Origin of the sequence: Aliidiomarina quisquiliarum (assembly GCF_023922585.1) — a bacterium.
Classification (GTDB): Bacteria; Pseudomonadota; Gammaproteobacteria; order Enterobacterales; family Alteromonadaceae; genus Aliidiomarina; species Aliidiomarina quisquiliarum.
This window is the reverse complement of the sequence record NZ_JAMFTN010000020.1, coordinates 1-56,442: the sequence shown is the minus strand read 5'-3', so window position 1 is coordinate 56,442 and position 56,442 is coordinate 1. Positions and strand designations below refer to the sequence as shown.

Genomic DNA, 56,442 nt, shown 5'->3' with positions numbered 1-56,442 from the left:
CAAATGAAATTGCCGAGCTGATCAAAAAACGAATCGACCAGTTCGAAGTTGTCAGTGAAGCTCGTAATGAAGGAACCATCACTGCTGTAACAGACGGTATTATCCGCATTACCGGATTAGCCGACTGTATGCAGGGAGAGATGATCGAGCTTCCTGGAAATCGCTACGCTATCGCATTAAACCTAGAGCGTGACTCTGTAGGTGCGGTAGTAATGGGTCCGTATGGCGACCTACAAGAAGGTGTTAAAGTTAAATCGTCTGGGCGTATTTTACAGGTACCAGTAGGCCGTGCTTTATTAGGCCGCGTGGTAAATACCTTAGGTATGCCCATTGACGGCAAAGGTGCAATTGACGCGGAAGGCTTTGAGCCTATCGAAAAAATTGCCCCAGGTGTAATCGAGCGTCAATCAGTTGATGAGCCAGTACAAACTGGTTATAAGTCAATTGACGCCATGATTCCAATTGGGCGTGGTCAGCGGGAATTAATTATCGGTGACCGCCAAACGGGTAAAACCGCAATGGCCATTGACGCCATTATTAACCAGAAAAATACCGGTATTAAGTGTGTGTATGTTGCTATCGGTCAAAAAGCTTCAACCATTGCTAACGTGGTGCGTAAGCTAGAAGAACACGGCGCACTTGCTCACACTATTGTAGTTGCTGCATCTGCTTCTGAGTCAGCGGCACTTCAGTACCTGTCGGCTTATTCTGGTTGTACTATGGGTGAATACTTCCGCGACCGCGGTGAAGACGCACTAATAGTTTACGATGACTTGTCGAAGCAAGCTGTTGCTTATCGTCAAATTTCATTGTTGCTACGCCGTCCACCAGGCCGTGAAGCATACCCAGGAGACGTATTCTATCTACACTCGCGCCTACTTGAGCGTGCTGCTCGGGTAAACGCCGACTATGTAGAGAAATTTACCAACGGAGAAGTAAAAGGGAAAACCGGTTCTTTAACCGCGCTACCAATTATTGAAACCCAAGCCGGTGACGTTTCAGCATTCGTACCTACTAACGTAATCTCAATTACCGACGGTCAGATATTCCTAGAAACTGACTTGTTTAACGCGGGCGTTCGCCCTGCTGTTAACGCTGGTATTTCAGTATCTCGTGTTGGTGGCGCTGCGCAAACCAAAATCATCAAGAAATTAGGTGGTGGTATTCGTTTAGCACTTGCTCAGTACCGTGAACTTGCAGCCTTTGCTCAGTTTGCTTCTGACCTAGACGAAGCAACGCGCGCACAGTTAGAGCACGGTCAACGTGTTATGGAACTGATGAAGCAAGACCAATACGCACCAATGAGTGTTGCAAACATGGCTGTGTCCATTTATGCAGCTGAAAAAGGTCACTTGAAAAGCGTCGGTGTTGACAAGGTTCAAGACTTTGAAGCTGCATTGTTGAGCTACTTCAACAGCGAGCACGCTGAACTTTTGGCCAAAATCAATGAAACTGGCGATTACAACGACACCATCGAAGCAGAAATGAAAGCTGGTGTTGAGAAGTTCAAGTCAACTCAAAGTTGGTAATTGAACGGGCCACAATTTATTGTGGCCCTCAATTGTTGTAATACGGGAGATATTTTATGGCCGTTGGTAAAGAGATAAAAACTCAGATCGGGAGTATTAATAATACTCAAAAGATCACCAGCGCAATGGAAATGGTTGCCGCGTCGAAAATGCGACGTGCGCAGGAACAGATGGCTCGTAGCCGTCCGTATGCCGATTCTATTCGTGACGTGATCGGCCATATTGCTCAAGGTAACCTCGAATACCGCCATGCTTGGCTGGAAGAGCGCGAGGTTAAAAGCGTCGGTTACATCGTCGTTTCCACAGACCGTGGCTTATGTGGCGGTTTGAACTCTAACGAATTTCGTATGGTACTTCGCGATGTTCAAGAGTGGGAAGAAAAAGGCGTTGAAGTCCGTTTCGCTGCCGTGGGTAGTAAAGCGTCTGGCTTTTTTAGGCGGTTCAAAGGAACTGTTCTTTCACAAACGTCAGGTTTAGGTGATGCACCTAAACTAAACGATTTGATTGGCACTGTGTCTGTCATGTTGAAAGCCTTCGAAGAAGGTAAAGTTGACCGCGTTTACCTGGTGTATAACAAATTTGTGAACACCATGACGCAAGAGCCAACGATGAACCAGCTATTGCCTTTGCCCAAATCAGAAACAGCCCAACGGAAACACCCGTGGGACTATCTGTATGAGCCAGATGCAAAGTCTATTCTAGACGTTTTGTTGCGTCGGTTTATTCAAAGTCAGGTTTATCAAGGTGTGGTTGAGAACTTGGCCAGTGAACAAGCCGCCCGAATGGTCGCGATGAAAGCCGCGACAGATAACGCCGGCGAGCTTATTGACGAACTGCAGTTGGTGTACAACAAAGCGCGTCAGGCTGCGATTACCCAAGAAATTTCGGAAATCGTATCGGGTGCAGGTGCGGTATAACGCGCCAAGGCAAAGGTCAGAAAGATTTTGCAATTTAGAGGATAAGTCATGAGTCAAGGTAAGGTCGTGCAAATCATTGGCGCCGTTGTGGATATCGAATTTCCACAAGGTGGCGTTCCAAAGATCTACGACGCGCTACGTGTTGCTGAAGGTGACCTTAAAGGGTTAACTCTTGAAGTACAGCAGCAGCTTGGTGGCGGCGTAGTTCGTACAATCGCGCTTGGTACTACCGACGGTTTGCGTCGTGGGTTAAGCGTAGAAAATACTGGCGGACCAATTATGGTTCCAGTAGGCGAGAAAACACTAGGGCGTATTATGAACGTGCTAGGCGAGCCTATTGACGAAGCGGGAGAAATTGGTGAAGAAGAGCGTATGTCTATTCACCGTGAAGCCCCTTCTTATGAAGAACAGTCGAGCTCAGTTGAACTGCTTGAAACAGGTATCAAGGTAATCGACCTCATTTGCCCATTCGCTAAGGGTGGTAAAGTAGGTTTATTCGGTGGTGCAGGTGTTGGTAAAACTGTAAACATGATGGAGCTTATCCGTAACATCGCTATCGAACACAGTGGTTACTCTGTATTCGCTGGTGTTGGTGAGCGTACTCGTGAAGGTAACGACTTCTATCACGAAATGAAAGACTCCAACGTACTCGACAAAGTATCGTTAGTTTACGGTCAAATGAACGAGCCACCAGGAAACCGTTTGCGTGTAGCACTTACGGGTTTAACCATGGCGGAAAAATTCCGTGATGAAGGCCGCGACGTACTATTCTTCGTAGACAACATTTACCGTTATACCCTAGCGGGAACTGAAGTTTCGGCACTACTAGGCCGTATGCCTTCAGCGGTAGGTTACCAGCCAACTCTTGCAGAAGAAATGGGTGCCCTACAAGAGCGAATTACTTCAACGAAAACGGGTTCAATTACGTCAATCCAAGCGGTATACGTACCTGCGGATGACTTAACTGACCCTTCGCCAGCTACAACTTTTGCTCACTTAGACGCAACCGTTGTACTGTCGCGTGATATTGCGTCGTTAGGTATTTACCCAGCGGTAGACCCGCTCGACTCAACCTCACGTCAGCTTGACCCACAAGTAATTGGTAAAGAGCACTACGACGTAGCCCGTGGCGTTCAGTCGGTTTTGCAGCGTTACAAAGAGCTGAAAGACATTATTGCAATCCTAGGTATGGACGAGCTTTCTGAAGAAGATAAGCAAGTTGTATCACGTGCGCGTAAAATTCAGCGTTTCTTATCGCAGCCGTTCTTCGTAGCTGAAGTATTTACCGGTGCCCCAGGCAAATATGTGTCACTAAAAGACACCATTGGTGGCTTTAAAGGCATTCTTAATGGTGAATACGACAGCATGCCTGAACAGGCGTTTTACATGGTTGGCGCAATCGAAGAAGCTATCGAAAAAGCCGGCAAAATGTAATCGAACGGGAGGTTTGTAATGGCGGTATCTACATTACGTCTGGAAGTGGTTAGCGCAGAAGACCAGTTATTTTCTGGCGATGTGCAGTCCGTCCAGGTAACAGGTAGCGAAGGTGAAATGGGTATTTTGCCCGGTCACATTTCTTTGCTGACCGCCTTGAAACCTGGCATGGTTCGCGTTGTTACGGCAGCTGGTGAAGAAGAGCTATTCTATGTCGCCGGTGGCGTTATGGAAGTTCAGGCTAAAGTAGTAACGGTGTTGGCCGACACTGCTGTTCGCGGCGGTGACTTAGACCAACAAGCAGCTGAGAAAGCGATGCAAGAGGCACGTGAAGCGTTAACGCATTCCGCTCCGGATATGTCGTACGCTGAAGCTGCAGCCGAGCTAGCCCGTGCGGTGGCTCAATTGCGGGTATTACAGCAATTGAGAGGCCGTAAAGGCAAATAACAGGTTCGCAAAGGCGAATATCTTAATGTGAAAAAGCCCAGCTAATTGCTGGGCTTTTTTGTTGAGAATTATTTTAGAATCTAAGACTAAAGCTAAGCCCAGCGGAACCTGCTGTGTCGGGTGTATTCCCGCCAATTTCGTAGGCGTCAGTTGGGCGCAGGTTAAGAAAAAGTTCTATGCCAAAACGTTCAAAATTATAACCGATTCCCATTGTGAACTGGCCTCCTGAAAAAGTATGTGATCCCCCGCCACCAGACCACTTCTCATTAAAAACACCTGCTCCAAAATAGCCACCAAAACCTGTTTTAGTTAGTTTATTTCCCCAGATTATGCTGGTATCGAAACTTTCTACAGTTATGGATGACATGTCTGTATGCTCTAAGCTAGCAAAATTTGCAATAACACCTAGGTGAGAGTTACGCAAAGGAACAAGCGCTGCTTTAAAGGTTATCCCTAGGCCATCCGCAGTATCATCAGCAAAACCGTAATCTACCACCGTGGCATAAGACGTTATACCAAAACTAAAGCGTTTCAAGGTGGGGCAAACACTGTTAAAATACTGAGTATATACCCTACCTGTTTTGTTCAAGGAATTTGCATGACGCAATTTAACTTAAATGTTGTAATTTTAGCCGCTGGTAAAGGTACGCGCATGCGCTCTAATTTACCAAAGGTGCTGCACCCTGTGGCACACAAACCTATGGTTGCCCATGTTATTGAAACGGCGCAACGTTTAGGCGCAGCTAAAACACAACTAATATACGGCCATGGTGGCGACCTTTTACAAGAAAGACTGGCTAATTATGCAGTGCAATGGGTTGAGCAAGCGGAGCAGCTAGGTACTGGCCATGCGGTGCAACAGTCTATTCCTCATATTGATGACAACGACCAAGTGCTTATTTTATATGGCGATGTGCCATTAACGCGACAAGAAACGTTGGAAGCACTATTGCAGGCGAAAGGCGATTCAGCCCTTGCGCTACTGACCGTAACTTTACCCGACCCAACCGGTTACGGCCGCATTCAACGTAATGTAGAAAACCGAGTAACGGGTATTGTTGAGCATAAAGACGCCAGCGCCGAGCAGCATAAAATTTGTGAAGTGAACACGGGTATTATGGTTGCTAACGGCAAAGCAATAAAGCGTTGGTTACAAGCACTCGATAACAATAACGCCCAAGGCGAGTATTACTTAACCGACGTGGTTGCAATGGCCGCTGCAGAAGGCGTTGACATTAAAACCGCCCAACCCGCCACTATTGCTGAAGTAGAAGGTGCTAATAACCGTGTACAGTTAGCTGCCTTAGAGCGCGCTTTTCAACTGCGCCAGGCTGAAGAACTGATGTTAAATGGCGCTACCCTTATGGACCCAGCTCGCATAGATGTACGTGGCCAGGTTGACATTGGCAACGACGTAGTAATAGACGTTAACGTTGTTTTTGAAGGCAAGGTAAGTTTAGGCGAAGGCGTGGTAATAGAGCCAAACTGTGTTATTCGTAACAGTACCATTGGTAATGGCGCACGCATTAAAGCCAATAGCATATTAGAAAATGCCGTGGTAGGTGAACAAGCCCAAGTGGGTCCCTTTGCTCGTTTACGGCCAGGCACTGAATTGAACAAAGGTGCCGCGGTAGGTAATTTTGTTGAAGTGAAAGGCTCTATTTTAGGCGAAGGCGCTAAGGCAGGGCATTTAAGCTACATAGGCGACGCTGTAGTAGGTGCTGGAGCTAACATTGGTGCAGGTACTATTACTTGTAATTACGACGGTGTAAACAAGCATCAAACCATTATTGGCGAAGGTGCCTTTATTGGCTCTAATAGCTCGTTAGTTGCCCCAGTAACCATAGGTAACCGTGCCACCACTGGTGCCGGCTCGGTTGTTACTGCAAGTGTTCCCGACGACACCTTAGCGGTGGGTCGTGCTAAACAACGAAATATCGAGGGTTGGAAACGGCCAGTTAAAAAATAAATAAAACAACAACGGGGAACACAAAGCTATGTGCGGAATTGTAGGAGCAACGGCTGAACGTCGTGTTGCAGAAATTTTATTAGAAGGCTTACGACGCTTAGAGTACCGGGGTTACGACTCGGCAGGTATTGCCGTATTGAATGACCAAGGCCTACAAGAATTACGCCGGGTGGGTAAAGTACAAGCTCTCGCCGCCGCCCAAGAAGAAACAGGTATAAATGGCCATGTGGGCATTGCCCATACCCGTTGGGCAACCCATGGTAAAGTAACCAAAGAAAATGCTCACCCTCATGTGTCGTCCGACACCGTGGCCGTAGTACATAACGGTATTATTGAAAACCATGAAGCGTTAAGAGTGCGTTTACAGGGCCTCGGATATAGCTTCCAGTCTGAAACCGACACCGAAGTAATTTGCCACTTGGTTCACCATGAACTTGAGAAAGGCCATTCCCTGCTCGATGCTGTTAAAGCTACGGTGAAACAGCTAGAAGGTGCGTATGGCACGGTTATTATGGACCAGCGTGAACCTGGCCATTTAGTGATTGCTCGTTCTGGTAGCCCGTTGGTTATTGGGCTAGGTATTGGCGAAAATTTTGTCGCGTCTGATCAGCTCGCCCTGCTTCCTGTTACCCGTGAATTTATGTACCTAGAAGAAGGCGACGTGGCTTCGGTTACACGTACCCAAATAAAGGTATTCGACAGTAACGATAAAATGGTTGAGCGCCAAGTACACACCTCCGACTTACAGTACGACGCGGGTGGCAAAGGTGAATATCGCCACTTTATGCTCAAAGAAATTCATGAGCAGCCCATTGCTATGCGCAATACCTTAGAAGGCCGCATAGACGGTGATCGTATCGCCATAGACGCATTTGGGCCGCAAGCTGAAGATATTTTTAAAAATATTAAGCACGTGCAAATCATAGCCTGCGGTACCAGCTACCATGCGGGTATGGTGGCGCGTTACTGGTTAGAGCAATATGCAGGGGTGTCGTGTAACGTAGAAATAGCATCGGAATTTCGTTACCGCAGCTCGTACGTATTCCCAAATAGCTTATTCGTTACTATTTCACAGTCGGGTGAAACCGCCGACACCTTGGCCGCCCTGCGCTTAGCTAAAACCTTGGGTTACCACGCTAGTTTAACCGTATGTAACGTGGCCAGCTCGTCTATGGTGCGTGAATCGGATCTAGCCTTCTTAACCAAGGCCGGCGCAGAAATAGGCGTGGCTTCAACCAAAGCCTTCACCACCCAATTAGCTGGCTTGCTCATGCTAGTTGCCGCACTAGGCCGTGCCAATGGCGTCGACGCCAGCATTGAAGCGCGCATTAGCCATGCCCTTGCCTCGCTACCGAATAAACTAGAAGAAGCACTCAACATTACCGCCGAAATTGAAGCCCTAGCGGAAGAGTTTGCCGATAAAGAAAACAGCTTATTCCTTGGCCGTGGCGATCAATACCCAATTGCAATGGAAGGCGCGTTGAAGCTCAAAGAAGTCAGTTATATTCACGCGGAAGCTTATGCAGCAGGTGAACTCAAACACGGCCCATTGGCGCTGATAGACGCCCAGATGCCGGTTATTGTTGTGGCACCTAACAATGAATTGCTTGAAAAACTAAAATCAAACGTGGAAGAAGTGCGTGCCCGTGGCGGAATTATGTATGTTTTCGCCGACAAAAAAGCGCAGTTTAAAAGCGACGACACCATGCGAGTGATTAACCTTGTCCATGTAGACGAAATTATCGCCCCTATCCTCTATACGCTACCCTTACAGTTGCTCAGCTACTATGTGGCCATCATCAAAGGCACCGACGTAGACCAACCGCGTAACTTGGCTAAATCGGTTACGGTAGAATAATTGATCCGTACCACTAAAAGTGGACACAAAATAGTGCTTAGCAAAGTGTCCATGTGGCGTAGTAATAAAGTTTCATACTAAGCCTTCCGTAACTCGTTGATTTTTAGTAGCTGAGATTTCCCGCTGAAAAAATAAAGTATCATACTGAACGGCAATATTCGGGCTGAATCCGCCGAAACTTGAGTAATAAAGTATCATACTCAAAATTAAATCCCCTTCTTTAGGGGTATTAGAGTCATCAAAAATCATGGGCAAACGCCCCTGATGCTGCCCCATTCGCAGACTTACCACCGACAAACTTGGATACATCAATTCATCATTGGAGCACAACAGCTCTTCAGTGTTATTTACCTTTCCAGGGGACGCTTGCTGTTTCTAACGCCAAGATAGCCATGAATGCTCTCTCGACCTCATAACTATCTTTCATAGACAGAGCGTTTTCAAATTGATGTGCAATAGCCCCTCTTCCTAAGTCCAAACTTAAATAGAGCTCCTGCCTAAGCACCTCAGCAACAAGGCTTTCTCCGAATTCCTCACACTCGACATACAATGGCAGCTCTGACACAATCGCCGAATATATGAAGTGGACGTCCGCCTCTTTATCGAAATCAACAATAGAAAACTCCTGCCCCACGGTCATGCCGGCCCTACGAAACCCATCCGTGATCTTTTCAGGTAAGTGTATAAGTGTCCACCGTGCCAATTCGCCGATGGAATCAAACGTATCAAGATCATCACGTTCCAATCGCACCTGGCCGCGCACTCGTTCCACGCACATATCCAAAGAAACAAATTTCAAACGCTGTTCTTGTAATTCGTAGGAAGCAGCGCTGGCATTTATCATGAAAGACATAGCTATAACGCTTACGATTATTAAACGAATGCATCTACTAGCAACCATACACGCACTCTCCTTGCATTCCTTGATTTGAATTGAGGTATTGTCTTAATGCGTTGGGCCCCTTATAACTAGAGCCCCTTATTGTCCTTCTGATTATATCTGAATTAAGCAGCAACGTTTGACCCGAGCGGTTATGTAAATACAATGGCAATATCTGGGCCACCTGCACATCGTACGATGAAAAAATTAAATTTGAATCGAAATGTGTATGCGCGAGTGAAATGTAAGCGTCGCCATAGCGTGCCTGTAGAGCAGCATCGTAAGCCCCTACACTCACCGTTTTGGAACCTAGCTCCCCAGCAAGTGGCTTCACGTAACCAAACTCTTCATCACCAAGTTGGATAATTCCCGTGTTATACTCTCGAGGTCCATCCAATCCAAGTGGTCCATACTTTTCTCCGAAAGCGTGGGCTGCTTCATTGGCGGAGCCAAACCCCTTAGCTTCGATGGATAAATCTGCAAACGACGGTGATGCACCCCTCCCTTCACCTGAGCCCACAACCAATTCTTTACTACTGTCAAGCTGCGCTATCTCTAACAACGACGATAGAGCAGAACCCACCGCCCCATTCGCAAACTTACCACCGACGAGCTTAGATACAGTTCCACCAACGATGGTAGACATCAATATGTTTCAAGTTGGGCTTCCTGCATTACCCCCTATGGAGCTCGCGCCTGCGCTTACAAAGCCGTGGCTAAATTTCCCGCCTTGCACCGAGCTCGCTGCGCCGCCAACAATCCCCCCTCGACATGAAGCCTCCAACTCCCTTTAATCCACCAAGGCTTTTTCCCATGCCTGCCGTCAATCCACCGACTATCGCGCCGCGTAAGTTTCCGGTCTTTTTGATATCGTAGCTCCTGATTGCGTCCCAGGTAAGGCCATCGACAGTAGCGGAATAAATATACCAAACATGGTATTGAGCTACTCAAATAAATATCCACTTAGGTCAGTTTAATCGCAGTTATCACCGAGTTCGCGTGTCAAGTTAAAGCTGCAACGCTGATATGACTGCTTTATATAACGAAACCGTCATTCTGATTTTGAAGGTTCGCTATCCTCGGGCGGTGGAGGTGGCGGCGGCATCGGCTCATCCAATCCCTCAACTTCAGCATGAAAGATATAGTCAACGTCAACCAAACAACCTAAAGGTCTATCTCTCATATACACTTTAAGAACAGGCGGGCACTCATCACGCACAAGAAATGTTCCCCAAATGCCAACATAACGATACTGCATACGGTCATGGCTGTACTCAAGGGTCGTACAAAAAGTCACCATCTCATATACCCGAATCGCACGCATCGTGGATTCATCGTGCATTATCACGCCACAAAACTCATAAGGTGACTCCGTTTGGTTCAAGTCGCTTGGGTCAATTCGCAAATAGCCAACCAATCGCACTTTCTGCCCAGAGTAGGCTTCTGGAGTTATATTGAGCCTAAGAAAAGACGTGTATTCAAAAGACTTCGCAGGGAAAGTTACCCCCATGAGCCACAACGCCAAAAAACCTAATAAATATTTGCCCATTAACAATTTCCCTCGCGACGTAAGTTACACATGTATAGTTGAGTATTGTCATAGCTGAGCGGCAGGTTAGACGCCTTGAATTCATTCACATCAAACCGCCACAGCGAACCCCCATGATGAGTCGTGGAAGTGTAGCCGTATGTCATATTTTGCCGCCTATCTAATCTGATATCATCCAACGATGGGCGCCAGTAAAGCCCCTTATGTGTGCCATGGGAATGCCATGACGCGTAGGGTTGCGCTCTCCCCACCATGACAAGATTAAGACTATTGGTCATGTAGTCAGTCTGCAAAGCACCAATGAAAAATTGCTCTCCCGTCTGGTAGATATAAGCTCCTACTTCCACATCAACGGTTAGTTTCGAGTGAACATTCTCATGCAACCAATTAGCAGCGTCCTCGCTTGTATCAAAGCGACTTGACCGTGCAACTTTGTCTCTTAATATTCTAAATTGCGGCTCAAAAGCTTCTCTCTGCTCGGCGGTTAGTGGCACCGAGCGACTCGAACGACGATATTGACTTTGATTTCCTCCTTCACTCAGTATCTGCGCAAACGCCCCTGAGGTTGCCCCATTCGCAAATTTACCGCCCACTAGGTGGGATACGGTTCCTCCGACAATGGCAGACATCAATATGTTTCCAGTTGGGCTTCCTGCATTACCCCCTATGGAGCTCGCGCCTGCGCTTACAAAGCCGTGGCTAAATTTCCCGCCTTGCACCGAGCTCGCTGCGCCGCCAACAATTCCCCTCGACATGAAGCCGCCAACTCCCTTTAATCCACCAAGGCTTTTTCCCATGCCGGCCGTCAATCCACCGACTATCGCGCCGCGTAAATTTCCGGTCGCAATACCGCCCGCAAAAAAGCCTTGTAGCATCGTAACTCCCAAGGGCTGTGCACCTGGAATAACCATAATAGCTATCGCCACTAGTGGCGTAAATCTGCCAAACGTAGTGCTGAGCTTCTTAAAGAAATACCCACTCGGGTCAGTGTAACTCAGCGGGTTATTGAGTACATAGCTGTAGCGGTTATAGTTTTGTAAATTGGTGCCCGCTTGAATGAACGGGTCTGCCTGCATGAAGCGTCCAAGCACCGGGTTGTAGGTACGCCCACCCATATGAATCACATCCATGTCGTTCACCATGGTGTGGCCGGTATAGCCGCGCATCTCACCTAAATACTTACCGAGCACAAATTGGCTATGGCTCCACAACGTCGACTGTTTACCCCATGGGTCGTAAGCAAGCTGTTGTTTGAGTACATTTCCGCTCACCGCATTGCCCGTTATCACAATGGTCGAGCCTTGAGCGTCCTTATGGAGATGCGTGACCCGCTCTGTGCTTGTACTGGCCCCATGGTAATCGGTGTGCGTTACAACCGTACCACCCACCATAAAGCGATGCTCTATATCATTGTTTTCTAGTTGCGCATGCTCGTAGTTGCCAAAAAGCCGGAGTCTTATCGTACCACTAGGGCGGATGTCTTGTTAGTACACCAAGGCACGGCCGGGGCCATAACTGAATAGGGTTCTAAAGTTGCTTGCTCGTCGCACTTCTGTCGGCTTATAGAACGTTGTATATGTTCCGTCCGGCTGCAATGGTCAAACCTCCGGGCAACCGCCTGCCTCCTGAGTCTTCATTAATTAAACATCATCGACGAGGCCCACCTGCTCGACATGCAGGTGTTGCGCAAGCTGCGCCTGCTGTTCGAACAGTTCCCCAAGCAGCACAATCTGGTGCTGTTCGGCCAGCGCGAGCTGCTCCACTACCTGGCGCTCAACGTCAATCAGGACATCAAAAGCCGCATTACCTACTTCGCCACCCTCAAGCCACTCAACGACGACGACATGGAAGGCTACATCGTCCGTGAGCTTGAAGCCGCGCGGCTGGGGCTCAATACCTTCAACGAGGCCGCCATGGAGCTCATTATCCGCAGCGCCCAGGGCAATCTGCGCCTGTGCCGTAATCTCTGTTATGGCAGCCTCATCGAAGCCGCCCGCGAAACCCGGAAAACCGTCACCATCACCCACGTCAATGGCGTGCTGGTGCAACCCCACTGGCGCTCCCACGACGAACTGATCCGACAGCAGGTGGCGTCTTAGCCACCGCGCGATCACCATCCTACGGCCCTCCCGGCGTCATCGTCATGACGATGGCGCCGGAATCCACCCATCACCATCGCACTCTGGATCACGTCAAAACCTCGCATCCACCGCCTACGACGCCAACTCGGCTCGCTACACCTACGACGCCAGTTCGGCAATCTCTACTATGGCCGCTGGCAAATCATGCGATACCAAAGTGGTCAGCGAAATTTTTTGTACGACCAGAAATCGGCAAAACCACGAAAAACCTGCCAAATCCTACGACCGGTAAATTGGAAAAAACTACGATGGCATTGTGGCGCGCTACAGGAACCGGACAATCGGCCGGACTGAGGGTTAAGCGGAAAGCGAGGCAGACAAAAATAAGCGCCTGACCGGGGAGTTACAACCTCCCCAGCCAGGCTGACCACAACCAACTGCTAAGGAGTTGAGTCATGGCTAACGACCATTCTACGGGCAATCGCCGCCCGGCTAAAATCCCTTCCGAACGCCGGCTGACGGTCGGCACCCAGTATTACGAGTATCCCGGCCGCGTGGCCTAGCCGCGCCCCGCCCGGCGCGTGCCCTGGCTGCAGATGCGCGGCGACTGGCTCGCCGCCGCCGGGTTCGACATCCAGACACCGGTGCGCGTGCGCGCCATGCCAGGCTGCCTGGTGGTGACCGTCGAGCAGGCCGGGCAGGAAAGTGCCGAAGGGTAAAACCAGCGGGGCTTCATATCGTGGGCAGCGCCTCCGGGCGCTGCTTCAGTCAGTTCACCTTGGTCACTATTGCATCGACCGGCTCGCCATCTCTCACCAGAAGATAACCCTCCCGCCCATGTAACGCCTCCCATGTGGTTTCATCAGTTGTGAAGAAAAAAATACAGTCTCCGGATACCACTCGAGATTTGAACTTTTCCCATTCAGCATTGATACGCCCAAATGGCAAACGCTGCACCCCATCCCCGAGATCAATCTCGGCCATCTGCCGTTCTTCCACTGTCTCGATAGACAGCGGGCCGTCAATCTCAACCCCCACATCGAAGTGTGACTTTATGCTTTCCCCATCACATGGGGACGCATTACACCCCACAGAAAATAGCAGGGCCAGTACCGTCAAGCATCGCGTCTTCATTTCAGTTCCTCGGGCGGACAGAAGTGTGATCCTTTCGGAATGGTTCACCATAGTGCCTCCACATAAACTCATTGGTCTGGCGAATTACCGGAATCTCGTATTTAGCGGGATTAAGCGTATATCTCAACCCGGAACGATCCTGTAATGAATGCATTGCCTCATGGAATAGAACGCGCTGGGCACTGAAAGGATAGTAGCGAGGGTATGCATCCCTCGCCGCATGCCATTCAGCATCGGGTAAGTTTTCTATGCTTGCCTCAAAGCCTGCGTGCATAATCGTCTGGTATTCCATGCCAAACGTCCCGGGATTGACGTTAATGGTGTGAGTGTCAGAATAATATCCCGTGACCTTGCTAGCATCGACAGTGAGGTTGAACTCGCCCTTCTCAGCTTCGATTGCAGCTATCTCTGGATGCTCTCGCATACTTGCCCAGGCAGCCCTTATCTGCTCTTCGCTGACATTTCCAGTCGTAGACCTCCCTCCATGTAACCGTCTGACGCTGGAACGGGCGATCTGTCCAAAGGCATAACTCATCGCCCCAGTCACCGCCCCATTCGCAAACTTACCGCCCACGAGGTGGGATACGGTTCCACCAACCATGGCAGACATCAATATGTTTCCAGTTGGGCTTCCTGCATTTCCACCCAAAGAGCTCGCGCCTGCACTCACAAAGCCGTGGCTAAACTTCCCGCCTTGCACCGAGCTCGCTGCACCGCCAACAATCCCCCTCGACATGAAGCCTCCAACTCCCTTTAATCCACCAAGGCTTTTTCCCATGCCTGCCGTCAATCCACCGACTATCGCGCCGCGTAAATTTCCGGTCGCAATACCGCCCGCAAAAAAGCCTTGTAGCATCGTAACTCCCAAGGGCTGTGCACCTGGAATAACCATAATCGCTATCGACAGTAGTGGCGTAAATCTGCCAAACGTAGTGCTGAGCTTCTTAAAGAAATACCCACTCGGGTCAGTGTAGCTCAGCGGGTTATTGAGTACATAGCTGTAGCGGTTATAATTTTGTAAATTGCTGCCCGCTTGAATGAACGGGTCTGCCTGCATGAAGCGTCCAAGCACCGGGTTGTAGGTACGCCTGTCCACTTTCCCTGCTCCATAGCGTTAATGCACTAATAATTACCTTTCTGAATGCCAAAGTTCAACCACCTCGACAGATTCAATTGTCCCAGCAGCAAAGTTTTTCATCGAAGCATTAAATACCCCATCAATACGAACAAACTTTCCCACCCAATTCGCCATCTCATCCATGTCCTCTAGATCTATACATTGCGGCAAGTTAACCCAAACCATTGAGCTCGCTTCATCCGCATTAAAATGATCTTTTGATACATAAAGCGAAATCCGATCATAATACAATTCAAAAACTCCTACGACACTAACACGTTGCTCGTGATATCGATCTGGAACCGCTACTAGCGAAATTATAGAAATGTCGCGTAGAGGCTTATAGTCGATATTTGAAGGTGCCATATTAGTCATCAAAGTGTCGCATGTAATTGATTGTGCAGCCCCTACTCTAGGTAGTAGAGCACAAGAAATAGTCACTAATAGTATTAAACTTATTTTATTCATCGTCTCCTCACCCTTGCTCTCGCATCTCGCGGGTGCCAATTTGTAGGAATGGCATCCCCTGAAATAGTTCTTACTCGCCAAGCTTCGTCTGTATATTCAAGTACTCGGAACGCTCCCGATGGTGTTTCGAAATAGTTAGGGGCAGATGCTCGGGACGGGAATAAGTGATCGCCCGGTCCAGGCATCTCTCTCATTTCGTTGGTTATCCTTGCTAATCTATTGTTTGAGCTATCGCTATTAACATGCCTGTGAACTACAAACTTCACTTGCGCCATATCTACTGTAAAAGTACACCCATCATTGGTGCAACTGTCAGGCGCAACATGTGTGCCATCTTTCAAGACGGCCACGGCGGTTTCTTTTGAAGGGTGGGCTTCTATGGATGAAATGGCTTTTTCTGCCTCAGAGTCCATGTCAGGATTACCTAAAACGTCAGAGGTTGGAGTAATATCGGGAGCAGCCCCTCTGGCTCCTGAAGCAGTCACCGATAGCTGCACTCCATTTCTAATCAAAGCCGAGAAAGCTGCAGATACTGAGTGAAGGAGGAAATCAAAGTCAATATCGTCGTTCGAGTCGCTCGGTGCCACTAACCGCCGAGCAGAGAGAAGCTTTTGAGCCGCAATTTAGAATATTAAGAGACAAAGTTGCACGGTCAGGTCGCTTTGATACAAGCGAGGACGCTGCTAATTGGTTGCATGAGAATGTTCACTCGAAACTAACCGTTGATGTGGAAGTAGGAGCTTATATCTACCAGACGGGAGAGCAATTTTTCATTGGTGCTTTGCAGACTGACTACATGACCAATAGTCTTAATCTTGTCATGGTGGGGAGAGCGCAACCGTACGCGTCATGGCATTCCCATGGCACACATAAGGGGCTTTACTGGCGACCTTCATTGGATGATATTGATGTAGATTTAGAGCAGCGGATGACATACGGCTACACTTCCACAACCCATCATGGGGGGTGCGCTGTGGCGGTTTGATGTGAATGGATTTCGGGCGTCTGGATTGCCGGTTAACGACGATAACACTCGGCTACACATGTGCAACTTGCGACGCGAAGGAGATTGCTAATGCGTAAATTTTTACTGAGCCTCTCAGCATTGTTTCTTATGGGAGTAGCTTTCCCCGCGAAGTCTTTTGAGTACACCTCTTTTCTTAGGCTCAATGTAACTCCCGAAGCATACTCTGGGCAAGAGGTAAGGTTAAAGGGCTATTTACGAATTGACCCAAGCGACTTGAACCAAACGGAGTCACCTTATGAGTTTTGTGGCGTGATGATGCACGATGAGTCGACGATGCGTGCGATTCGGGTGTATGAGATGGTGACTTTTTGTATGACCCTTGAGTACAGCCCTGACCATATGCAGTATCGTTACATTGGAATTAGAGGAACATTTCTATTGCGCGATGAGTGCCCGCCTGTTCTTAAAGTGTATATGAGAGATAGGCCTTTAGGCTGTTTAGTTGATGTCGGATATATATTCCCTGCCGAGATTGAGGGGTTGGATGACCCCATGCCGCCGCCTGAGCCCGAGGACAGCAAACCTGCGAAACCGGAGTGACTACTTCGTTTTGTGAAGTGGTTAACTCAGCGTGGCAGCTTTAACTTGACACGCGAACTCGGTGATAACTGCGATTAAACTGACCTAAGTGGATATTTATTTGAGTAGCTCAATACCATGTTTGGTATATTTATTCCGCTACTGTCGATGGCCTTACCTGGGACGCAATCAGGAGCTACGATATCAAAAAGACCGGAAACTTACGCGGCGCGATAGTCGGTGGATTGACGGCAGGCATGGGAAAAAGCCTTGGTGGATTAAAGGGAGTTGGAGGCTTCATGTCGAGGGGGGATTGTTGGCGGCGCAGCGAGCTCGGTGCAAGGCGGGAAATTTAGCCACGGCTTTGTAAGCGCAGGCGCGAGCTCCATAGGGGGTAATGCAGGAAGCCCAACTTGAAACATATTGATGTCTACCATCGTTGGTGGAACTGTATCTAAGCTCGTCGGTGGTAAGTTTGCGAATGGGGCGGTTTCCGCCGGGTTGGCTAGCTTATTTACCGTCTCGAAGCAGGAGCATGCGCGACGAAGGGCCATGAAAGATATTTATGAAGATAAAGATGCAGACAACTCCAAGCGAACAAATGTGGTTTTAAGGGATTCCGCACATAGAGATAAGGCTCTATCGCTTGATATTTCAAATGAGTTGTCGACCCTTGTTGACGCGTTAGTTGCAGATGCTTCAACTTTAGCTAAGGCTATCTTAGGGGAGTTCGATGTCGGTGTATATTCGATAAAAGTAGATGCTAATTATCGTCTAAATGATTCAGGCGTCGTCTACCAGAATGGGAAAATGGAGTTAAATCCAAATGGGTACTATGGCCATTCTGGGGTTGCTCAGCTGGTTTTGGGACATGAGCTGATTCATTATCGCGACTGGAAAAGTGCGGGGCCCGCTTGGTCGCAGATGGGAAATGCAACGGAAGTTCGCGCTTATCAATGGGAAATTAATTACGCGAATAAGTTTATTTCAGATCCGGAATATCTGGAAAGTTATAAAGCTGACGCAACGGAAAATTGCAACGCTTATGGAGGCTGCGGATAGTGACTAGGTTATTATTTATCTTTTGTTTAATAGGCTTTGGAATGCAAATTGGGAATGTGAATGCGAGTTCAAGGCTCGGTATAAGTTGGTTTTCTGTCAGTGAGCAGTTAGGCGGGCCTCTTGTTCTGCAAGTAAACCATGTTTTTCTAGGAGCTGGGGATAGAAAAGCATTCTATGAGCTTTTTGGCTGCACTGAAGAACCCCTGTGGCTTGAAGTTCCTGTAGATGAGAATGGTATGAGGTGGTCATCTGAAATCGAGCTAGCGTCATGTGATTTTAATGAGCCGCTCACGCTCAGTTTGTACTTTGAAGAAAGTGATGGTGAAGTACGCCGGGTTCAACGTATAACTGAAGTTCCCCGTCATGGGCTGCCTGAGACTAATAAAGTACTCCCGATGTGCAATGAGCGCCTTGGTTATTTTATTGATATTTCGCCGCAGTATAAAGGCAAAGACTTAACGCTGTCTTATCATAATGGAGAAGAACATATTGTATTGAATCAATTTCGTATTTTGGCTGGTTATAAGTTTCGCGGGAGGATTGAGCCCGGCGTTTTATCTTGTTCAAAGTTAGACGGCGTTTATTTGAACGGGCAGTTTTTCCCCAAGTTTGTGACTCCTCGATGATAGTAACTTCAACGGGGTGCGCGAAAAGCTGCAGTTGAAAATCATCCTCCTATGATGCTGAAAGTTTAGAGCCTGATTTAATGTTGGGTATGATATTTTATTTTTTCAGCGGTAAATCTCAACTACAAAAAGTCAATGAGTTACGGAAGGCTTGGTGTGAACCTTTATTACTACGCCACAGTTGCGCCGGTGCTGGCGATGGTAAAATTCCAACAGAAAAGCTGAATACTTGGATCGGAAAATTTTTGAGTCTACTTTAGCAGGAGTCGAGAATGTTACATGCGCGGAAGGTTTGGATTGACTTAAAAGACTTACTCGAGCTTCTGGATGTTGAGGATGACCAGGATAAATTTAAATATCTTTGGATCGCGGCAGTAGCTATATGCAGAACTGTCGGTTCAGCGCTGGATAAAGTTGATAAAAAGACCTTTCCCGAGCATGCGAAATCGATTGCGTCCCAGTGGTCCTTGATCAAGAAAGATGAGGGTAGTAACCAGATCTTTCATGACTTTATAAAGTTCGAGCGAGATAACATGTTAAAGGAGTACGTTGACGGAAAGCCTTGGGGACCATGGCAAGTGTTTGAGAATGGAAAGGCGCTAGGAGAACTTGATAGTGGTTTATACTGTCCTATTCAAGACGGCCCTTATGTTGGCGAAGACTGCCGTGACGTGATGCGGGAGGCATTGCAGTGGTGGGATGGAAAGCTTAAAGAAATAGAGCAGCTACTTTGAATTAAACTATTTCTTCAAATGGTTTCGCACAATTCAGACACTGAACTGCAAGTCCTGGTTTCCCCCAGACAGAAGAATTGCAGGCGGCGCAATGATATTTAACTTTACGCTTAGCAGAAGGGTTGTCAGACTCATTCTTCAGCTCTTGTGGTTGCACCAGCTTTCGTTCGAGCAAGGTAACGAATGCTTCGGTTGCTGTTTCATGAGGCAGATCGGTAGCCACCTCAAGGCTTTCAGAATCGTAATGATTAGTGTCAATCCACTCTAAATTAAATCCACGCTTAACAAGCTCTAGGCAGGCACTAAAAAACTTCCCTCTTTTGTCTATATAACTAGACATTTTCTGCCCTGTTTTCTTTCCTCCCGGTTTGCCAGTGTGGCTGGGGATTAACCCAATAGACTCCATCGTCTTTGCCCACTTCGTGTCATGGTAGCCCTTTCTACAAGCTGTTCCTTGGGCAGTCTGTAAGATTTTACATTGCTCGTGGACGATAGTTTGGCAGAGAACAATAGCCTAGTCTGCGGTTGGAGATGCTCGGAGTAACCATATGAAGTTAAAGAGCCTTTACTTGTTATTCGTGATTTTGGCGCTGTTTTCCTTTGGCTCCTTTGGAAGCGATCGTCGGATTGGTAATTTTTATGGAGATGCAAAATCAGGTCTCACTGAATTAATTCGAGGCTATATGAATGGTGATACAGAACTCTCTGAGATAAAAGCCTTTATGGCTGACACCCGTCATTCATGGAGCGCTCTGTACAATAATCAACATCTCCAACTGAGTGATGATGAATGTGGTTTGTGGTTAGTGCTCTGGAACACTCTGCCGAGTTTTAGCGATCAGGAGCAAGCATTCTTCAGAACCAATGCTCGATTTTTTTAGATATTCTAGAAGGAAGCACTCCAATAGACGATGAAATGAGAGGTATTTGCAAACCATGGCCCAATGATCCTGTAACTATTTCAATGCTAGATCTTGCAGGGGCGACAGAATTTTACGAGGTAAAAACTCTTAGATTATTTGGGTATCTGGATAGACCAAATGGCGGTAACCTTCACCTTTTTATGTCGAAGGAGCACATGGAATATCTCCGATATGAGTATGCAGTCCTGTTAGTTGTAGGTTTTGATATACCTTTGGAAAAGATGGGGAAACCGGTCGTTGTGTCAGGACGAATAGTAGATCACTGTTCGATGGATGTCATAGCTTGTCTCGAAGTGAACGATATCGAACAGCTTGAATAAGTTGACATTTTTAACTACTGAGCTAGCGGGAGACCGAAGCGATTGACCTCGGTCTCGTCATCTGGGCCAAATCGCACGCTGGTTTATCAAGAAGATATCCGTGGAAATGACACGAAGCAGCGTTGGATATTTGGCGGTTATGAACGAGTCAAACTAGAAAACAATGATATAGAGCATCGCTTTATGGTGGGTGGTACGGTTGTAACGCACACCGATTACCATGAGAGCAGTTTAAGTACTGAGCGGGTCACGCATCTCCATAAGGACGCTCAAGGCTCGACCATTGTGATAACGGGCAATGCGGTGAGTGGAAATGTGCTCAAACAACAGCTTGCTTACGACCCATGGGGTAAGCAGTCAACGTTGTGGAGCCATAGCCAATTTGTGCTCGGTAAGTATTTAGGTGAGATGCGCGGCTATACCGGCCACACCATGGTGAACGACATGGATGTGATTCATATGGGTGGGCGTACCTACAACCCGGTGCTTGGACGCTTCATGCAGGCGGACCCGTTCATTCAAGCGGGCACCAATTTACAAAACTATAACCGCTACAGCTATGTACTCAATAACCCGCTGAGTTACACTGACCCGAGTGGGTATTTCTTTAAGAAGCTCAGCACTACGTTTGGCAGATTTACGCCACTACTGTCGATAGCTATTATGGTTATTCCAGGTGCACAGCCCTTGGGAGTTACGATGCTACAAGGCTTTTTTGCGGGCGGTATTGCGACCGGAAATTTACGCGGCGCGATAGTCGGTGGATTGACGGCAGGCATGGGTAAAAGCCTTGGTGGATTAAAGGGAGTTGGCGGCTTCATGTCGAGGGGGATTGTTGGCGGCGCAGCGAGCTCGGTGCAAGGCGGGAAGTTTAGCCACGGCTTTGTGAGCGCAGGTGCAAGCTCTTTGGGTGGAAATACAGGGAGCCCAACTGGAAACATATTGATGTCTGCCATGGTTGGAGGAACCGTATCCCACCTCGTGGGTGGTAAGTTTGCGAATGGGGCGGTTTCCGCAGGGCTGGCTAGCTTATTTACCGTCTCGAAACACGAGCATGCACGACGAAAATCCACAAAAAATATTGATGAAGACAAGGACGCGAACAACGATGACCGTACAGTAACGACAATTACTCATAAGAATCACTCTGGTAAGATGCTTACACTTAATATTTCGAATGAGTTAACGGTGCTCATTGAAGCACTGACTACAGACGCTTCAGAGTTCGCGGATGCTATTCTTAGAGAGCTTAGTGTTGGTAAGCATAGGGTTAGAGTTGATGCTGACTATAGAATCAAAGACGCAGGAAAATACGTAATCCGTGAAAGAAGTATCTCATTGAATCCGAACGGGCTTCACGGTCATGGGGGTGTTGCTCAGTTGGTCTTGGGGCATGAACTGATTCATTATCGTGACCATCAGGCTTGGGGCTCAAGTTATCGTCAAAGGATTGATGAGTCACAAGTGAATGCGTATAGCTGGGAGATGCTACATGCAAGGCAGTTTATTTCTGCCCCAAGTTACGCGGAAATATGGATGGAGGATGCTGGAAAACAATGTAGAAGCCATGGAGGATGCGATCAATGAGGAATTACTGGTTATTAATACTTTTGTTGGTCATTACCCCAGCCGAGGCCAGTCGCGCACTAGGAGTTGATTGGTTCTCCATTGTTACAGATGAGAATGAGCAACTTTATTTAGAAGTGTCCCATGTTTTATTGGGCGGAGGCTCTAAGGAAGCCTATTTTGAATTAAAAGGTTGTGGTCAAGAACCTCAATGGTTTCAGTTTGATGATAAGGGTAATCTCGGTCACTCTAGGTTTCCTTTGAAAGCATGTGACTTTGATGGCTCAATTTATTTGGGCTTATATTTTGAGGAGGGGGGCAGGAAAGAACTCTTTAAAATATACAGAGAAAATTCATTTCGCCCTCCCCCGCATAGCGACATGCGTTTGCACTTTACATGTCGAAAGGAACTTCTATATTTCGGGGTTAGCATTCCACTCTCGATGCAAGGGGAGAGCCTGCTAATATCATATAGTAAAAATGATGCTGCCGTTGAGATTGGTAATATCAAGGTATTAAGCGGCAATGAATTTCGAATCATGACAGAGGGCGACTTCGACTGTGCACAGATTTCTGGTGGCTACCTTAACGACACTTTTTTTCCAAAGTTTGAGATCCCCGGAGCCTGACTTTAGTGGAGTCTCACATCATCTTGCCGACAACGCAGCGAGCTCGGTGTAAGGCGGGAAGTTTAGCCATGGCATTGTGAGTGCAGGAGCGAGCCTTGTCGTCGGAAACATGTTGATGTCTGCCATCTTGTGAGGAGGCGTAGCCAAACTCGTCCGTGGTAAGTTTACGCATGATTTTAGGTGGCTCTAATACCCCTAAAGAAGGGCATTCAATTTTGAGTATGATACTTTATTACTCAAGTTTCGGCGGATTCAGCCCTAATATTACCGTTCAGTATGATACTTTATTTTTTCAGCGTTGAATCTCGATGTCGAAAAATCAATGGCTTATGGGCCGTTTAGTATGAAACTTTATTACTACGCTACAATGTCCATAGCGCTGGTTCTGGCGCTATTAATTTTTGCCGGTATATCGTTGCAGGCTACTTTATTTGTTTACTTTAGTGCCTGGCTATTAAGCTTTGGTTTTAATATAAGTTTTGCTACCTGGACCACCCACTTTGTAATTTGGGCGATAGGCGCGGTTTGGACCATAGGGGCGTTAAACACCAAAGAAGGCGGCGAGCTGGCTGCTACGGTAATAACAGGTAAGCGCTAGGCTATTAGGGCTTCCTGCTCACTATAAAATCCGTCTCAAACATCAGGTTTAAGAATTCGAACCTAAAGCCGATAACAGGTTAAGACTTTTAAGGTGAGAATGCATTATGACTCGAATTTACTTTTTAACCCTTGTTGCGGCTATGGTATTGATTGGTTGTTCAAACCAACCACAAGAAAGCGACTTTGCCGGACAATCGGGAATAGCAGCAGGACGGCTAGCACCTTACCAACATACCTTGGCGGCCCAATTGTTTGAAAAGCAACAAGGTTTACAACGGGTTGCGATAGCAAGCTTTGTCCCTGCTGACAGCCTAAGCCAAGATCAAAGTAAACACACACTATTGGCCAAGCAGTTACAGGAAGGGGTAATGACAGCCGCTAATAGCTATAACGTAAGCGTAATTGAGTATCGATTAACGCAGCAGTTACAGCTTGGCCAGCAACAAGAGCGGGCATTAAGCCGAAACCCTAGTGAATTACGTGAAAACTATCGCTTTGATTACATTGTGGTGGGTACCTATAGCGAAGTTGAAGGTGGTTTATTAATGAATACGCGCTTAGTAAACACTCGTAGTGCGGCGGTGCTTTCAGCGGCAAGTGTTATGGTACCTTGGCATACAATTGAAAGCATGCCCACGAGCAGCCAGTGGCGACGCGGTGGTTTGTATCGCGAGTCAGTAAATGAGGGTTAATAATGAAATATATTATCGTACTGGTTGCTAGTATTATGTTGCTAAGTGGCTGCAGCAGCCCAGGAAATACCAACGCTATGAACGCTTATTCTGGCCAATTAACCATGGCCGATTTTTCACACCAATTAGCGAACCAGTTACTTGATAGCGCTCGTGGCGTGCAAGCTGGCCAGCGTGTAGCGGTAACCAGTCCGGTGTGGCTGGCGTCGGGCATGAAAGAAAGCAGTTTAGTAGGTTTGCAATTACAGCAAGAGTTAGCCGCAGAGTTACACGCCATGTCGCTTGATGTGGTGGAATATAAACTTACCGACGGTATTCGGGTAACCCCTTTTGGTGACTTTGCTTTGTCGACGGACTATTTAGAACTGCGTGAATTACAGCCTGCCGATTATATATTAGTTGGCACCTTAGTTGAGCGTGATAACAACTTGGTGGTTTCGCTGCGCATGTTGGAATTTTCTACGCAATTGGTGAAAGCTACCGCCCAGGTTGCTATTCCTCATTGGGTTACCGACGACTTAATGAATATTAATACCTTTCAGTTGGTTAACCCAGAAGTTAAATAAACAACGGGTTGTACTTCCCGTTGTTTATTGAGTTTACCTTGTTATTACACAGCTGAAGTTGGTGGCGTACCTTCAGTGTTCGACAGTACCACATCAATTTGAACTAGGGCATTTAGCGGTATGGTTGCCACGCCGTAGCTTGTTCTGGCCGGTAAGTTGCTGTTAAAGAACGTTGTATACACAGCGTTAACAGCATCGAGATCGCCCATGTCTTGCAGTTGAATGTTCACTTTCAGTAGGCACAAAGGTAATAGAAGGGTGCTTTAAGAGCAACATATAAAAAGCTAAATAAAACAGTTTTTTGCTTAAGGTTTCGATGATTAATTAGAACTGTTTTTTTTAGGCTAGGTTCGAACAATTGATTTTTCACCCAGTTTGTGCAACAATCGTACAGTTCGAACAAGCCATAACAAGGCTGACTTTCGTTGCTGAGCAACACCCTCTCTCTGTTTTACTATTTACAGCCGTATTATTCTTTAGTTTATGCTGGGTAGTAGAACCTTACATTTCAGGTGCACCATTGTTTAGAGACTTATCGTTTGACGATTATTCTGCGGAAGAGCCGCCTCACACACTGCTAGATGTGCCTTTCGTGCCTTCCGATGAAAAATCGGTAGATGCTATGTTAGAACTTGCAGCTTTAGGCCCGAAAGACGTGCTGTACGACTTAGGTTCAGGCGACGGTCGTATTGTGGTTGCTGCGGCAAAAGACTGGGACATTCGTGCGGTAGGCGTTGAAATGGACCCATTACGTAATGAAGAAGCAAAAGAATATGCTGAATGGGTGAAGGTAAGCCATTTAGTGTCTTTTGTTGAAGACGACTTACTGTCTGCTGACTTTAGTGAAGCAACGGTCGTTACTATGTATTTATTACATTCGGTTAATATAGAATTACGCCCGCGATTATTAAATGAATTGAAGCCAGGTACACGGGTTATTTCCCACGCCTTCGATATGGGTGCTTGGCGTGCCGACGAACGGCTTCAATTTAGTGGAGTTAACATTTACAAATGGATTATTCCGGCAAAAGTAGCAGGTACCTGGGAATGGAAGCGTGCCGACGGTAAAGTTTGTCGAGTAGAGCTAGAGCAAGAATTTCAACGTATTACAGGTAAGGCATGGCTTGACGGTAAAGAAGTGTTTTTAACCAAAACCAAATTACGCGGCGACGAGCTAGACCTTAGTATTAGTGACTGCGAAGACTCTTACCCTATTAGTTATCCAATGCGTTTTGTTGATAATCAATTACGGGCCCGAGTACCAGGTGAACAAGCCACATCAGCAATCCGTTTACCAAATAAAACAACTTAATTATTAAAAGTTATTAGTAAGGCCAGGCAAAAGTCTGGCCTTTTTTTTTGCTCTCACACTCTATTCTTATCTTCCGCACAACCCACTCTTTAATTACTTATTAGCTATTGAATATAAAACTAATAATGCTATATGTAGAGCAGGCAGCAGCAAGTAAAGGTTGTTGAAACAAACCTTTAAAAGCACAAAGTCGTGGTTCTAAAGTGCTAGGTATTTGATAGATTGAGGAAGGGTAAGGGAATGGCGCAGTTTATTATTAATAAAAAGCAGCAAGCCAGTGGCGATTATGAAATACATAACCGAACAACGGGTTGTGCGCACCTACCAGAACAAGAAAACCAAGTTAATTTAGGCTACTACCCTGGCTGCAAAGAAGCTGTCGAAGCAGCAAAAAGCAAATGGCCAGGAAAAGTGATTATAGGTTGTTATTACTGTGCCAATTCTTGTCATGAAAGCTAATTAAGCCCAGCTTGTCAATTTTCTAGCCTGTTCTAAAATGGCTTCTTTTTGTTCTTGTAACGATTGGATAAGTTGATGTTTTAGCTCATCTGGCATATCTGGGTCGTTGGTAATACGCTGTATTTCTTCCTCTAGCCGTTCAAGTTTCTCTCGATCAATACCAAGTCGTGCGTCTAAAAGTAGTTGCATCACTTCCCTGCTTCGTTCGGTTGTAGGTTGCTCAGGCTCTGGTGGGTTTGTTGCTTCCGACGTTGTGGCCGGTATAGGTTTGTTGTTTGCTATAGAACTAAAGCTCGGCGTATGAAGATGCGCTGCAAATGCGTTAATAACCCCTTCAAATTGTTTATTACCCTCGGTCCAGCCTTCCATAGAAACAGAAAATTCCAGCTGGGAATACAGGGTAGCGATCAAGTTTTGCAAGCCGCCGTCACTCCATTGAACGTTCGCAGGTAATGGGGTTTTGCTCGATATCCCGTTTATTTGAATACCATAAACTGAACTATGCATACGCAATTCAAGTGTGGCTTTGTCCATCTCATTTAAAACTGCGGTTGCTTCTTTCCAGGCTTCCTTTACATGGTTTGGCGCGTTTGGAGGCGGGAAACTAAAGGTTTTTGCTTCACCAATTTCAACTAACCCGTCGTTATTTAAGTCTACCCTGAAATCAGGATCTGGCTGGGTAAGTAAATTAGCTGCCCCTTCAGTACTGAGCTGGTTAATGTTTATTGTATTGGCCAACGAGTGGGCTTTTTGGACAACGGCAAGCTCTGCTTGTGAAAGGCTCTTTAGAAAATTTTTAGGAGCTTTTGTAGTGCTACTGGCTTTATTAAGTATATGACCAAAATCAGTCAGGTCTTGTTGCGAAAGTTTACGCCTATTCAGCATTTGCAAAGAGTAATCAGAAAACTGAAATGCGCCACCCGAAATAGTATTAGTCATAACAATGCCCTTAAAATTTCCGTGCAATAGCTTTATGAGAAGGCAAGCCCTTGCCGCTTACTATAAAATAATGCTGTGAGCAACTAACTTAGCAATAACCATACCAACCCAATGTTGGGGTCAGAACAAAAAAACTCGGCAAAAAAACGGAAAACTGCGGCCTACAAGCCATGGGGTCAGAACAAAAAAGGGTTAAATAACAAACACGCTGGCTGAATTTGCCCAAAGAGCAGCCGCTTTAGGCGACGGGTGATAGCCGTCGGAGGCCATATATTCTGGCGCAAAAGGCACGTCAAAAACCAAAAAATGTGTGTTAGCGTTGTGCGTACAGTGTTGTTCTAGGGCTTTGTTTAAGCGTTTCGCTTGGCCCCCTACAAACATGCGTAATGGTTGCGGTAAGGCAGGAAACTTATGCATAGGTGGTAATGTGGTGTAAATAATAGTTTTTGTAGCGAGGTTTTGCTTAAGGTATTGGGTCATGGCATTTAAGTCTTGCTGCCACTGGTTTACCGAGGTGCGCCGGGTAACGTCGTTTACGCCCACTGAAATTAACACTACATCGGCCGATTCAATGGTTAGGGTGGTTTCTTTTAATAATTTAAGCACCCCAGCACAGGTTAAGCTAGATTGCGCCACCAACTGCCAATGCACATGATAATGAGCGCTAAGCGCTTCAACCCAGTGCCCAGTGACCGCCTCGTATTGCGAGCTACAGCCAACGCCAGCAGCGGCGGAATCGCCAAGCACGAGCGTGCGTAAGGGGCGGTTAGAAGGCTTGCCGCTAGCACCTGAACGCTGACCTTCGGGCTCGGGTAAACGCACCGTACGGGCTCTTACTCGCTTACCCTGCAGTACCAATAAGGGAGCTAATAGTAATAGTAAAAACCTCATTATTTCAATCCTGCTTATTTAGACCAAGCTGCGAATTCGTTGTCGCTTGGGTCGGCAAAGTGAAACCGCCGACCACCTGGAAAGCTGAAAATATCTTGTAAAATAGTGCCGCCAGCCGCTTCTACTTGTTTAAGAGTTTCTTCAAGTGCTGCACTATATAAAACAACCAATGCACTACCTTTAATGGCACTGACAGAAAGCGGCGCCCGAAAAAACCCACCATCTAGCCCAGCATCGACAAAGGCAGCATAATCGGGTCCGTAATCAATAAAAGACCAACCAAACACTTGACGGAAAAACTGCTTTGATTCTTCCAGTCGTTTGGTAGGGAGTTCGACGTAATTTATTTTATGGTGCTTTGCAATAGTCATCACCTTTGTGAACGGAAATTATTTTACTCCAACTTTGCCGCCAATTATTTTGTAAGCCGGCGTACCGCGAATAAGCGTTGCACGAGCAAACACTTGGCCGCAGCCAGGGCAAGTACAAGGCTCGGTAGTAAAGTCTGCTGCAATGCGCTCGACAAAACACTTTACTAACGCCCCTTTGCCACCTTTACGATATTTATAAAGTGGAGCTCGGCAACCAGCACAGCGAATGTCTACTGTGCGCAGTGGTTGTTTTTTACGTGGCTTCGCCAATACCTACTCCTTACTTTTTATGTTGTGTGCTTCTGACCCCATGGCTTGTAGGCCGCGGTTTACCGTTTTTAAGCCAAGTTTTTTTGTTCTGACCCCAACGAATTAAGCTTAGCATTTATGGGTGGCTTTGACTCGAGTGCTTTTAATGAAGAGCATTAGTTTCATCCAACAGCTATAAGGCGTAATCTATTGCCATGGCCCTCTTCTGACCCCAACATCAATTAATTATGCATGATCATAACCATAATCACTCCCATCAGAACTCGAGTAAAAATATAGCCATCGCTTTTTGGCTGAATTTTTGCTTTACCATTATTGAGTTTATTGGCGGCATTCTTACTAATAGCGTGGCGATTATGGCCGATGCAGTGCACGACTTAGGCGACACCATAGCGCTTGGCTTTGGTTGGGTGCTGCATAAAGTAAGCGGCAAACAAGCAACAGATAAATTTACCTATGGCTATAAGCGCTTAAGCCTAGTGGGCGCCTTTCTTAATGCCATCGTGCTTGTGGTGGGCTCTACTTGGATACTATTTGAAGCCATTCCGCGGTTGTGGCAGCCGCAAATGCCCATGGCGAAAGGCATGGTGGTGTTAGCTATTTTTGGTGTGCTAACAAACGGTTATGCGGCCTATAAGCTTTCTCACGGCAATACCATGAATGAAAAAGTGCTGAACTGGCACTTACTAGAAGACGTTTTCGGCTGGGTGGCGGTACTCGTAGTCGCAATAGTGCTGTTGTTTGTGAACTGGCCTATTCTCGACCCCTTGCTTTCTATTGGCTTTACTCTTTTCATACTGTTCAATGTGATTAAGCATTTGCGGGCAACGGTACGGTTGTTTGTACAGGCGACACCGAGCAACAAGCTATACAATGAAGTTAAAAACACGCTGCTGGCGCTCGACCATGTAGACAATGTGCATCATATGCATTTGTGGTCGCTTGACGGTGACGCCCATGTATTAACAGCGCATTTAGAATTAAACCAACCGTTAGACGCACCGGCCAGCATTGAATTGAAAGAAGAAATAGCCACCAAGCTAGTGGCTTTTGAGCTAGCCCATACCACCATTGAGTTTGAATGGCCGCAAGAAGTATGCCGCGATGAAGAGCGGCCGCTTGAGTAACCAAGGACCAAAATGAAACTAATGATTTTAGGCGCCACCGGGTTAGTGGGTGGTCACGTGCTAAGCAAAGCTTTAGCAAGTACGGCAGTAACGTTGGTTATTACTTTAGTTACCCGCTGCATGCTGCTCGTGCCGCTAAAGAAGTTGGCACGCCTTGCTTTGTACTAAACTCGGCAATGGCAGCGAACCCACAGTCGCGAATATTTTATAACCAGGTGAAAGGAGAGCTTGAAGCCGCCTTAAAGCAATTAAACTTTGCTTCGCTTACCATTGCTCAGCCAGGGCTTATTGGCGGCAAGCGCAACGAGTTTCGGCTAGGTGAATCCATTGGTCTGGGAATACTGAAGGTATTGGGCCCGATATTGCCTAAAAAAATACGCATAAACCCTGCCCAGCGCATTGCCCAAGCTATGCTCCAGGCTGCCATACAACAGCAACCTGGAATACACTACATTAGCTCAGCTGAATTGAATTAAAGTACGTCTTCAGCCGGGCCAATTTTATCTTGCGTGTTTAATTCAAAGTCACTGGCTTGGTGCCGCTCATGTAGCTGTTCATGGGGCTCGCCCCAAGCACGGTTCACCATGCGGCCACGTTTTACCGCTTCACGCTTTCCAATCGCCTTGGCCCAGCGCAGCACGTTTTTATAGGTGTGCGCTTCAAGAAACTCAGCCGCTTCATATACGGTGTTGTTCACCAAGGCACCGTACCACGGGTAAATAGCGATATCGGCAATGGTGTATTCTTCTCCTGCTATATAAGTGTGCTCAGCGAGTTGGCGATCAAGTACGTCGAGCTGGCGCTTCACTTCCATGGTGTAGCGATCGATAGGGTATTGGTATTTTTCCGGCGCATAGGCATAAAAATGCCCAAACCCACCACCTAAAATAGGTGCGCTCGCCATTTGCCAAAACAACCAATTCAAGCATTCAGTTCGTTGCGCAGGTTGCTTGGGTATAAAGGCATTAAACTTTTCGGCTAAGTAGAGCAAAATAGAGCCCGACTCAAACACTCGGGTAGGCGGCGTTGTACCGTAGTCAATAAGCGCAGGAATTTTAGAGTTTGGGTTAATGTCGACAAAGCCACTGCTAAACTGATCGCCTTCCATAATATTAATTAAGTAAGCGTCGTATTCAGCCTCAGCAATGCCCGCTGCGAGTAGCTCTTCGAGCATAATCGTTACTTTCACGCCATTGGGCGTTGCTAACGAGTGAAGTTGTAAGTTGTGCTGCCCTTTTGGTAGCTCTTTGTTATGAGTAGGGCCAGCAATAGGCCGATTAATACTGGCAAATTTGCCACCGCTTTCAGCATCCCATTTCCAAACCTTGGGTGGGGTGTAGGTTTTATCAGTCATATAAACTCCTTCGTATTTACGCTTACATTCATTCTTACATTTAGTTACAGATGCGACTAGCCCAAGTACTGTTCAATTGGCAGGCTGTTTAGTATTCTTATCGAAAATAGAAGGCTTCTAATTATTCATATAATGGACATTGAGCACATGCCCCTAAAAAAGCTCCGCCAATTATCAAAGTTACAGCGCGCACTCATATTTTTTGGGCTGATTGCTCTTGCCTACGGTCTATGGGGTCGCACTATTTTTCAATACAGTGGGGGTATTGTGTTATTCATGTATGGGCTTTATCCAGAAATGTGGGGCAACCGCACGTTCGAACATGATACCAGCAAGGATATTCTGAGCCTACTCGAAGTCCGCGGCGACCAGTTACGGGTTGGCATGGACATAGCGCCAAAGTCGGTGGTGCGTAAAGTAGCCATGGGCGAATACAGTGAAACCCAAGGTTATTTGAGTTTTCCTTACACCCGTAAAATTACCGCCAGTTACGTGTTTCCACTCGACCAACTTGAGCCATTGCGAGCATGGTTTGCTGAACATGCCTCGGAACTTGAAGTTATTAGCTAGCCTTACAAGGCAACACCACACTAAAGCGCGCGCCACCGAGCGGGCTGGTTTCGATGCATAGCTCGCCTTGATGCCATTCCACAATTCGGGCAACAATGGCTAAGCCTAAACCTTGCCCACCTGCGTCTTTAGCGCGGCTTGGGTCTAGCCTGACAAAAGGCTGTAAAATATATTGGCGTTCGTGTTCGGCAATACCTGCACCGTCGTCGTCTACATGCAGGTATAATTTGTTGCGCTGAATAAGCGCCGACACCTGCACCGCCGATTTTGCATAAGTGCGGGCGTTTTGAATTAAATTTTGTAATGCCCGTTCAATATAATGGCCATCGCATGGGCAAAAAAGGTTGTCGCGTGCAGTTAATTTTACCCTTAGGCCAGGCATACTATTCAGCTTTTCGACTAAGTTCTGGCATAACTCGCCAACATTCACCGTGTTTATTTGGAGTAACTTTTCTTGCCCTTCCAACTTTGCATATTCAAGCAAGGTTTCTACTAACTGTTCCATTTCAACCACGTCTTCTGTTAACGAGGCGGTGTCTAAGGCTTTTGTGTCGCTTTGCATAGCTAACGAAAACTTCATTCGTGCCAAGGGTGTACGCAAGTCATGAGAAACAGCACGGGTAAGCTCTCGCTGCAACGAAAGCAAATGCTGAATTTGTCCTTGCATAGCGTTAAAGCTATCGGCAAGGCTGGTTATCATCGACTGCTTCGGCAAGCGTAAGGGTTTGTGTTGCTGGCTTGGTAGCTTGCCTAAGTAACGTTCAAGCTTTAATAAGTCGCGCGCAAGTGGCCACACCCAAAAAGTAGCTAGCCCAATAAGCAATGCAAACACGAGCAGGTGATACCAATAAGTGGGCTTAGCGATAGGCTCACCAATCGGGCCTACCCGCCACAACATCGGCTCCGGTTTGTTATAGGGAAGTAAATAAAGAAAAATTTGTTGGTGGCTATTAAATAGTGCAATAGCTTCACCGTCCAGTAAGCGCTGTTGCTCTACTTCAGGCCATGCCACAGCAGTTGCAGGCATAGTAGTAACGGGTAAGCCAACCCGGCTTGAAAGCTGCTGCGGCTGGGTAGTTAGTTCAGCTTGCGCAATTAATAACTGAGAAAAAGGCGTAATCCATTCGGGCACTTGCGGCTCTTCACTACGTAAAATATGTTCAAGGCTCCAGCCTAAACCAATAACGGCAAGAGCAATAAATATATAAAAATGAATGAACAGGCGCCGCATGGCTTATGTTGCCCAGCTGTCGACAGTAAATAAATAGCCTTTGCCCCACACGGTTTTAATGCGCTCTGGCTTTTGAATATCGTCGCCAATTTTCTTTCTTAAGTGCGAAATACGCATGTCGACGGTACGGTCAAGGCCGTCGTATTCGCGGCCAATAATGTCGCGATGTATTTTTTCACGGCTTACGGCCGTACCCGCTCGTTCAGCTAAATAACGAAGTAGTTCAAATTCATGGCTGGTAAGTTCAATATCTTTATTGTTAAGTAAAGCCACTTGTGAACTTGGTTTAATGGTTAAGCAGCCAAAAACAAGGTCTTGCTGCGAAGTGTTGCTGGTGTCTTGAAATTCTTGGCTGCGGCGTAATAAAGCATTTATTCGTGCTACCAATACCCGCGGTTCAATGGGCTTAACTACGTAGTCGTCGGCACCAAGTTCTAAACCTAAAACCTGATCAATGTCACTTTGGCGTGCGGTGAACATTAAAATAGGGCCATGGAAAACGGGCCGTAGTTCGCGGCACAGGGCAAAGCCATCGAGACCGGGTAGCATTAAGTCGAGAATAATTAGGTCGGGTTGCAGCCGTTTGACTAAGTTAGGCACCCTATCACCCCGTGCTTCCCAAGTTACCTGAAAACCACTTTGTTCAAGGTACTCTTTAATGAGTAACGCTAGCTTTTGGTCGTCTTCGGCTATCAGAATATGCTTTTTCATTTCGAGCTACTCCAACGTTGCACAGCACGCCGTGGTTTTAGGCTTTGAGTACTTAATGGCACCTCTGCCACAATAGTACCACTTTCGTCGGTTAAACTAACGGTACCCTCTTCAGGCCATGTAATTATGCCTTCCCATTCGCCATGGGAACCAGGCTGCTCTGTTGAATATGAAATAGTTTGCTCGGTCCAGCAATAAAGCAGTTCATTATTTATATAAGCACAAGGGTTTTGGGTGGTTGGCAAACCTTGCCATTCAATACGAAGAGGTTGCTGGCAGCGCTGATTAGCTTCAGCGGTAACACAAACCGTGGGTGTAACAGTTAAGCAGAAAGCTGCGCAGGGCTCTGGCTGCACTATGGTAGGCACATTAGAGATAGGCACAATAGACTGTGCTTGTGCAGAATGAATAAACAGCCAAGGTGCCAGCAGGTATAGTAGCGGGGGAAATAATTTTATTTGCAAAAAGTTAGCCCTCTTTAGCAGCATTAAAAAAGACTCTAGCAAAGCTAGAGTCTTTGCGCTGCGGTCGCTGACAATCTTTTACAAAGAACGACACATTAGCAACGTTTTACCAAGTACCGATGTTTTCCATTGAAACCCAAGGCTCTTGTGGGGGTAACGCTTCGCCAGCCTGCAAAAACTCAATTGAAATACCGTCAGGCGACAATACAAAAGCCATGCGACCGTCGCGTGGTGGGCGGTTAATGGTTACGCCCATGTTTTGTAAATGCTCGCAAAGTTTATAAATATTATCCACTTCATAAGCCAGGTGACCAAAGTTACGGCCGCCGGTGTACTCTTCTGGATCCCAGTTATAAGTGAGCTCTAATTCAGGGCTATTACGCACAGTGCTTCTGTTACCTGATTCGTCGGTAATAATGTCGGCTGGTGCGGCAAGGTAAACCAGGCTAAAACGCCCTTGTTCATAGTCATTTTGGCGTACTACTTCGAGGCCTAAGCCGTCACGGTAAAAGGTTAATGACTCGTCTAAATTCTTTACACGTACCATGGTATGTAAATACCGCATTTTCATTCTCCTAAACTACTTGGTTCACTTACTGTATCAAAAACATCAGCGCGACTCCGCTGAGGAAGCCGAGCAAAATACTACTAAGGGCGATGGCTGCAATTTTTCTCGTGGAAATGGTGCCTGTGTCATCGCTTGGCGTTATAAGTTGCTGGCGCTCAATATTAAACACAGCACAAAGAGCATTGCGTGTTTCCATTGAGCCTTGGCCTTGGTTTTCTACTCTTTGTATGGTGCGTAAGCTAAGGCCAGACACATCAGCAAGCTGTTGCTGGGTCCAGCCCTTACCTATACGTTCTGCTTTAACTACAGAAGCATTAATGATCATGCTTATGCTCCTGTTATGAGAAAAATTTCAAAGAAAGGTAAGCCACAGAAAAGCCAACCACAGCGCCAATAATGAAATAAGGCACTAAATTAAAGAAAAACTTCTTCCAGCTAAAAGGTGCTCCTTTTTGGCTAACTTTCATATAGCTAAATTCGTCACTGTCGATAAGCTGGCCGTCGGCTTTCAGCAGAATGGTCGATTCGCCAATGAGCAGCCCTTTCAGAGACTTCTTAATCGCAATTTGAACTTCGTAGTGCGTTCCTTCGAACTGGAAACAATGGACGCTGGTGAAGTACCAGTTACGGCTTTCTGACACCAGCTTGCCGTCGACAAACACCCTCTCTTTGCCACTATAGAGAGAAAAGCGAAAGATAATTTCGCGACCTAAATGCTCAAAGTAAACTTCGGCTTGGCCGCGTTTAATGAGGATATCTTTCTTGTTGGTGTCTAATGTTGTGTTGTTCATTTGCGTATTCCTGCTTGGGATTGAAGATGTCGCCATTACAACCCCTACTCCTTATAAATGCGCCGACAGCTGTGTGCCAGACACAAAGTTGGCGTATGCCAGTTAACGCCAGTGCATACGACAACAAGCCGCCAAGCCTTATATTTACTGGCTTACACCGTGGTGTCGGTGGCAATAAAGCCGCCCGACTGGCGCTTCCATAATTGTGCGTATAAACCGTCTTGGGCCACCAGTTCGTCGTGACTACCGCTTTCAATAATGCGACCTTGGTCCATAACAATGAGGCGGTCCATAGCGGCAATGGTCGACAAGCGGTGCGCAATTGCAATCACTGTTTTACCATCCATTAACTGATTCAAGTGATCTTGAATGGCCGACTCTACTTCTGAATCGAGCGCCGAGGTCGCTTCATCAAGAATAAGAATAGGTGCGTCTTTTAGCATTACCCGAGCGATAGCAATACGCTGGCGCTGACCGCCTGACAGTTTAACGCCCCGCTCACCTACATGGGAGTCGTAGCCTTTACGGCCAGAAAGATCGGACAGCTCTTGAATGAAATCATGAGCATGAGCACGTTTTGCCGCGCTGATCATGTCTGCTTCGGTGGCATCGGGTCGGCCATACAGAATGTTGTCGCGTACCGAGCGGTGCAGCAGCGATGTGTCTTGGGTAACCATGCCAATGTGCTGGCGCAGGGTGTCTTGTTGTATGTCGGCAATGTTTTGACCGTCGATACAAATGGAGCCACTTTGCACGTCGTAAAAGCGCAGAATTAAATTCACTAGGGTTGATTTACCAGCGCCAGAGCGCCCTACTACGCCTACTTTTTCACCCGGCTTAATGTCGAGCGTTAAGCCGTCGATAACACCCGCTTGTTTACCATAGTGAAAACCAACCTGGTTAAATTCGATATGACCCCGAGTAACTTTTAGTGGTAGCGCATTAGGCTTGTCTTCAACGGTGCGAGAAACAGCAATAGAATTCATGCCGTCTTGTACGGTACCTATAGCTTCAAATAGTTGCGTAAGTTGCCACATAATCATTTGCGACATACCAAACAAGCGCAGCACTAAACCAATAATCACGGCCACGGCGCCAAGGGAAACCGCTTCGTTGAGCCATAAACTAATAGCTAGCGCTGCAGAACCGAATAATAATAGGCAGTTAATAATGTACAACGAGCCATAGAGCTGAGTGACCAAGCGCATTTGTGTATGCACGGTACCCAAGAAATCACTCATGCCTTCGCGGGCAAATTTAGTTTCGCGCTCGCCATGGGAAAATAACTTTACCGTTTGAATGTTGGTGTAGCTGTCAACAATACGGCCGGTCATAATAGAGCGAGCGTCAGCCTGTGCTTTGGCAACCTTACCTAAGCGAGGCACAAAGTAATACAGCAGCAAGCCATACACTATCATCCATAGCAACAAGGGAATTGTTAGGCGCAAGTCGGCACGGCCAAGAATAAAAAACATGGCAATAAAGTACACGCCAATGTAATTCACTACTTCAATAAGGCTAACCACCACTTGGCGTACAGCCAGTGCCGTTTGCATAAGTTTAGTGGCTACACGACCTGGAAATTCGTCTTGGTAATAACTCATTGACTGCTTAATAAGGTAACGGTGCACTAGCCAGCGAATACGCATGGGGTAGTTACCAAGCAGGGTTTGGTAAGTAAGTAAAGACTGAAACCATACTAAAGTGGGTAAACCAACCACCACAATTAAGCCCATACCAACAAGCTTTATGCCTTCATTAGCAAGGAAATTTTCCCGCTCTTGTACGGCTAACCAGTCAACAATGCTGCCAAGAAAAGCAAATAGCCATACTTCGGTTACTGCCACTAAAGCCATTAAAATGGCAATACCAACCAAGAATGGCTCGGAACCGCGGGTAAAGTGGCGGCAAAAAGCAAAAAAACCACGTGGGGGTTGTTTGGGCTCTGCTTCAGGAAAAGGGTCGAGCCGAGATTCAAACCATTTAAACATCAATCGGGTGTCCGTAAATAGCTATGCGTTAGGCGCCTATAATGGGGTATGAGATAAAAAAACGCTAGCTAGCCTAGAGGTTTCTGTTCATATAAAATTAGTTTAGTATAAGTTAATATTAAAAAGCCTGAGAGTTAACATTGTTGCCTAAAGTTGTTCAATACGGACGTAGAATTGCGGCAGCATTTATTATCGGTATGTTGAGCTTACCGGTTGCGGCGCAAGAACTAACCTTTGAAAGGTTTACCGACGAACTTGGCGGACAACAGTCCTCCGTATACGGGATCTACAAAGACCAACATGGCTTTTTGTGGTTTTCTAGCGACACCGACGGGTTACTTCGCTACGACGGTTATGAAGTTATTCGTTGGTTTAACCAAGCTGAAGATGCTTTGGGGCATGTTAGCCATGGCGCCGCATTAATAAGCCAAGCAGACGAACTTTGGGCTGCAACCTGGGGTAACGGCGTTTTTCGCTGGCAGCCCAAAGCAGCTACTGGCAATAGCCCGCAATTAAAAATACATACCGACAACGTAACAAGTAGCAGTAACGCCAACACCCTGCTTGATAACCGCGTGCAAGTTCTTTTTGAAGACAGCGCAGGCCGAGTTTTTATAGGCACCTTAGGCGGCTTGAACTATGTTGATGCAGCTGCAAATAACACCATATTAAGCCTACCCGCCGACAACCCTCTTTCTCGAGTACGAATTTGGGGTATAGCTGAAACTTCCAACAGCCTTTGGTTTGCCACTACTGAAGGCTTGATCCAGCTTTCTCTTGACCTAACAGAATGGCAACAACACTTACCCAACCCACATGACACAGGCACTAATCGGCTAAACGAAATTCGTACGGTTCTCACTATAAATGACGACGTTTGGATTGGTTTCGACGAAGGAGTGCTGCTGTGGGACGAAAATTTACGCTCTTTTAGTGAGGTAACCTATCCAGCCGCCAGCAACCTAGACCGTAGCCCACGGGTAAATGTATTGATGCAAGGTGCAAATGGTTCTGTTTTTGTGGGGGCGGAAGATGGTTTATACCACTTTGATAGCCAGACATTAATATATAAACCAACTAAAAATGGCCTGTATAGGTTTATGGATGGTTACGACATCCGTTCATTAGCTATCGACAACAACGCTAGTATTTGGTTGGGAACCCGCGAGCGCGGCTTGTTCCATAGCCGTACCAAGGTGGCAAGTTTTGGCACCTTAATAGACACAGCACCGGCAAGCCTGCATGTTTTACTGAACCGCAGTATAAGCGCAACTCACACGGCAGCAGACAACAGCCTGTGGTTGGGGGGGGCCAATGGAGTACTGCGCCGTGATGGCTTAAGTGGTGAATGGCAGCATTGGCAATTCCCGTTGCATACTACGGCTCGTAGCGTAGCAAGTATTTTAACCGACTCCTATGGTAATACTTGGGTAGCGGCTAATAATCACCTTTTCCATATTACTAAAAGCGCCCCTGATATTTTACAAGAGGCAAGTTTCGTAACCGACATTCTGCAACTACAAAATGCCAGTGTTACCGATATATATGAACACTCACCAGGGCGTGTTTGGTTTAGTATTTGGGGTTTGGGAATTGTTGAATATAATTTAACTACGGGTACAACAAAGTGGGTGTTTCAAAGCAGTGATAAAAAGCATAACCAATTTGTGTACGACGTTCTTCGCATTCCAAATGCAGGCACATGGATTGTTACGCGTTACTCAGGCTTGTTTTATCAAGCAGAAGGCGGCAATGCGTGGGTAAACTATAGTGAGCTAGAAACAGAGCCCTTGCCTTCGCGTAATTTGCTTTGTGGTTTCAGAAGCAATAACCAACTATGGATTTGTAGTGAACAAGGGCTTATTGCACTTGATTTGGAAAACTTACAAACGAAAATATTTACTAAGGCCGACGGGCTTCCATCTAATCGAATTGCGGGCATAACCGAAGACGACGGCATGCTATGGGTAACCACTAGCCGAGGGCTAGCCTTGTTTGAGCCGCAAACGAATAAAATAATAAACTTTGGTATAAACGATGGTTTGCCAGCACTAGCTTTTGCACGCGAGGCCATTACCCGTGCACCGAATGGCAATATTGTTGCCGGCACGGTTAAAGGCGCAATTGAATTTAACCCAAAAGCATTAGCGTTTAGTTCTAATCCGCCACGGGTTGGCTTAAGTAAAATTTTAATAGATAACGAAGACATAACTAGAGAGTTAAGTTTCAATCAGCCTTATTTAGAACTATCGCGCTGGCACAGTAGCATTGTGGTGCAGTATGCGGTGCTCGATTTGCATGACCCAAGCCGGAATACTGGGCGCTACCGATTGCTAGGCCTGACAGATAGCTGGAGTGCTTGGTCGGATATGCGCCAGCTAACTTTTAGTGGGTTAGCGCCGGGTGTTTATGGGCTAGAAATAGAGGGGCGCAATAGCTTAGGCATTCGTAGCCAAGCCCCAATGCGTATCGACATATTAGTGGTGCAGCCGTGGTGGTATGCAACCTGGATGTGGGTGCTGCTAGCGGTGGCTTTGGTATTGCTTGTGGTGCTGCTGATTAATATACGCATTAGAGCGTTACAAAGCGCGAACGAACGGCTTGATGCTTTAATAAAAGAGCGTACCCATGAGCTTGAAGAACTTAACAAGGAACTACGCGAACAGTCGCAAACAGATTACCTAACGAAGCTGCCGAATCGGCGTGGCTTTACCGAACGTTTTCATTGGCTGGCAGCGCAATTAAAACGGCACCAACATGAGTTTAGCTTAGTGCTGCTTGATGTAGACTACTTTAAACGCTTTAACGACACTTATGGGCATGAAGCCGGTGACATAGTGTTAGTAGCGCTTAGCCAGTTATTGCAGAAACAATTACGCCAGCAAGACATAGCTGCGCGCTGGGGGGGTGAAGAGTTTGCTATTTTATTACCCAACGCGGGTATTAAAAGTGCCGTGCAGGTGTGTGAAAAAATTAGTGCTGCTTTAGATCGTGAAACAATTCATTACCAAGGCGTTAATTTAAAAATAACCGTAACCTTTGGCATTTATCATTCTACCGATACAACAGCGGAAGCTCTTACCATTGAACACTGGATAGAAAGGGCCGACAGGGCCCTTTATCGGGGTAAGGAAATAGGCCGCAACCAAGTTGTGGTTTATACGGCAGGCTTATAGTGCGGGTGGCGGGCTGCTTTCACGACGTCGCCATTGCTGAATAAGTAAACCAGTAACAATAAACCCAAGCCCTGCAATGGTCGCAAAGCCAATGCTTTCGTCCAAAATAACGCTAAGCAATACCAGCGATATAAATGGCGAGATAAAAATAAGGTTACTAATAGTAGAAGTGTTGGTAGCAAGCCGCATAGCCTTTAACCAAAACACAAACGTAATACCCATTTCAAACACGCCCACATAACTTACGGCTAACCAGCCTTGCCAAGGTACTGTATGCCAGCCTTCTAGCATTGTGGCGGCAATAAGTAGCGGCGGCGAAGCAAGCGCAAAGCATAAGAACAAGGTGGTAACGGGTTCACTTTTATGGCGCGTGTTTAAAATCCAATAACTGGCCCATAAAAAAGTGGAAAGCAGTGCTAAGCCAACCCCTGCCCAGTTGGTTTGGCTAAAGTCGCTAAAATTACCTTGGGTGGCAATTACTAACACCCCTGCATAACCTAAAACACAGGCTGTCCAGTCGCGCTTGCGAATTTTCTGCTTAAGAAAAATTGCCGCCATAAAAGTAAGGGCAATGGCCCATGTGTAGTTTAGCGGTTGGGCTTGCGAAGCGGGTAGTCGTGCATAGGCTTCAAACAACACCAAGTAATACACTACAGGGTTAATAGCGCCTAAGGCTAAAAAATACCAAGGGTGGGCTGAAAAGGTTGTTGCTACCTGCTTAAAACCCTGCCTGGCAGCAACTAAAACACCTAGCACAAGAGCAGAAACAGTTGCAGACACGGCAAGCATTTGCAAAGGGCTGAAATAATTAAGGGTAAGCTTAAAAGCCGTGGCAACAGTAGACCAAAGCAGTACAGCTATTAAAGCATAGCCAATGGCGTGGCGTTCGTTTTTTAAATGCACGTGGTACAACCCTTCAATTTAAGCTGGTGGTGCGGTGCTTGCGAACAGGTCTTTTTCGCGAGCTTGTTCTAGTATCGCTAACAATTTGGGGTAAGCGGTTAAATTAAGGCGCTTACGAAACAAGGCCCAGTCAAGAAAGCAAACTAAGCGAATGGTAGCGTCGTTCCAAGGGGCTTTTGCGGGCCAGTCGATATTGTTCAGCTCTTGTAAAATTGCGTTAATACGATTTTGCTGGCGCTGCAAATATGGAATTTGCTCGGCCGTAAAACCATCACGCTCAAGTAAAAATAAATTAATACAGGTATCGAGAGCTGTGTTTACGAGGCAATAACGGTCGAAGGTAATAAGGTCAGTAAGAAACTCGTCGCCAGAGTGTTCGCGTATGTATTTTAAGATGCTTGATGAGTCGTGCAGCTGTAATTCACCAATGCGTAAAAAAGGTACGCGCTGAGCAGGGCTTCCTAAGGCACTTTGCTCATAGTCGGTGTCGATAAAGTCGAAATGCTGGCCAGACTCAGCTAAAGCAATGCGGCAATGACGAACAAAGGGTGAGGTGTAGCTACCGTAAAGTTCCATACAAGCTCCTGGGCGGAAGTGGTAAGGCGTTGATCATGCCATTAGCGCTCTTGGAACGCTAGAAATAAGAAGGGCTAGCCAAAATAGACCAGCCCTTAAGTAGAGTGTTTGAATGTAGCAACCTATTAGTTACGCTGGTCTTCACTTTTTAAGCGTAAGGCTTCGAATTCATTTCCTTCTGCCCAACGTGGCCAAGAACGGCTATTCGCTAGCTCATTACCTAAGCGATAAAACAACCAAATGTCTTGGTGGTTGCCGCGTAAGTCCCAATTAGGATCATATTTATCAGCCACTTTATGATAACGATTGGCAAGAAACTCGGAGGCGACAGCCTGGCCATATTCACGGCCTAACAAGAAATGATCGACACCACCTTTACCATAAAGCACCGGTACGCCTTTTTTGGCCATGCTAAAGTGATCTGAGCGATAAAAAATACCAGCTTCAGGGTTGCTTTCAGGTGCCAGATAGCGATTTTGGGCTTCCACATAAGGTGCGACGTAGTCTTGAATGTCGGAATTATTCCAGCCCACCACCACAAAGTCGCGGGTTGGACCATGCGCGTACATCATGTCAATATTAATGCCTGCAACAGCTTTTTCTAATGGCAGTAACGGGTTCTCTGCATACCAAGCAGAGCCTAGCAGGCCGCGCTCTTCAGCACCTACAAAGGCAAATACAACGGTACGCTCGGGTGGAGGGCCAGCGGCAAAGCGTTCGGCAATAGATAAAATAGCCGCAGTACCATTGGCGTTGTCTTGGGCGCCGTTGAATATTTCACCCGTGTCGGCGTCGACACCTAAATGGTCCCAGTGTGCCATATAAATAATGTGCTCTTCAGGGTATTTAGAACCTTCGATATAACCAACAATATTATGGGTGTCGATGTAAGAAAATTCGTTTTCAACCGACATAGTCGCAGTGGTGTTCAAGTCGATAGGGGTAAAGTTGGGAGAAAGAGCAAGCGCATGCGCTTCTTCCAAGCTCATGCCAACATTCTGGAACAGGGTATTGGCAGCATCGCCGGTAATCCAGCCTTCAAGTTCAACACGGTGCATGTTGTTATTGTCGGTTTTCATGGTGAAGCGTACTGGCGAGCCGCCTGCTACAACTCCCCAACCATAACCGGCAGGGCCTGTTTCGTGAATAATAATGGCACCAGTAGCGCCTTGGCGGGCCGCTTCTTCGTATTTGTAAGTCCAGCGACCGTAGTAGGTCATGGCATTACCGTTGAAAAGTTCGGCGTCTTGGGTGGCATAGCCAGGATCGTTAACGAACATCACCACGGTTTTGCCTTTAACATCGAGGCCTTTGTAGTCGTTCCAACCAAACTCTGGGGCAACAATACCGTAGCCCACAAATACCATTTCACTGTCGACTATGTTTACGCCGTCAACCACACGGTTGGTCCAGCCGGTCATATCGGTGCGGTAGCTAAACGAACTGCTTTCACCGTTATGCTTTAAGGTCATGTCGGTCACAGTGGTGGGCTCAATACGAACTAAAGGTACGGCTTGAGTGTAACGGTCGTTAGTAAACGACTTTATACCTAGGGCCTGCATTTTACCGGCAAGGTAGTCAATGGTTAGTTCTTCGCCTTTAGTGCCCGGCGCGCGGCCTTCAAACTCGTCGGAAGAAATGACTTCTAAATGTTGGCGAAAGGTGTCACTGAATTTGTAATCGACAATACCGTCAGCGTCAACTAGTGCTGCTGAACTACTTGGCTGCTCTGCTGGGCTACATGCCACAGCAAGGGCCATTGCCGATGCGCCGAGAATAATGTGTCGCATCCGTTTGTGCCTCTTGTTGTTAAAAGTGAACCATAAGGAGAAAAATCACCTTATATAACCTGCTTCGATAATAGCGAATACACTGGCTTAAGTCAGTATGCTTTTACGCTAGGGTGTTGACAGGTAATAACTGGGCCACCACCTCGGCCACTTTTCGAAAGGTTTGGCGCCGAGTAGTAGTTGGCCGAAACACTAAGCCAATTTCGCGATAGGCGTCGCCTTCCGTTGGGGCCATGCTTACCAAACCACTATTTTCTAAAATACCTTGGTTAATGGCCATTTGCGGCATGAACGTGGCGCCATGTAATGATTCAGCCATTTGTACCAAACTATGAATACTGGAAGCGGTAAAAGGATTTACTTTTTTGGTGTTGCCTAACTTACAGGCGGTAACCGCATGACCACTAAGGCAATGCTCGCTTTCAAGTAGAAAAATACTATGGTCGGGCAAAAGCTCGTAATTAATGGGTTTGGTGTTACGGGATAATAAACTGGGGTGGTAAACAAACTTAAAAGGGTCGCGGCCAAGCAGCCATTGTTGGTTGCCTTGTAAGTCAACCGGTAGGGCTAGTATTAATGCGTCTAAGTCGCCGTCGCGCAAAAAGTTTAACAGCTGTTCGGTGGTGTCTTCACGAATTTGTAGTTTTAAATCAGGAAACTGAGCGCGTAAGGTGCGGGCTAATGGGCCAAGTAAAAATGGCCCTATAGTAGGAATACAGCCTAAACGCAGCGGACCTTCCATTGCATTACCTTTGCTTTGTGCATAATTCATTAGCTCTTCGGTTTCGGTTAAAATTGCTCGTGAACGCGCAACAATTTCTTCACCCATGGCAGTAAACAAAAACGATTTATGATCACGTTCAATTAACTGACAGCCAAGCTGTTCTTCTAAGTTTTGAATGCCACTACTTAAGGTTGACTGGCTTACAAAGGTTGCTTGTGCTGCACGGTTAAAGTTTTGGTGCTGGTGTAAGGCTAGCAAGTAGGTCAAATTTCTTAAGCTAGGTAACTTGGTCATAAACGTCCTTTCTCATTTGTTTTATTGGTTGGCAAATAAAGCTGAATCTATTAATTCGATTACTATAATAGTTTTTATTCGTTTTCGTCTATGAAAATCCTTGGTTATTATACCTCCACGTTCTCAGCAGCAGCGTTGAGACACACAAACTAACAATAAGTGGAGATTTAATTATGTTGACCATTGGCGATAAATTACCTGAATTTTCTGTTGTAGCAGCAAAGCCTGGCTTTAATATGCCGGAAGAAAATGGCGAAAGCGCATTTGAAACCATTACTCAAGACAGCTTTGAAGGGAAGTGGAAAGTTATTTTCTTTTATCCGAAAGACTTCACCTTTGTTTGCCCAACTGAAATTGTTGAATTTGCCAAATTAAATGAAGAATTTGCCGACCGTGACGCCATAGTTATGGGCGGTAGTACCGACAACGAATTCGTTAAGTTAGCATGGCGTCGTGAACACCCAGACATGAAAAGCCTGAATCAATACTCATTTGCCGATTCGTCGGGCGCCTTAGTAGACGGCTTAGGTGTACGTGATAAAACAGAAAATGTAGCCTTGCGTGCCACATTTATTGTTGACCCACACAACGTGATTCAGCACGTGTCTGTTAACGCTTTAAACGTTGGCCGTAGCCCAGCAGAAGTACTACGTATTCTTGACGGCTTACAAACCGATGAACTTTGCCCATGTAACCGCCCAATTGGTGGCGAAACGCTATAAATAGGAGATTTTATATGTCTATTGCAGATTATAGAAAGCAGTTTGGCGAACATGGAAAAGATATGAGCCTGAACCTTTCGAACCTGTTTGGTAACGTTGCTACTTCGGGTTTAACCCCGGGGCAATTTTACGGAACGGCGCTATCGCTAGCTTATAGCCTTGAAGACAAAACATTAATTGATGCTATGGAAGCGGAAGCACAGGAGCACGTAGAAGAAAACGTGTTTGCTGCAGCTAAACTAGCAGCTACGTTAATGGCTATGAACAATATTTATTACCGCTTTGTACATTTAGCCAGCGACAAGCAGTTTGCCAAGTTACCTGCGGGCTTGCGTATGAATGGTATGGCCAACCCTGGTGTAGATAAAGTGGACTTTGAGCTTTATTCATTGGCGGTTTCTGCTTTGAATGGGTGTGGTATGTGTATCGACTCACACGTTGCTGTATTGGTAAAGCACAACGTGTCGGCACAAGCCATTCAAGCGTCTATTAAGCTTGCTGCAGTTATTAACGGCGCTAAAACAGCTTATGCACTGTCTTAAGTAAATCTGCGTTACACCTAAGTAACGTATCTTTTGGCCCACCTTCCCAAGGTGGGCTTTTTTTTACGCTAAATAACATTGTAGGTAGTACGGTACCTATATCATGGGTTGGAAGTTGTGGTAACATTGCGCGTTTAAGTAGCAACCCACCTAATACGGCGTTAAAGAAGAATCATGGACTACATAACAGCTATTATTTTGGCCTTAGTGCAAGGCTTCACTGAGTTTTTACCTGTGTCGAGCCAAGCGCATTTAGTGCTTGCTGGAGAATGGTTCGGTGAGGTTTATCAAGGCCTCGACTTTGACGTTATTTTACATGCGGGCTCGTTAGTAGCGGTGGTTTATTATTTCCGCAAAGAGATTTTCACCATGTTACGCGACTGGGCCGGTTCATTAGCGGGTAAAGGCACCACCAAAGACTCGAAGTTAGGCTGGTGGGTTATTATTGGCACCCTACCCGCAGGTATTTTGGGTATTGTGTTTAAAGACCTTGCTGAAAATGAGTTTCGTAGTTTATGGATTATGGGTGGTTCGCTAATTGTATTCGGCCTGTTGTTAGGTTTAGCCGACTTTAAAGGTCGTGGCAATCGTGATGAATACTCTCTCAGCTTAAAAGACGTACTTATTATAGGCTTTGCTCAGGCCCTAGCTTTAGTACCTGGTACTTCGCGCTCTGGTATTACCATGACAGCGGCCTTGTTTTTAGGCATGAGCCGTGAAGCCGCAGCCCGTTTTTCATTTTTATTATCGGTGCCTATTATTGCCGCAGCAAGTTTGTTGTACACCATAGAAGTATTAAGAAATGGTACAACCGCAGGCTGGGGTGAATTAGCCGTAGGTTTTGTGGTGTCAGCGCTAAGCACCTATGCTTGTATACATTACTTTTTAGCATTTATTAAGCGTGTTGGTATGCAGCCGTTTGTACTGTACCGAGTTATTTTAGGCTTACTTATTTTGTCAGTGGTTTGGTAGGTTGCTTATGTCATTCCAATTCAGAACATTCGCGAGTGTAGGCGCGTTACTGTTCGTTATTTTGCTTGCTGGTTGTCAGCGGGCCCCTGCTGAGCCGGAAGTATTAAGTGGAAGAATTTTCGGCACTTTCTTTGAAGTAAGTATTAGTGGTGAAGACAGCTTTGATCATGAAGCCATTAAAACAGGGGTGCTTGCTACTTTAAATGAAGTAGATCGGCAAATGTCGACCTATCGGCAAGACTCGGTACTGAACGAACTAAACCGAAGCCCTTTGGGTACACCAGTAACGGTACCGACAGAGCTTTTTTATGTGCTACAAACCGCAGAGCATATTTCCCAAGCTTCCAATGGTGCTTTCGACACCACCGTAGGCGGCTTAGTAAACTTATGGGGCTTTGGGCCTGAAGGCCGCATAACCAAGGCGCCCGACAACGACGAGTTAAAACGCCGTTTAGCCCAGGTTGGTTTCCGCTTTGTAGAGCTTGATGAAAGCTTGCAAGCTGTTACGCGGCATGCCGACGTGTTTATTGACTTGTCAGGTATTGCTAAAGGGTTTGGCGTTGATCAAGTAAGTGATTACTTACACGAGCAAGGCCTGCACAACTTTTTAGTAAATATTGGTGGCGACTTAAGAGCATCGGGCCTGCGTAATAAAGAACGCCCATGGCGAGTTGGAATTGAAGTGCCCACCGACCAAAAGCAAGTGGCTAAGCATATTATGCCGGTGATTAATAAAGCCGTGCTGGGCTCAGGTGATTACCGTAATTACTTTGAAGAAAATGGGGTGCGCTATTCACATACCATTGATCCTACCACAGGCCACCCTATACACCACCGCTTAGCAGCAGTACATGTGGTTATGGGCAACGCTACAGAAGCCGACGCATGGGCCACAGCCTTTATGGTGTTAGGTGAAGAGCAAGGTTTAAAATTAGCAAATGAAAAAGGTATTGCAGCAATTTTTGTTTACCGGAATAACGGCGAATTTGACTCGCTAATGACGCAACAGTTTGTGCGTGATTATGCAGACAGCTTGGTTGTTCCTACGGTTCACTAGGTGTTGCGTGGTATGAGTAACATGACAGGGGAGATAAAGTCATGACCATTGAAACACAGGAATATTTGATCGATATAGTTGAGCAAGGAAACGAAAAAGCGTTGCGGGCGACCTTAGCGAGCATGGCGTCGGCAGACATTGCTGAATATATCGATGAGAACTTCGAAGTGTACAGTGCAATGGCGCTGATGGAGAAAATGGCTGCTGAACAACAAGCTGCAGTGTTTGGTTATTTACGCCCGAATAATCAGCAAGAGCTGGCGCGGCACATGGAAGTTGGCATGCTCGCAAAACTGTTTCGCGACATGTCGTCAGACGAACGTGCCGACGTGTACGCGATGCTGAACGTGAAGCTTCAAGACGCCCTGATGCGGCGCATGGCAAAAACCGAACGCGACGACCTGTTGCTACTGGCAAGTTATGAAGAAGGCTCAGTGGGCTCGGTGATGACTTCGGGTTATGCCTCTATTCCTTTAGGGGTGTCGGTAGAAACAGCACTGTATCGGCTACGCCAAACAGCGCCGGAAAAAGAAACTATTTACCAAACCTATGTAGTTGATACAGAACATAAACTGCATGGTGTAGTGTCGCTGCGAGACTTAATTACCGCGTCGCCAGACGACATTATCGACGACATAATGGTGCGCGAAGTACTTACCCTAACCCCCGATATGCCGCAGTCGGAAGCGGCTCGTATTATTAGCCGCTACGACTTAATTGCCATTCCTGTTATCGATCACGACCGTTTACTTGTGGGCATGGTTACCTTTGATGACGCAATGGACGTTGTTGAAGAAGAAGACACCGACACCATGCACCGGTCGGCAACCGTTGGGAAAATTGAAGGTGGCTTTAAAGACGCCAGCCCCTTTACTATTTTCCGTAGCCGAGTGAATTGGTTGGTATTACTTGTATTCGCTAATATTTTTTCCGGAGCGGGCATTGCCCACTTCGAAGGCACCATTCAAACCTATGGTGCTTTATTATTCTTTTTGCCCTTGTTGATAGCATCTGGTGGTAATACTGGAGCGCAGGCAGCAACTCTAATTGTTCGAGGTATTGCAACTGGTGAAGTTGTAAAGGGTGACTGGTTCCGCATGTTCCTTAAAGAGCTAGTGGTTTCTATAGGCTTAGGGTTAACCATGGCGATAGCCATTGCGGTGGTTGGTTATTGGCGTGTGGGTTTCGATATTATTCAGGTAGTGGCGCTAAGCATGATGTGCATTGTGCTAGTAGGTAGTTTAATTGGCGTATTACTGCCATTTGTACTGAATAAATTTGGTTGGGACCCAGCCACAGCAAGCTCGCCTTTAGTAACTACTATTGCAGATACCTCAGGTGTACTTATTTACTTTGGTATTGCTACAGCAATGCTCGATTTCGGTGCCGTAGCCGGTTAAACGGAAAAATATTGTTTGGTTACATACTAGCCAAGCTGCGCTGATTTGATCTGCTTCCTGTTTTTTGCTCGGGGCAGGCGTATAATGGCGCTATGAAAGTCTAATTAAGTGGGAATGTTGTGGAACAAAAGATAGAGGTGCAGCAAGCACCACCAAAGCCTGTAAAAATTCAGCAGCCCGACCCAAGTAAAAAAGACAGCAATTACTCGCCGCGCAGTCATATTTACGTGCGGGAAGTAAAAGGACGTATTGAAACCCTAAGGCGTGGGCTCGGGCTTTTGCTCATGGCTATGTTTGTTATTCTTCCTTGGATAACATGGAATGGCGAGCAAGCTATTTTACTCGACATAATGAACCAGCGGTTCCGTATTTTTGGTGTAACGCTGTGGCCACAAGATCTAACCATTTTGGCCTGGGTGTTTATGATCAGCGCCTTCGCTTTGTTTTTGGTTACTACACTTTACGGCCGAGTATGGTGTGGTTTCACCTGCCCACAAACCACCTGGACCTTCATATACATTTGGTTTGAGCACAAACTAGAAGGCCCGCGCAACAAGCGTATGAAGCTCGACCAGCGGCCCATGGACTTCGATAAGTTTATTCGTAAAGCAGCCAAGCACACGGCCTGGCTAGTTATTGCACTGTTCACTGCAATTACATTCGTAGGCTACTTTACCGACATGCGCACCTTAATGGCCGAATTTTTTGTGTTTGAAGCAAGCGCTTGGGCTACGGGTAGTATTTTGTTTTTCACTTTTGCTACCTATGGTAATGCAGGGTGGATGCGTGAAATTATGTGTACGCATATTTGTCCCTATGCTCGCTTTCAGTCAGCCATGTTCGATAAAGACACCTTCATTGTTGCTTACGATACAAAGCGTGGCGAGCCGCGTGGGCCGCGCAGGCGTAACGCCGAGATTGATCCTGATGAGCTAGGGCATTGTATTGATTGTCAGCTATGTGTGCAGGTATGCCCAACGGGTATCGATATTCGTAACGGCTTACAGTACGAATGCATTAACTGTGGCGCCTGTGTTGACGCCTGTGACGATGTAATGGATAAAATGAATTATCCACGTAAATTGATTAGCTTTACTACTGAACATCAACTTGAAGGCAAGCGTACTAAGCTATTTCGTTTTAAAAGTATCGGCTACGGCATCGCATTAATTGCTCTTACTGGCATGCTGGTGCTTAATATTGCTTATCGTGTACCACTAGAATTTGACGTTATTCGTGATCGCAATTCGTTATACCGAGAAAACCAAGAAGGTTTTATTGAAAACGTATATACCCTGCGAGTAATTAACAAATCGCAGTTACCGCAGCGCTATACAATAAGTGTAAACGCTACAGGAATAGACGAAGTAGAATGGCTAGGCGCACAGGAAATATCGCTGCAAGGTGGGCAAGCAGAAATTATCCCCGGAAGCTTAGCAATAGATCCTTATTATCTTGAATCACCATTAGTGGAAGTAACCTTTAGAATTGAAGCGGTCGACGCAAAGCGCATTTCACGGAACGTAACTTCTAACTTTATTTATCAATAGGATTGCTGTGGCTGACTTTAGTTTTCAAAGCTTAACTCCAGACGTTATTTTAGACGCCTTGGAAGCGGTCGGCCTTTACCCTGCATCAGGTTTGTTGGCGTTAAATAGCTATGAAAACAGGGTGTATCAGTTTCTTGATGACGACCGCAAACGTTTTGTGGTGAAGTTTTATCGCCCTGCTCGTTGGTCGAACGCCCAAATACAAGAAGAGCATGACTTTCTTGCAGAATTAGCCAGTTTAGATATTCCTGTAGTGCAGCCAATTACATATAACAATGCCACGTTACTGTTATATGAAGGATATCGGTTTGCTGTTTTCCCTAGTGTTGGTGGGCGGGCCCTTGAAGCTGATAATTTAGAGCATCTTGAAGAGCTTGGGCGGCAGCTAGGCAGAATTCATAAAGTAGGTGCCGCACGGCCCTTTCGACATCGGCCATCATTGGTAAATAACGACATTATCGACGAGGCGGTAGCCGAGTTATTGGCTTGTCCGTTATTACCCTCAAGTTTGTTAGAGTCATTTCGTACTATTTTAAACTTCTTAGCCGAGCGCTTAAAAACAACACCTTGGCAGCAGTACACGCAAATACGCCTGCATGGCGACTGTCACGTTGGTAACTTACTAATGCGTGAAGAAGGCCTAACCTTAGTCGACTTAGACGATTGCCGCCAAGGACCCGCAGTGCAAGATTTATGGATGATGCTAAGTGGTGATCGTATGCAGCAACAGCTACAGTTAGAAACCTTGCTGGAGGCTTATGAAGAGTTTGCCGAATTTAACCCGAACGAATTGCGTTTAATTGAACCTTTGCGTAGTTTTCGTATCATTAACTATATGGCGTGGTTAGCAAAACGTTGGCAAGACCCTGCGTTTCAACATAGCTTTAGCTGGTTTGCCGAGCCTCGCTACTGGGAACAACAAATATTGGCGTTAAAAGAACAGCTTGCGGCACTAGACGAACCGCCCTTGCGCTTACAATCTAATTTTAATTAATAATTACTTACATCACACATGGAAATAGTCTTATGAAAAGTTTTTTAGCGGCACTATTAGCAACATTTACCTTGATAGCAGCTCCTGCGAGTGCCATCGATTTCCGCGAAGGTGTGCATTATCAAGAAATTACCACGAAAGAAGCAACGTCAAAGCCCGAAATTATTGAATATTTCTCTTTTTATTGCGGCTCATGTTATCAATTTAGCCCTTTTAGCGACAGAATGGCTGAACTTTATCCGGAAGAGTTTAAAGCCTACCAAGTAGACTTTATTGCCCCACGCGACATGGGTACTGTAATCGTTCAATCATGGGCTGCGGCAACGGTATTAGGTGTAGCAGCAGAATTTAAGCAGCGTACCTTTCATCAGCACTTTGTTGAGCGTAAGCAAAGTAATACGCTGAACGATATTAAAGCAATATTTCAACAGGTGGGTGTTTCACCGGCTCAGTTTGAACAAGCCTATGGCAGCTTTGCGGTACGTAGTTTAACCAATCGTATGCGTACCTCGGTTCGCGACTTTAATGTGCGCAGCACGCCCACCTATATAGTTAATGGCAAATATATAGTACTGCAACAAGGCTTTCGCGATAGTGGAGCAAACTTCTTCGCCGACTTAGAGCAATTAGTTGCATACTTACTAACCAAAGATGGTAATAAATAAAAAATATGAATGTAGTTAAGGAAACATGGCAAGTAAGTGTGGCTTGGTTTGAACAATACCCACAGTTAGAGCTGGCGGCCGGCTTGGCCATATTGCTAACGTTAGCCGCAATAAGTAATTACATACTAAAAAGGGTGCTTATTCGTACCCTTATTTCTTGGTTACGTCGCTTCTCTACCGACGAAGAAAAAGTAGGTATGCACACAAGCATTGTCGCTCGCCTAGCCAATGTTTTGCCCGCTATAGTTCTTTCGTTTGGTGTGGCCTTAGTACCCAACATGCCAGACGTAATGATCACCATTGTAAAAAATGTCACTAATGCTTTTATTATATTAACCATAGCTATGGCTATTAGTGGCTTTTTAACCTTGGTTAATGCGTCGTACGAGCGTCGCCCCGATGCTAATCGGAAGCCAATTAAAGGTTACATTCAAATATTAACCATTGTTGTTTATATTGTGGCGGCTATTCTTATTATCGCTACGCTTATTGACCGTTCCCCACTTATTTTGCTTTCTGGTTTAGGTGCTATGGCGGCGGTACTTATGTTGGTGTTCCAAGACACATTGCTGTCGTTGGTTGCTAGCATGCAAATATCGTCGGGTGATCTTATTCGGGTGGGCGACTGGGTTGAAATGCCCGACGCCAATGCCGACGGCGACGTAATTGATTTGGCACTACACACGGTAAAAATTCAAAACTGGGACAAAACCATTACCTCTGTACCAACCCGCCGCTTTATTACCACGGGCTTTAAAAACTGGCGTGGTATGCAAGAATCAGGCGGACGGAGAATTGTACGCAGCCTGATGCTTGATCAGCAAACAATTGGCTTTATCGACCAAGAAGAATTAGAAAGCTTGCAGCGGTTTAATTTGCTTAAAGACTATCTTGATGAAAAGTTACAAGAAATAAGTGAGTGGAACAAAGAGCTAGCAGACGCCGGCAAAGAGGTGGTAAATACGCGCCGAGTAACTAATATTGGTACGTTTCGTGCGTATGTACAGCGGTATTTAGAAAGCCATCCAGGCATTCACCAAGAAATGACCTTGCTTGTTCGTCAACGCGATCCAACCCCGCAAGGCTTGCCGTTACAAATATATGCCTTTACTAATACCGTAAAATGGGCAGAGTACGAAGGAATTCAGTCTGATATCTTCGATCATCTTTTGGCCATATTGCCAGAGTTCGGGCTAAGTGTGTTCCAAAACCCAACAGGACGAGACATTAGCCAGTTGGCTGCAATTATTCCGCCCTCGAAGAATTAATGCGTTGAGTAATGCGCTGGTCTTTTAATTGCCAGCGCTTATTTAGCCAAGCTTGGAAGTGATCGCGGAAACTTAAATCGTTAAAGTAATCGCCTCGCAAGTCGGCCGTTACTGGTATACGGTCAATATGCACATGAATTCGTTTTAATTTGCCCGTTAGTAATGCAAAGGCCAAGGGTTGGCCAGGTTGAATGTCAGGGTATACGAGAGTTATATCGAGTATTTCCTGAAACTGATTACCCATAGCTTGCAAAGTAAATGACGTACCGCCGGCCTTCGGAGTTAATAAATAGGTATAGGGGCTACTGCTCTTGCTGTGTTTAGCTTGAGTAAAACGTGTTCCCTCACAAAAATTAATAACAGTAGTAGGAATGTCGCGAAACTTTTCACATTTCTTCCGCGTTGTTTCAATATCCTTTCCTTTGAGCTCAGGTTTTCTAGCCACTTGCTCTTTGCTATAGCGTTTCATAAAAGGCATATCGAGCACCCAGCAGCCCATGCCAACAATAGGCACCCAAAGTAGCTCTTGTTTTAGGAAAAAACGTGGCATAGGCAGCTGTTTGCGAGAAAGGTGCATAAGTACAGGAATATCAACCCAGCTTAAATGGTTGCACATAATCATGTACCAGCCATGGCGATTGTTGGGTAAATTGCCTTCAATTTCCCACTCTATTCTATTCGTTAAGCGAAATAGCAACGACATACTGTAGGCCCACAGGCGAAACAGACTATTAGCAATAGAAGAAATAGCTCGACGCACCGGAGCAATTGGTAACAGGAATTTAAACACGCCAACAACAATAATTAGCAGACCAAGAACAGCTGTGGAACATGCTGCCCATATAAGGTTAATTAGTAGTTTTAATGGAGTAGGTAAAAACCAGAGCATAAAATGTAGAGCCTTTACTATTATTATTGTAATTCTATAGTAACGTTACTTTGTCTTATCAGCCAACCCCGATCGACCTGCCCTAGCGATGGGGTTGAGCGGTATACACCAACCCTATGTTAGCTATCGTTTTGTTCGGCAACATAGTCGTTCTTTAACACAACATAGTTTGCTGCCGACTCTTTAAGAAAGGCTTTTTCACTATCGGTTAATGCACGCATGCGCCTAGCTGGGCTACCAACATATAAATAGCCGCTTTCAAGCACTTTACCTGGGGCTATTAATGCGCCTCCACCAATTATCACGTCATCACCTACAACCGCACCGTCCATAATTACAGCAGCCATGCCCACTAATATACGATTGCCTAAGGTGCAACCGTGTAACATAGCCCGGTGGCCTAAGGTAACGTCATCGCCAATAGTTAACGGATAACCTTTCTCGTCATCAAAGCTAGTACGGGTAACGTGAAGCACACAACCGTCTTGAATATTGGTGCGTGCACCAATGCGGATATAATTCACGTCACCACGGGCTGCTACTAATGGCCAAATACTACTGTCTGTACCTATATGAATGTCACCAACGAGTACCGCCGACTCATCTACATATACGCCTTCACTTAATGTTGGGTAGATACCTTTATAAGGGCGCCCTACTTTCATTTTTCACTCTCCAATTACATAAACTTGAAATCCATTGTCGCAAGCTCGCTGCTAAATTCCCACTAGAGAATGAAAACACCTCAAAAATGGCCAAAATACCACCCAATTGGTCGATTTGTGCGCGGTTGGCATAATTTCGCTAAATACTTCACGAAAAAGCTTGCTAGCGGCTAGGTTATCGCTATAATGCGCACCTCTTCGACGAGAAAAGAATTAAGTTCAAGTCAAAGAGTTGCTTATAAAGCAAAGGTTTACGGGAGTTAATGTTGTTAATAACCGTTTGCCGGCCGTTTCGAAGTTAAATGCTCATAATGAGATGTTAACTTTTCGTAAATAGGCCAACAAGTCCGCCGAAAGATAAGAAAATAAATTCTTTTCGTAATATGGTAGACAAGGTAATTTGGGTGTGTATAATACGCACCTCGCTTCGGACAGAAGCAACGCTCTTTAACAATTTATCAAGCCAAGTAATCTGTGTGGGCACTTGCAGGCGAAAGCATCGACTAAAGACCAACTTCGGTTGGCACCAGTTGAACTTTTGAATGGAAGCGCCTTACAA

63 protein-coding genes (1 of these 63 only partly in view) are annotated in these 56,442 nt (G+C 46.3%); 34 read left to right on the top strand and 29 right to left on the bottom strand.

The window, feature by feature from the left end:
- The 4 genes in view from atpA to M1L23_RS07130 are tightly spaced (at most 56 nt apart) and all read left to right on the top strand, a layout consistent with a single transcriptional unit that may run on beyond the window.
- A protein-coding gene (gene atpA / locus M1L23_RS07145; protein ID WP_252626658.1) for a F0F1 ATP synthase subunit alpha crosses the window boundary here: on the top strand, positions 1-1,529 show its 3' portion. 13 nt of this gene lie to the left of the window's left edge; the window shows 1,529 of its 1,542 coding nt (coding positions 14-1,542); the start codon falls outside the window, past its left edge; the stop codon is at positions 1,527-1,529.
- A gap of 56 nt (positions 1,530-1,585) precedes the next feature.
- A complete protein-coding gene (gene atpG, locus M1L23_RS07140) occupies positions 1,586-2,446 on the top strand; it encodes a F0F1 ATP synthase subunit gamma (RefSeq protein WP_252626657.1) in 861 nt (286 codons plus the stop codon).
- 48 nt (positions 2,447-2,494) lie between these two features.
- Positions 2,495-3,880 carry a F0F1 ATP synthase subunit beta gene (atpD, locus tag M1L23_RS07135; protein WP_252626656.1) on the top strand — a complete coding sequence of 462 codons (1,386 nt, stop codon included), beginning with the start codon at positions 2,495-2,497 and terminating at the stop codon, positions 3,878-3,880.
- An 18-nt stretch (positions 3,881-3,898) separates the two neighbouring features.
- Complete coding sequence (locus tag M1L23_RS07130) at positions 3,899-4,327, top strand: F0F1 ATP synthase subunit epsilon (protein WP_252626655.1); 429 nt, start codon at positions 3,899-3,901, stop codon at positions 4,325-4,327.
- 73 nt (positions 4,328-4,400) lie between these two features.
- Here the strand turns inward: M1L23_RS07130 and M1L23_RS07125 are convergent, their stop codons facing one another.
- The gene (locus tag M1L23_RS07125; protein ID WP_252626654.1) at positions 4,401-4,916 is read right to left on the bottom strand and encodes a hypothetical protein; all 516 of its coding nucleotides are present in this window, start codon (positions 4,914-4,916) and stop codon (positions 4,401-4,403) included.
- Between the two features lie 9 nt (positions 4,917-4,925).
- Between M1L23_RS07125 and glmU the strand changes: the two genes are divergently transcribed.
- A complete protein-coding gene (glmU, locus tag M1L23_RS07120; protein WP_252626653.1) occupies positions 4,926-6,296 on the top strand; it encodes a bifunctional UDP-N-acetylglucosamine diphosphorylase/glucosamine-1-phosphate N-acetyltransferase GlmU in 1,371 nt (456 codons plus the stop codon).
- 28 nt (positions 6,297-6,324) lie between these two features.
- Positions 6,325-8,154 (top strand): glutamine--fructose-6-phosphate transaminase (isomerizing), encoded by a 1,830-nt coding sequence (glmS, locus tag M1L23_RS07115; protein ID WP_252626652.1) that lies wholly within the window; start codon positions 6,325-6,327, stop codon positions 8,152-8,154.
- 72 nt (positions 8,155-8,226) lie between these two features.
- Here glmS and M1L23_RS07110 read toward each other — a convergent pair whose 3' ends face one another.
- The 5 genes from M1L23_RS07110 to M1L23_RS07090 form a co-directional block, all read right to left on the bottom strand.
- The gene (locus M1L23_RS07110; protein WP_252626651.1) at positions 8,227-8,403 is read right to left on the bottom strand and encodes a hypothetical protein; all 177 of its coding nucleotides are present in this window, start codon (positions 8,401-8,403) and stop codon (positions 8,227-8,229) included.
- A gap of 94 nt (positions 8,404-8,497) precedes the next feature.
- Complete coding sequence (locus tag M1L23_RS07105) at positions 8,498-9,007, bottom strand: hypothetical protein (protein ID WP_252626650.1); 510 nt, start codon at positions 9,005-9,007, stop codon at positions 8,498-8,500.
- 37 nt (positions 9,008-9,044) lie between these two features.
- A complete protein-coding gene (locus M1L23_RS07100) occupies positions 9,045-9,680 on the bottom strand; it encodes a hypothetical protein (protein WP_252626649.1) in 636 nt (211 codons plus the stop codon).
- Between the two features lie 405 nt (positions 9,681-10,085).
- On the bottom strand, positions 10,086-10,583 hold the full coding sequence (locus tag M1L23_RS07095) for a hypothetical protein (RefSeq protein ID WP_252626648.1): 498 nt from the start codon (positions 10,581-10,583) through the stop codon (positions 10,086-10,088).
- On the bottom strand, positions 10,583-11,872 hold the full coding sequence (locus tag M1L23_RS07090) for an RHS repeat-associated core domain-containing protein (protein WP_252626647.1): 1,290 nt from the start codon (positions 11,870-11,872) through the stop codon (positions 10,583-10,585). The genes M1L23_RS07095 and M1L23_RS07090 overlap by 1 nt, the downstream gene beginning before the upstream one ends.
- A gap of 384 nt (positions 11,873-12,256) precedes the next feature.
- Between M1L23_RS07090 and M1L23_RS07085 the strand changes: the two genes are divergently transcribed.
- A complete protein-coding gene (locus tag M1L23_RS07085; protein ID WP_252626646.1) occupies positions 12,257-12,682 on the top strand; it encodes a hypothetical protein in 426 nt (141 codons plus the stop codon).
- A 563-nt stretch (positions 12,683-13,245) separates the two neighbouring features.
- Positions 13,246-13,383: a SymE family type I addiction module toxin gene (locus M1L23_RS07080; RefSeq protein WP_338021832.1), complete on the top strand. Its 138-nt coding sequence runs from the start codon at positions 13,246-13,248 to the stop codon at positions 13,381-13,383.
- 49 nt (positions 13,384-13,432) lie between these two features.
- On the opposite strand, the gene M1L23_RS07075 is transcribed toward M1L23_RS07080, so the two are convergent.
- From M1L23_RS07075 to M1L23_RS07065, 3 genes are all read right to left on the bottom strand, one after another.
- Entirely contained in the window at positions 13,433-13,648 is a 216-nt protein-coding gene (locus M1L23_RS07075) for a hypothetical protein (RefSeq protein ID WP_252626644.1), read from the bottom strand.
- 151 nt (positions 13,649-13,799) lie between these two features.
- Complete coding sequence (locus M1L23_RS07070) at positions 13,800-14,894, bottom strand: RHS repeat-associated core domain-containing protein (RefSeq protein WP_252626643.1); 1,095 nt, start codon at positions 14,892-14,894, stop codon at positions 13,800-13,802.
- Between the two features lie 33 nt (positions 14,895-14,927).
- Positions 14,928-15,383, bottom strand: a complete 456-nt coding sequence (locus M1L23_RS07065) for a hypothetical protein (RefSeq protein ID WP_252626642.1) — start codon at positions 15,381-15,383, stop codon at positions 14,928-14,930.
- Between the two features lie 1,075 nt (positions 15,384-16,458).
- Between M1L23_RS07065 and M1L23_RS07060 the strand changes: the two genes are divergently transcribed.
- The 4 genes from M1L23_RS07060 (at position 16,459) to M1L23_RS07045 (ending at position 19,351) form a co-directional block, all read left to right on the top strand.
- On the top strand, positions 16,459-16,950 hold the full coding sequence (locus M1L23_RS07060; protein WP_252626641.1) for a hypothetical protein: 492 nt from the start codon (positions 16,459-16,461) through the stop codon (positions 16,948-16,950).
- 405 nt (positions 16,951-17,355) lie between these two features.
- Entirely contained in the window at positions 17,356-17,991 is a 636-nt protein-coding gene (locus M1L23_RS07055) for a hypothetical protein (protein WP_252626640.1), read from the top strand.
- Between the two features lie 41 nt (positions 17,992-18,032).
- Positions 18,033-18,617: a hypothetical protein gene (locus M1L23_RS07050; protein ID WP_252626639.1), complete on the top strand. Its 585-nt coding sequence runs from the start codon at positions 18,033-18,035 to the stop codon at positions 18,615-18,617.
- A gap of 272 nt (positions 18,618-18,889) precedes the next feature.
- Positions 18,890-19,351 carry a hypothetical protein gene (locus M1L23_RS07045; protein WP_252626638.1) on the top strand — a complete coding sequence of 154 codons (462 nt, stop codon included), beginning with the start codon at positions 18,890-18,892 and terminating at the stop codon, positions 19,349-19,351.
- A gap of 1 nt (position 19,352) precedes the next feature.
- Here the strand turns inward: M1L23_RS07045 and M1L23_RS07040 are convergent, their stop codons facing one another.
- Positions 19,353-19,691, bottom strand: a complete 339-nt coding sequence (locus M1L23_RS07040) for a hypothetical protein (RefSeq protein WP_252626637.1) — start codon at positions 19,689-19,691, stop codon at positions 19,353-19,355.
- Positions 19,692-19,899: 208 nt separating this feature from the next.
- Between M1L23_RS07040 and M1L23_RS07035 the strand changes: the two genes are divergently transcribed.
- From M1L23_RS07035 to M1L23_RS07010, 6 genes are all read left to right on the top strand, one after another.
- The gene (locus M1L23_RS07035) at positions 19,900-20,232 is read left to right on the top strand and encodes a hypothetical protein (RefSeq protein WP_252626636.1); all 333 of its coding nucleotides are present in this window, start codon (positions 19,900-19,902) and stop codon (positions 20,230-20,232) included.
- Positions 20,233-20,636: 404 nt separating this feature from the next.
- A complete protein-coding gene (locus tag M1L23_RS07030; protein ID WP_252626635.1) occupies positions 20,637-22,181 on the top strand; it encodes an RHS repeat-associated core domain-containing protein in 1,545 nt (514 codons plus the stop codon).
- Positions 22,178-22,789, top strand: coding sequence for a hypothetical protein (locus M1L23_RS07025; RefSeq protein WP_252626634.1), 612 nt, complete (start codon positions 22,178-22,180; stop codon positions 22,787-22,789). Before M1L23_RS07030 ends, M1L23_RS07025 begins: the two co-directional genes overlap by 4 nt.
- A 343-nt stretch (positions 22,790-23,132) precedes the next feature.
- Positions 23,133-23,387, top strand: coding sequence for a hypothetical protein (locus M1L23_RS07020; RefSeq protein ID WP_252626633.1), 255 nt, complete (start codon positions 23,133-23,135; stop codon positions 23,385-23,387).
- Positions 23,388-23,493: 106 nt separating this feature from the next.
- Positions 23,494-24,081: a FlgO family outer membrane protein gene (locus tag M1L23_RS07015; RefSeq protein ID WP_252626632.1), complete on the top strand. Its 588-nt coding sequence runs from the start codon at positions 23,494-23,496 to the stop codon at positions 24,079-24,081.
- A 2-nt stretch (positions 24,082-24,083) separates the two neighbouring features.
- Positions 24,084-24,647, top strand: coding sequence for a FlgO family outer membrane protein (locus tag M1L23_RS07010; protein ID WP_252626631.1), 564 nt, complete (start codon positions 24,084-24,086; stop codon positions 24,645-24,647).
- A gap of 44 nt (positions 24,648-24,691) precedes the next feature.
- On the opposite strand, the gene M1L23_RS07005 is transcribed toward M1L23_RS07010, so the two are convergent.
- Positions 24,692-24,877: a Rid family hydrolase gene (locus M1L23_RS07005; RefSeq protein WP_252626630.1), complete on the bottom strand. Its 186-nt coding sequence runs from the start codon at positions 24,875-24,877 to the stop codon at positions 24,692-24,694.
- Positions 24,878-25,167: 290 nt separating this feature from the next.
- On the opposite strand from M1L23_RS07005, the gene M1L23_RS07000 reads away from it, so the two are divergent.
- Positions 25,168-25,959, top strand: a complete 792-nt coding sequence (locus M1L23_RS07000) for a class I SAM-dependent methyltransferase (protein ID WP_252626629.1) — start codon at positions 25,168-25,170, stop codon at positions 25,957-25,959.
- 240 nt (positions 25,960-26,199) lie between these two features.
- Positions 26,200-26,418: a hypothetical protein gene (locus tag M1L23_RS06995; RefSeq protein WP_252626628.1), complete on the top strand. Its 219-nt coding sequence runs from the start codon at positions 26,200-26,202 to the stop codon at positions 26,416-26,418.
- Here M1L23_RS06995 and M1L23_RS06990 read toward each other — a convergent pair whose 3' ends face one another.
- From M1L23_RS06990 to M1L23_RS06975, 4 genes are all read right to left on the bottom strand, one after another.
- Complete coding sequence (locus tag M1L23_RS06990; RefSeq protein WP_252626627.1) at positions 26,419-27,357, bottom strand: hypothetical protein; 939 nt, start codon at positions 27,355-27,357, stop codon at positions 26,419-26,421.
- A gap of 192 nt (positions 27,358-27,549) precedes the next feature.
- Entirely contained in the window at positions 27,550-28,248 is a 699-nt protein-coding gene (locus M1L23_RS06985) for an SGNH/GDSL hydrolase family protein (RefSeq protein WP_252626626.1), read from the bottom strand.
- Positions 28,249-28,262: 14 nt separating this feature from the next.
- Complete coding sequence (locus M1L23_RS06980) at positions 28,263-28,619, bottom strand: VOC family protein (protein ID WP_252626623.1); 357 nt, start codon at positions 28,617-28,619, stop codon at positions 28,263-28,265.
- Between the two features lie 18 nt (positions 28,620-28,637).
- Entirely contained in the window at positions 28,638-28,889 is a 252-nt protein-coding gene (locus M1L23_RS06975; RefSeq protein ID WP_252626622.1) for a hypothetical protein, read from the bottom strand.
- A gap of 227 nt (positions 28,890-29,116) precedes the next feature.
- Here M1L23_RS06975 and M1L23_RS06970 point away from each other — a divergent pair, with 227 nt between their 5' ends.
- From M1L23_RS06970 to M1L23_RS06960, 3 genes are read left to right on the top strand one after another with little or no spacing between them, the layout of a single operon-like run.
- Entirely contained in the window at positions 29,117-30,016 is a 900-nt protein-coding gene (locus M1L23_RS06970) for a cation diffusion facilitator family transporter (RefSeq protein ID WP_252626620.1), read from the top strand.
- 12 nt (positions 30,017-30,028) lie between these two features.
- On the top strand, positions 30,029-30,184 hold the full coding sequence (locus M1L23_RS06965; protein ID WP_252626618.1) for a hypothetical protein: 156 nt from the start codon (positions 30,029-30,031) through the stop codon (positions 30,182-30,184).
- A gap of 8 nt (positions 30,185-30,192) precedes the next feature.
- Complete coding sequence (locus M1L23_RS06960) at positions 30,193-30,492, top strand: Rossmann-fold NAD(P)-binding domain-containing protein (RefSeq protein ID WP_252626616.1); 300 nt, start codon at positions 30,193-30,195, stop codon at positions 30,490-30,492.
- Here M1L23_RS06960 and yghU read toward each other — a convergent pair.
- Positions 30,489-31,370: a glutathione-dependent disulfide-bond oxidoreductase gene (yghU, locus tag M1L23_RS06955; RefSeq protein WP_252626614.1), complete on the bottom strand. Its 882-nt coding sequence runs from the start codon at positions 31,368-31,370 to the stop codon at positions 30,489-30,491. The genes M1L23_RS06960 and yghU overlap by 4 nt on opposite strands.
- A 147-nt stretch (positions 31,371-31,517) precedes the next feature.
- On the opposite strand from yghU, the gene M1L23_RS06950 reads away from it, so the two are divergent.
- The gene (locus M1L23_RS06950) at positions 31,518-31,940 is read left to right on the top strand and encodes a hypothetical protein (RefSeq protein WP_252626612.1); all 423 of its coding nucleotides are present in this window, start codon (positions 31,518-31,520) and stop codon (positions 31,938-31,940) included.
- Here M1L23_RS06950 and M1L23_RS06945 read toward each other — a convergent pair.
- From M1L23_RS06945 to M1L23_RS06915, 7 genes are all read right to left on the bottom strand, one after another.
- Positions 31,933-33,171: an ATP-binding protein gene (locus tag M1L23_RS06945; RefSeq protein ID WP_252626610.1), complete on the bottom strand. Its 1,239-nt coding sequence runs from the start codon at positions 33,169-33,171 to the stop codon at positions 31,933-31,935. The genes M1L23_RS06950 and M1L23_RS06945 overlap by 8 nt on opposite strands.
- 3 nt (positions 33,172-33,174) lie before the next feature.
- A complete protein-coding gene (locus tag M1L23_RS06940; RefSeq protein WP_252626608.1) occupies positions 33,175-33,882 on the bottom strand; it encodes a response regulator in 708 nt (235 codons plus the stop codon).
- Complete coding sequence (locus M1L23_RS06935) at positions 33,879-34,346, bottom strand: DUF3019 domain-containing protein (RefSeq protein ID WP_252626606.1); 468 nt, start codon at positions 34,344-34,346, stop codon at positions 33,879-33,881. The genes M1L23_RS06940 and M1L23_RS06935 overlap by 4 nt, the downstream gene beginning before the upstream one ends.
- 106 nt (positions 34,347-34,452) lie before the next feature.
- Positions 34,453-34,911, bottom strand: coding sequence for a VOC family protein (locus M1L23_RS06930; RefSeq protein ID WP_252626604.1), 459 nt, complete (start codon positions 34,909-34,911; stop codon positions 34,453-34,455).
- A gap of 28 nt (positions 34,912-34,939) precedes the next feature.
- Positions 34,940-35,239, bottom strand: coding sequence for a helix-turn-helix domain-containing protein (locus M1L23_RS06925; RefSeq protein ID WP_252626602.1), 300 nt, complete (start codon positions 35,237-35,239; stop codon positions 34,940-34,942).
- A gap of 13 nt (positions 35,240-35,252) precedes the next feature.
- The gene (locus M1L23_RS06920) at positions 35,253-35,705 is read right to left on the bottom strand and encodes a hypothetical protein (protein ID WP_252626600.1); all 453 of its coding nucleotides are present in this window, start codon (positions 35,703-35,705) and stop codon (positions 35,253-35,255) included.
- 152 nt (positions 35,706-35,857) lie between these two features.
- The gene (locus M1L23_RS06915; protein ID WP_252626599.1) at positions 35,858-37,696 is read right to left on the bottom strand and encodes an ABC transporter ATP-binding protein; all 1,839 of its coding nucleotides are present in this window, start codon (positions 37,694-37,696) and stop codon (positions 35,858-35,860) included.
- Positions 37,697-37,836: 140 nt separating this feature from the next.
- Between M1L23_RS06915 and M1L23_RS06910 the strand changes: the two genes are divergently transcribed.
- Complete coding sequence (locus M1L23_RS06910) at positions 37,837-40,872, top strand: ligand-binding sensor domain-containing diguanylate cyclase (protein ID WP_252626598.1); 3,036 nt, start codon at positions 37,837-37,839, stop codon at positions 40,870-40,872.
- On the opposite strand, the gene M1L23_RS06905 is transcribed toward M1L23_RS06910, so the two are convergent.
- The 4 genes from M1L23_RS06905 to M1L23_RS06890 form a co-directional block, all read right to left on the bottom strand.
- A complete protein-coding gene (locus tag M1L23_RS06905; protein WP_252626597.1) occupies positions 40,867-41,775 on the bottom strand; it encodes a DMT family transporter in 909 nt (302 codons plus the stop codon). The genes M1L23_RS06910 and M1L23_RS06905 overlap by 6 nt on opposite strands.
- 18 nt (positions 41,776-41,793) lie before the next feature.
- Positions 41,794-42,351 (bottom strand): glutathione S-transferase family protein, encoded by a 558-nt coding sequence (locus M1L23_RS06900; RefSeq protein WP_252626596.1) that lies wholly within the window; start codon positions 42,349-42,351, stop codon positions 41,794-41,796.
- A gap of 125 nt (positions 42,352-42,476) precedes the next feature.
- Positions 42,477-44,141 carry a M28 family metallopeptidase gene (locus M1L23_RS06895; RefSeq protein WP_252626595.1) on the bottom strand — a complete coding sequence of 555 codons (1,665 nt, stop codon included), beginning with the start codon at positions 44,139-44,141 and terminating at the stop codon, positions 42,477-42,479.
- 103 nt (positions 44,142-44,244) lie between these two features.
- Positions 44,245-45,159, bottom strand: coding sequence for a hydrogen peroxide-inducible genes activator (locus M1L23_RS06890; RefSeq protein ID WP_252626594.1), 915 nt, complete (start codon positions 45,157-45,159; stop codon positions 44,245-44,247).
- A 173-nt stretch (positions 45,160-45,332) separates the two neighbouring features.
- Here M1L23_RS06890 and M1L23_RS06885 point away from each other — a divergent pair, with 173 nt between their 5' ends.
- The 9 genes from M1L23_RS06885 (at position 45,333) to M1L23_RS06845 (ending at position 54,329) form a co-directional block, all read left to right on the top strand.
- A complete protein-coding gene (locus M1L23_RS06885) occupies positions 45,333-45,881 on the top strand; it encodes a peroxiredoxin (RefSeq protein WP_252626593.1) in 549 nt (182 codons plus the stop codon).
- 14 nt (positions 45,882-45,895) lie between these two features.
- A complete protein-coding gene (locus M1L23_RS06880) occupies positions 45,896-46,423 on the top strand; it encodes a carboxymuconolactone decarboxylase family protein (protein ID WP_252626592.1) in 528 nt (175 codons plus the stop codon).
- 174 nt (positions 46,424-46,597) lie between these two features.
- A complete protein-coding gene (locus M1L23_RS06875; RefSeq protein WP_252626591.1) occupies positions 46,598-47,395 on the top strand; it encodes an undecaprenyl-diphosphate phosphatase in 798 nt (265 codons plus the stop codon).
- A gap of 7 nt (positions 47,396-47,402) precedes the next feature.
- Positions 47,403-48,452 carry an FAD:protein FMN transferase gene (locus M1L23_RS06870; RefSeq protein ID WP_252626590.1) on the top strand — a complete coding sequence of 350 codons (1,050 nt, stop codon included), beginning with the start codon at positions 47,403-47,405 and terminating at the stop codon, positions 48,450-48,452.
- 41 nt (positions 48,453-48,493) lie between these two features.
- The gene (gene mgtE, locus M1L23_RS06865; RefSeq protein WP_252626589.1) at positions 48,494-49,852 is read left to right on the top strand and encodes a magnesium transporter; all 1,359 of its coding nucleotides are present in this window, start codon (positions 48,494-48,496) and stop codon (positions 49,850-49,852) included.
- A gap of 119 nt (positions 49,853-49,971) precedes the next feature.
- Entirely contained in the window at positions 49,972-51,402 is a 1,431-nt protein-coding gene (ccoG, locus tag M1L23_RS06860; RefSeq protein WP_252626587.1) for a cytochrome c oxidase accessory protein CcoG, read from the top strand.
- Positions 51,403-51,409: 7 nt separating this feature from the next.
- Positions 51,410-52,396, top strand: a complete 987-nt coding sequence (locus M1L23_RS06855) for a serine/threonine protein kinase (RefSeq protein ID WP_252626585.1) — start codon at positions 51,410-51,412, stop codon at positions 52,394-52,396.
- 32 nt (positions 52,397-52,428) lie between these two features.
- Entirely contained in the window at positions 52,429-53,061 is a 633-nt protein-coding gene (locus M1L23_RS06850; protein ID WP_252626583.1) for a thiol:disulfide interchange protein DsbA/DsbL, read from the top strand.
- A 5-nt stretch (positions 53,062-53,066) separates the two neighbouring features.
- Entirely contained in the window at positions 53,067-54,329 is a 1,263-nt protein-coding gene (locus M1L23_RS06845; protein ID WP_252626582.1) for a mechanosensitive ion channel family protein, read from the top strand.
- On the opposite strand, the gene M1L23_RS06840 is transcribed toward M1L23_RS06845, so the two are convergent.
- Both M1L23_RS06840 and M1L23_RS06835 read right to left on the bottom strand, forming a co-directional pair.
- Positions 54,307-55,218 carry an acyltransferase gene (locus M1L23_RS06840; RefSeq protein ID WP_252626580.1) on the bottom strand — a complete coding sequence of 304 codons (912 nt, stop codon included), beginning with the start codon at positions 55,216-55,218 and terminating at the stop codon, positions 54,307-54,309. The two genes, M1L23_RS06845 and M1L23_RS06840, sit on opposite strands and share 23 nt — an antisense overlap.
- Positions 55,219-55,337: 119 nt before the next feature.
- Positions 55,338-55,883: a gamma carbonic anhydrase family protein gene (locus tag M1L23_RS06835; RefSeq protein ID WP_252626579.1), complete on the bottom strand. Its 546-nt coding sequence runs from the start codon at positions 55,881-55,883 to the stop codon at positions 55,338-55,340.
- Positions 55,884-56,442 lie beyond the last annotated feature (559 nt).

Coding starts and splice junctions, on each gene's coding strand:
- atpG (WP_252626657.1), top strand. CDS start 1,586: ATGGCCGTTGGTAAAGAGATAAAAACTCAGATCGGGAGTATTAATAAT.
- atpD (WP_252626656.1), top strand. CDS start 2,495: ATGAGTCAAGGTAAGGTCGTGCAAATCATTGGCGCCGTTGTGGATATC.
- M1L23_RS07130 (WP_252626655.1), top strand. CDS start 3,899: ATGGCGGTATCTACATTACGTCTGGAAGTGGTTAGCGCAGAAGACCAG.
- glmU (WP_252626653.1), top strand. CDS start 4,926: ATGACGCAATTTAACTTAAATGTTGTAATTTTAGCCGCTGGTAAAGGT.
- glmS (WP_252626652.1), top strand. CDS start 6,325: ATGTGCGGAATTGTAGGAGCAACGGCTGAACGTCGTGTTGCAGAAATT.
- M1L23_RS07110 (WP_252626651.1), bottom strand. CDS start 8,403: ATGATTTTTGATGACTCTAATACCCCTAAAGAAGGGGATTTAATTTTG.
- M1L23_RS07105 (WP_252626650.1), bottom strand. CDS start 9,007: ATGTCTTTCATGATAAATGCCAGCGCTGCTTCCTACGAATTACAAGAA.
- M1L23_RS07100 (WP_252626649.1), bottom strand. CDS start 9,680: ATGTCTACCATCGTTGGTGGAACTGTATCTAAGCTCGTCGGTGGTAAG.
- M1L23_RS07095 (WP_252626648.1), bottom strand. CDS start 10,583: ATGGGCAAATATTTATTAGGTTTTTTGGCGTTGTGGCTCATGGGGGTA.
- M1L23_RS07085 (WP_252626646.1), top strand. CDS start 12,257: ATGCAGGTGTTGCGCAAGCTGCGCCTGCTGTTCGAACAGTTCCCCAAG.
- M1L23_RS07075 (WP_252626644.1), bottom strand. CDS start 13,648: ATGGCCGAGATTGATCTCGGGGATGGGGTGCAGCGTTTGCCATTTGGG.
- M1L23_RS07065 (WP_252626642.1), bottom strand. CDS start 15,383: ATGAATAAAATAAGTTTAATACTATTAGTGACTATTTCTTGTGCTCTA.
- M1L23_RS07060 (WP_252626641.1), top strand. CDS start 16,459: ATGCGTAAATTTTTACTGAGCCTCTCAGCATTGTTTCTTATGGGAGTA.
- M1L23_RS07055 (WP_252626640.1), top strand. CDS start 17,356: ATGTCTACCATCGTTGGTGGAACTGTATCTAAGCTCGTCGGTGGTAAG.
- M1L23_RS07050 (WP_252626639.1), top strand. CDS start 18,033: ATGCAAATTGGGAATGTGAATGCGAGTTCAAGGCTCGGTATAAGTTGG.
- M1L23_RS07045 (WP_252626638.1), top strand. CDS start 18,890: ATGTTACATGCGCGGAAGGTTTGGATTGACTTAAAAGACTTACTCGAG.
- M1L23_RS07040 (WP_252626637.1), bottom strand. CDS start 19,691: ATGTCTAGTTATATAGACAAAAGAGGGAAGTTTTTTAGTGCCTGCCTA.
- M1L23_RS07035 (WP_252626636.1), top strand. CDS start 19,900: ATGAAGTTAAAGAGCCTTTACTTGTTATTCGTGATTTTGGCGCTGTTT.
- M1L23_RS07025 (WP_252626634.1), top strand. CDS start 22,178: ATGAGGAATTACTGGTTATTAATACTTTTGTTGGTCATTACCCCAGCC.
- M1L23_RS07020 (WP_252626633.1), top strand. CDS start 23,133: ATGAAACTTTATTACTACGCTACAATGTCCATAGCGCTGGTTCTGGCG.
- M1L23_RS07015 (WP_252626632.1), top strand. CDS start 23,494: ATGACTCGAATTTACTTTTTAACCCTTGTTGCGGCTATGGTATTGATT.
- M1L23_RS07010 (WP_252626631.1), top strand. CDS start 24,084: ATGAAATATATTATCGTACTGGTTGCTAGTATTATGTTGCTAAGTGGC.
- M1L23_RS06995 (WP_252626628.1), top strand. CDS start 26,200: ATGGCGCAGTTTATTATTAATAAAAAGCAGCAAGCCAGTGGCGATTAT.
- M1L23_RS06990 (WP_252626627.1), bottom strand. CDS start 27,357: ATGACTAATACTATTTCGGGTGGCGCATTTCAGTTTTCTGATTACTCT.
- M1L23_RS06985 (WP_252626626.1), bottom strand. CDS start 28,248: ATGAGGTTTTTACTATTACTATTAGCTCCCTTATTGGTACTGCAGGGT.
- M1L23_RS06980 (WP_252626623.1), bottom strand. CDS start 28,619: ATGACTATTGCAAAGCACCATAAAATAAATTACGTCGAACTCCCTACC.
- M1L23_RS06970 (WP_252626620.1), top strand. CDS start 29,117: ATGCATGATCATAACCATAATCACTCCCATCAGAACTCGAGTAAAAAT.
- M1L23_RS06965 (WP_252626618.1), top strand. CDS start 30,029: ATGAAACTAATGATTTTAGGCGCCACCGGGTTAGTGGGTGGTCACGTG.
- M1L23_RS06960 (WP_252626616.1), top strand. CDS start 30,193: ATGGCAGCGAACCCACAGTCGCGAATATTTTATAACCAGGTGAAAGGA.
- yghU (WP_252626614.1), bottom strand. CDS start 31,370: ATGACTGATAAAACCTACACCCCACCCAAGGTTTGGAAATGGGATGCT.
- M1L23_RS06950 (WP_252626612.1), top strand. CDS start 31,518: ATGCCCCTAAAAAAGCTCCGCCAATTATCAAAGTTACAGCGCGCACTC.
- M1L23_RS06945 (WP_252626610.1), bottom strand. CDS start 33,171: ATGCGGCGCCTGTTCATTCATTTTTATATATTTATTGCTCTTGCCGTT.
- M1L23_RS06940 (WP_252626608.1), bottom strand. CDS start 33,882: ATGAAAAAGCATATTCTGATAGCCGAAGACGACCAAAAGCTAGCGTTA.
- M1L23_RS06930 (WP_252626604.1), bottom strand. CDS start 34,911: ATGCGGTATTTACATACCATGGTACGTGTAAAGAATTTAGACGAGTCA.
- M1L23_RS06925 (WP_252626602.1), bottom strand. CDS start 35,239: ATGATCATTAATGCTTCTGTAGTTAAAGCAGAACGTATAGGTAAGGGC.
- M1L23_RS06920 (WP_252626600.1), bottom strand. CDS start 35,705: ATGAACAACACAACATTAGACACCAACAAGAAAGATATCCTCATTAAA.
- M1L23_RS06915 (WP_252626599.1), bottom strand. CDS start 37,696: ATGTTTAAATGGTTTGAATCTCGGCTCGACCCTTTTCCTGAAGCAGAG.
- M1L23_RS06900 (WP_252626596.1), bottom strand. CDS start 42,351: ATGGAACTTTACGGTAGCTACACCTCACCCTTTGTTCGTCATTGCCGC.
- M1L23_RS06895 (WP_252626595.1), bottom strand. CDS start 44,141: ATGCGACACATTATTCTCGGCGCATCGGCAATGGCCCTTGCTGTGGCA.
- M1L23_RS06890 (WP_252626594.1), bottom strand. CDS start 45,159: ATGACCAAGTTACCTAGCTTAAGAAATTTGACCTACTTGCTAGCCTTA.
- M1L23_RS06885 (WP_252626593.1), top strand. CDS start 45,333: ATGTTGACCATTGGCGATAAATTACCTGAATTTTCTGTTGTAGCAGCA.
- M1L23_RS06880 (WP_252626592.1), top strand. CDS start 45,896: ATGTCTATTGCAGATTATAGAAAGCAGTTTGGCGAACATGGAAAAGAT.
- M1L23_RS06875 (WP_252626591.1), top strand. CDS start 46,598: ATGGACTACATAACAGCTATTATTTTGGCCTTAGTGCAAGGCTTCACT.
- M1L23_RS06870 (WP_252626590.1), top strand. CDS start 47,403: ATGTCATTCCAATTCAGAACATTCGCGAGTGTAGGCGCGTTACTGTTC.
- mgtE (WP_252626589.1), top strand. CDS start 48,494: ATGACCATTGAAACACAGGAATATTTGATCGATATAGTTGAGCAAGGA.
- M1L23_RS06850 (WP_252626583.1), top strand. CDS start 52,429: ATGAAAAGTTTTTTAGCGGCACTATTAGCAACATTTACCTTGATAGCA.
- M1L23_RS06845 (WP_252626582.1), top strand. CDS start 53,067: ATGAATGTAGTTAAGGAAACATGGCAAGTAAGTGTGGCTTGGTTTGAA.
- M1L23_RS06840 (WP_252626580.1), bottom strand. CDS start 55,218: ATGCTCTGGTTTTTACCTACTCCATTAAAACTACTAATTAACCTTATA.
- M1L23_RS06835 (WP_252626579.1), bottom strand. CDS start 55,883: ATGAAAGTAGGGCGCCCTTATAAAGGTATCTACCCAACATTAAGTGAA.